The following is a 42,529-nucleotide window of genomic DNA, read 5'->3' as shown; positions in this document are numbered from 1 at the left end:
CAATCTTTAAGAAAGATGGCTACGACTATCAAGTCAATAAAAGTCAATTATTGTCCAGTAAATCACCTATTAGGAAGTAGCAGTCGGTGTAGCAAGAAACTGGCATTTGTAGAGGAAATCATGGCCACACCCCAGTCCGAACCAAGCGATTCTTCATCAGTGCATCACTCGGTCTCTGCCGGTGGTGGGACTTCGGAAAATGGCAGCGCTAACGCTCCCAATGACGATCGCCAAACCAAATCTACAGCTTCTTCTCCGTCGGGGCGCGGCGGTTGGCTGTGGCTGCTGTTTTGGTTGCTAGCGCTGGCAGCCGTTTTGGCGGTTGTTGCCAGAACCTTGATGTTGCTCTTAAAAACCCCGCCCATTCCCAATTGCGAGCAGGTGGCTTTGCAGGCAGGGAGCAACGCCCCGCAGCAGTTATATTGCGCTCAAAAAGCAGCGAGCTCTGGCGGTACGGAGGATTTGATTGCGGCTTTGGAGGTGGTTGCTAGCTGGCCCCAAGAGGCCCCCCTATACGGTTTGGCAGCCAAATCCCGGGATGAGTGGTCTCACCTACTGCTGGCGATCGCGCGGCGAAAACTTACAGAAGACAATAATTTAGAAGCAGCACTATCCCTCATCAAAGAAATTCCTGAAAACAGCAGCGCCCACCCCCAAGCCCAAGAGGTAGAACAACGCTGGCAAAACCTCCACGACCAAGCCCAAGGATTTTACCAAAGCGCCCAGACTGCTATGAAAAAGCGAGACTGGTCTGCAGCCTGGGATGCCATCCGCAAATTACAAAAATTTCCCCACCAGCCTTGGCAGAAAAAACGCTCCCAACAGTTAGTCGAACAAATGAAAAGGGAACGGGACGCCTGGACCAAGTTAGAACGCGCCCGCGATCGCATGGTTGGGGAAAATCCCCAGGCATACGCCCGGGCCATCGAGATGGCCCGCCAAATCGAACCCAATACCTACGCGCGATCGCCAGCCCAAGCCGACATTTCCCGCTGGGGACGGCAGCTACTGAACGAAGCCTTTGCCGAGATCGACCGACAAAACTTTGACAAAGCCATTCGCATTGCCGAATTGGTCCCCGACCCCACCTACCTGGGTGGGGAAGCGGAAAACCTGGTATTGCTAGCCCGGGCAACGGCCAACCTGCACCAAGAAGATACCCAAACCGCCCTCGGCGATCGCCTGCCTTCCTTAATGTACTTATTTTGGGAAGCACGCGCCGCTGCCAACGCTTTTTCATCCTCAACCCCTTACTTTCCCCATATCCGACAAATGCAACTGGCGTGGCAAGACCACAGCGAAGATTTGAGCCAAATGCAATTTGCCAGTTGGTTCGCCAGTTTGGGGTACAAACCAACCCTGAAAATGGCAGCCCAACAGGTGCAAACCATCTCCCAGCAAAGACCCCGCCGCCTGCACGCGCAAACCCTCAAATCTCACTGGAAAAAGCAAATCCACCGCTTGGAAGATAAGCCCCTGCTGCAGCAAGCCCAACAGCAAGCCACCGGCGGTCAAGTAGAAGACTACCAAGCAGCCATCGAATTGGCCAGCACCATCGAACCCCAAAGTCCCCTACACGATCGCGCTCAATCCTTCATTTCCCAGTGGCGGCAACAAGCCATGCTCTTGACCGACCGACGCACCATTGGCCGTGCCGACGAACTCGCCCAACAGGAAAAATATACCGCTGCAGTGAAACTGGTTGCCAACATTAGCACGAAAAGCCCCCTGTACGAAGAGGCCCAAGAACGCATTCAGCGATGGCGCACCCAAGCAGAACTGGCGGCCCACCGAGCCATTTTAAAAGCTGGTCAAGAACTGGCCACGCAAGGGCAATATACCGATGCCATTATCAAAGTACGGACCATTGCGCCGGGAGAACAATTGTATGCCCAAGCCCAGCAAGCGATCGCTCGTTGGCTGGAAGCTCGTGGGAACGCTCGATAAAGAATTATGACCCAACAGACGGCTATTGGTATTTTACTGGTCCACAGCGATCCGATCTTTCGATTGGGGTTGCGCACGGGATTGGCAGAATTTGCCAATATCTCCTACATCGAAGAAGCAGCCACCACCACCGACGCTCTCCAGGCACTGGCAGATACCGACGCCATTGGGGTCGTACTTTTAGAACTAGCGTTGGCGGGCAATCCCGAAACGGCGATCGCATTTTGCCAGCAATTGCAAGCAGAATCTCCCCACATTCCCATTTTATTGCTGGCTACCGCGGGCGATCGCGCCACCTTATTACGAGCACAAGCCGCGGGTGCCCGGGGATACTGCCCCTACCGAACGCCCCTACCGGAGTTGGTTGCTGCCATGGAAACCATTGCCAGGGGCGAATCTTACTGGCCGCAACTTTCGCAACTGAGCCCTTCCCCAAGCGCAAGCAGGGGATTTTTAGCCCAATGGTGGCAAAACACCGGTACCAGCCACCTGCAGCAAATTGATGTCACCTTAAACGAGCTGCAAGCAAGATTGCGCCAGTGGGATATGACCTTTTTAGAGCGTATGGTTTTTCAAGGGCGAGAGCGGGAATTGCGGGCTGCCCGCTGGTTGGTACGGCGTTTGTGGTGGGTTCGCAACGAAGACCCCCCCACCAATCCACCTCCACCCCAGGAAACCACTTCTCCCTCCCGCGATCGCAAGGCCCCCCTTCCCGTTCCCCAATCCTCCAGCCCAGCGACCCCCGCCAACATGCAATCTGCTCTTTTCGATGCCACCCTGCGCAAAATCCAAACCAACGTGACCAACCTGACGGAAACGGTTTTGGAAATCGATATTTTACGCCCAGAAAAGAAACGGGAACTTCTCTATATTCTTCTGCGGCAGTTGGAAAATCTGCTAGAAGAACTGCGGTTTTCGCAAATCCAACCGGAACAATTGGAAAAGAGTACCGCCACCATCGTGCGGGATTTGTGGCAAATTGCAACGACAGAATTTTTCGGCAAATACTACACCATTTACATCGGCGATCGCGAAGTCAATGTCGCTAGCAGCCTGCTCGAAGAAGAAGCTAGAATTGAAGAAAACATCCTCAGCAAAATTCCCTTCGTTTGGGAATTGCTCGCCCACTTTCTCTTCCAAACCCCCCTACCAGGAGACAACACTACCTACGAGGCGGGGAGTTTGGCTGCCAAACAGCGTGCCGAACTTCTAGTGGACAATCTCATTATTTCCGTAGGCAATGCCACCATCTCACCATTGCTCAACCAATTTGCCGATATCGAAGCCATAAAAAATCAATTTTTCGACCGTCGGGTCATTTCCACCCGGGAAATTGAACGATTTCGCAATAACTTAACCTGGAAATATCGTTTGGCGGAACTCGTGGGCGAACCCAAACAAATTTTTGAAAGCCGCTATGCTTTGTGGACCCTTACCGACACCGGCATCAAACAAATATCTATTTACGCGCCCCGCCGCGGTGAATTGGAAGCTCTTTCTGGTATCCCTTTCATCGTAACCTTGGCTTTGGAAATTCGAGATGCGATCGCCCCCAGACTGCGAGCGACTATCTCTTTTATCGGCAGTGGTTTGGTGTACCTTTTAACCCAAGTCATCGGTCGGGGGATTGGTTTGATTGCCCGCGGCATCGTTCAGGGAATTGGTAGTTCCTGGCAAGACCTACGCACCGATCGAAAAAACAAACAGAACGAAGTGGAGAACCGCTAAAGTCTGTTTAGCAGCTCCTTTGAGAAGCGATCGCGCCGTGATAAAGTAGAGCTTATGACCAAAACCACCAACGCCGGCATCAAAATTGTTAGCGAAAACCGCCAAGCTCGCTTCCAGTACCACATTCTGGACACCTACGAAGCGGGCATTTCCCTGCAAGGCACCGAAGTGAAATCGGCGCGGGAGGGCAAAGTCAACCTGCGCGACAGCTACGCTTTGGTTCGCGACGGTGAAGTCTGGTTGGTAAACACCCACATTTCCCCCTATCATACCGCTGGTAACTATTTCAACCACGAACCCCGTCGCACTCGTCGCCTGCTATTGCACAAACAGGAAATTCGCAAGCTCATCGGCAAGGTCAAGGAAAAAGGGCTGACCCTAGTGCCTTTAAAAATGTATTTCAAGCGGGGATTGGTGAAAGTAGAAATTGCCCTCGCCAAAGGTAAGAAAATCCACGACAAGCGCGAAACTCTCAAACGCAAGCAGGAAAAACGGGATATCGAACGGGCGCTGAAGTACTATTAAAAATCTGCTTCCGGTTAAGAACGCCAACTGGTGATGGTGAACTCATCTAAAATCATGGTTCCTTGGGTCTGTTGAGTTTGTTCTAAGGTATACGCCTGGTTCTCTAAAACCGAGCGCACTTGCTGGCGAAACTGTTGGGCTTGTGCCTCGTTTTGTGGCATTTCCCATACTTCTCTTTCTGCTTCCAACCAAACTATCCGAGGATAGGTGGTTTCTGAGTTGGCTAAAACAGTTTCCAGATTGCTCGCCAAATCCGCAGGAGGGCGAGCTAGCAGTTGTAGCGATGGCGACGGCCAGACGTAGTAAGCCAGACGCAGGATATGCCCCCAAGCGCGGGAGTTCATAATTATTAAGGTATCTGTATTGGGTGTTTGTTCCACCGTAGCGGCGATCGCGTGGAAAGTTTGCCGCTGTCTGAGGGTATAGTCGCCAATACCAATTCCCAAATACAGCAGGAGCAATCCCACCGCAGCCATTTGCTGCCATCTACCAGCAGCTCGTTCCAGCCACCAGGCGATCGCGAGCAACATGCCCGGTAAAATAAACGACAAACCGCGGCCGCCTCCCCAACCAATCGTAAACTGACCGGCAAAAACATCCACGAAAAATCCTAAAAATAGGGGAAACACGCCTATCAAAAGGGCAACCGCCAGGGGTTTGCGATCGCGCGAGCCGGTTGAATTTTTAGTTTGCCGCCACCAACCCCACCACATGGCGACAAGCAGCATGCCTGTCACCGTACCAATAGCCACTACCGCAGCGTCGGAGAGACTTTCAAACCAATCGCCAACCACCAACTGCGCGCTCAAATTGTTAGCCAAACCCTGTAGGTGTTGTAAGGCGACATTTTCTCCTTCACCAGCACCAAATTGATCGAGAACCCAGCTAGCGTTGCGAATTTGCCGGCGAACCCCCCACCAAATCCAGGGCGTAGTTAATAGCGCTGCCAGCAACATTTCGATGGCGTAGTACCACCAGTGGCGGCGGTCCAAAACCAAAACCAAAACAGACAATCCCAGGGCAATATAGGCAAATAAATAGTTGGTTAAAAGCCCAGCGGTGACGCTACCCACGAAGACAACACTCCAAACTCCCTGATAGAGGAAATACGGCCGTTGGCTATCGTTTTGGGCGGGAGAAGCTTGTCGCAGTTCGATTAACGTTATCAAAGCCAACGTACTGAGGAGCGCCCAAAAAGGCATGTAGCCATGCATGCGAAATTTGAGGGAGTGAGACAGAAAAAATGGATTGGTTGCCAGCAAGGCAGCAAACAATAATCCTCCGCGATGGGAGAGCAGTTTTCTGCCCACAAAGTACGCTAATGCGATCGCTGCAATCCCAAACAGCACCACCAAAGAACGGGTAGCCGCTTCGTCATTGCCAAACAGACGCAACCAAAAATGCTGTAAGACATAAAACAAGGGAGCGTGTTGGTTGGTGGTCACGCCTTTGAGAACATCTTTCAAAGTATTGATGGCATCGACCAAGCTCGTGTCTGGTGGCAGTTGCAAATAGCTAGCATACTGAGCCAGAGAAACCGGTTCGCTGCCGGGACTTTCGTAGGCTATCCGTTGTCCGGTACAAAAAATTACCGACAGGATTTCATCGTACCAATATTCTCGACTTTGTAGGTTTGCCATGCGCCACATCACCCCAACTGCGATCGCGATGCTAGAAAAAATTTCCAGCGATCGTTTGTGGGCGAACGCATTGGTGAAAAGATTTTTACCCATTATTCAAACGCCAAAGCTTGCATTTTCTTCATTTGTAGCAGATGCTTACCCTGTTTTTTGATGGTTTGAAATCTTGTTAGAACCGGGTTCAACAATTTCGCGAATGCGGTAAATTGGTCTGTCTTGAGACTCGTGATAGGTACGCATGAGCACCTCTGCTAGTAAACCAAAGCTAAATAACTGAACGCCAGCCAACATTAACAAAACAGCTAGAATGAGCAACGGGCGATCGCCAATATCTTGACCTTGAAATATTTTTAAAAATGATAGATAAGCACCAATCCCCACCCCAGCGATGGTTCCTATGACACCAAAAAAGCCAAATACGTGCATGGGGCGGGTTAAGAATTTTTGGATAAAAAACACCGTCAACAAATCCATCAAAACCCGAAAGGTTCTCCCCAAGCCGTACTTGCTGCTACCAAAACGACGCGGGTAATGTTTGACGGGCATTTCAGCGATGGTTGCCCCTTCAATAAACGCCAAAGCCGGTAAAAAGCGGTGCAATTCTCCATAAAGATTCATATCCGCCACCAACTCGGCACGATAAGCTTTCAAAGAACAACCGTAATCGTGCAAGCGGACGCCGGTTGCCTTACCAATCATCCAGTTGGCAATTCTAGAAGGCAACAACCTCGTTACCTTGGCATCTTGCCGTTCCCGACGCCAGCCGCTGACCAAATCGTAACCTTCCTCCAACTTTTCGATGAGATGGGGAATATCGGTGGGATCGTTTTGCAGGTCGCCATCCATAGTTACCACGACCTTACCAGTAGCCGTACGAAACCCAGCCGACATGGCAGCGGTTTGCCCGTAGTTGCGTCGCAGCAAAACCGCCCGCAAATCGCTACGCTGTTGGGCAATTTGGCGGAGCAAGTCGGTGGAGCCATCGCGGGAACCATCATCCACCAAGACAATTTCGTAGGTAAACGAGCTGTCTTGCATAGCCGTTGCGATCGCTTCTACCAACTGCTGCAAACTGTCCACTTCATTATAAATAGGTGCTACCACAGAAACATCCGGTACCGTAGCCGGAACTTGCGTATCCCTCTTGTTTTGAGATGTTGTTGCTTCCATAAAAAACCATTAAGAAACTCAAACCAAAATCGCTATTGTTGTTTTACTGAGAACGCCATCAAATTTCAGGTTGACCGAGCTCAAAAAATCGTTCAACCATCATATTACTCAATTTGTTCCCACCAAGAGGCTCAAGTTTGACTTTAATTTCCCTCGTCAGGGAAATCTCCCGCCTTGACAAATCTAATTTTCTACATCTTTACCTACCTGCGATCGCGAATTGGAAAACAACCAGCCCATCCCCGCACCGGCAGCTTCTGCCAAAATACTAATGACGCGATAAAAAGCCACGCATACCAACACCAAAGCCGGCGAAAAAGAACCATCGAGCAAAGCCAACGATGTAGCCTCAAACACCCCCATGCCGCCTGGTGCCCCCGGAATCACCAATCCCAGCAACCAGGCAAAACTAAAAGCACTGATAACCAGGGAAAATTGCGCTGCCGGAACGCTTTGAAAAGCCCAAAAGGCAACCAGAAACCCAGTTCCCCGCAACCCCACAAAAATCAACTCTCCCAACAAAGGCAGCAAAGGATAGCGCTGCAGTCGAAACGTGGTCGCCGGAGCGTCAGTTTGGTTGCGGATTTTGGTCTTTGCCTTTCCCAACCAGTGTACAATCGGGTTGAGAATGCGCGGGTGAACTCCCATCAGGATAGCCAGTAAAATCGGAATCTGTATCCCCAGCCTCCCCTGTACTTGGGTACTGGTCACCGCGATCGCTAGAGCCGCCGCTGCCATCAGCAACGGTTCTACCACAACACTTAACGCCGCCGCTCCCACAGACAAGCCTTTGCTTTGCGAGGCAACAACGCGACCGTAGAAATGCCATACATTGCCCGGCAAATATTTGGCAATATTGGTTTGTAAAAAAACGCGAACCGCCCATCCCAGGGGCACTACTTGCTGAAATTCTCGCAAAATCCACCCCCACACCAAAGCCGACCAAACATGGGCTACCAAGGTAATGGCGAACGCCGCAGCCAGCAGCATGCCTCCTTGGGAACTTACGCGAACGGCAGCCACTTCTTGCCATCGGTCTTTGAAAGTGGTAGCTAGAAAAAATAACGTAGCGCCTAAAACAGCCCAGCGCAGAAAAGATTTGAGACGTTTGCCAATTTGCTTCATGGGGAGGCTACCTGGTGGAGGATATGGGACTATGGAATCACTAGCAAGTTCGCCCTTGCAAGGATCCCACGATGGAGAATTTGTATGTTTTCCGGTTAAAAACTGGCAAAAGGCTGCTAAACCGTCGCATCCATCAAGTCATTTATCAAATCTTTAAATTTTCGCCGTGCCACTAAACGTACAATTCTGCTCAGACGACAGATGGTTTCTGTTGTATCTATAATAAAGGTTATTTGCAACTACCGCTTGCAATCGTTTGATATTTTTACTTGGTTTTATGAAAACTCATTTAATTACTGGCGTGGCTGGTTTTATTGGTTCCCACCTTGCCCAAACTCTTCTAGAGCAAGGATATGCAGTGATTGGAGTTGATGAGTTCAACGACTATTACGATCCCCAGTTCAAGCGGCAAAATGTGGCTGCGCTTTTAGAGCAGGAAAATTTTCAACTAATAGAGGGGAGAATTGCCGATATCAATTGGTTGGAACTGCTGCAAGATGTGGAGGTGATTTACCACCAAGCTGCTCAAGCAGGGGTGCGCGCTAGTTGGGGAGATGGTTTTTTTGCCTATACCGAACGCAATGTGGATGCCACACAAATTTTGCTAGAGGCGGCGTCGAACTGCACCCATCTCAAACGTTTTGTGTTTGCTTCTTCTTCATCCGTGTATGGCAATGCAGAAACGTTACCCACCAGCGAAGCCATTTGCCCGGATCCGGTTTCTCCCTATGGTATTACCAAACTGGCTTCCGAACAGCTTTGTCGGTTGTACTATCAAAATTTTGGCGTTCCCATTGTCGCGCTGCGATATTTTACTGTATACGGTCCTCGCCAGCGCCCGGATATGGCGTTTCATAAGTTTTTTAAAGCCATCTTGCACCGGGAAGCGATTAATATTTATGGTGATGGGCAGCAAACCCGCGATTTTACGTTTGTGCGGGATGCGATCGCGGCTAATTTAGCAGCGGCAACCGCCGAGAAAGCTCCCGGTGAGGTACTTAACATTGGTGGTGGGTCGCGGGTGGTGCTGGCAGAGGTGATCGACGCCATTGAAGAAATTACCCAACGGTTGGTGCAGCGTCGCTACGTGCAAAAAGCCATGGGAGATGCCAGGCATACAGCAGCGGATATTTCCAAGGCTCGGGAAATTTTAGGATTCCAGCCGCAAGTTTCCCTGCGGGAAGGTCTGACTCAACAGTGGCAGTGGATTCGCCAGGTTTATGGGTCGTAGGCGGGTTGCGGTTTGGGTCGGTAGCTGCGGTACTGTCGGTACAATTGCTGCACGCGCTCCTCGACATTTTCGGGGGTAACCAAAACGCCAAAATCGTTGGGTATGCTGACCTTTAAGGGATTGTTGGAGGCTGACGGGGTGCGATCGCGGTTTTGCCAGATTTTGGTGAGCACCACATCGCCAATTTCCTTGGTAAAGTGGCTGGTATCGTAGTAGTTGCGGTCGTTGGTGGTTACGGGATTCAAACCGGAAAAATCCCACACTTGACCGGCCATCTCTACCACTTCGCGATACCACCGAATGTAATCGTCGATATCAAATGCTGTATAGCGAACTTGGTTGATGGGATTGATCGCCACCGTGCGATCGATATTTTTCTGGTCTAAAGCCGCGATGGCTTGCCGGTATTCCGCCAAAGCATCCACATTTTTGACAATGGGATTGGGTTTTTCCCAATCGTTTAACGCGCGAAACTGATTGCCTACATACCGATCTTCCCCTTGGTTTAATTGAATGTAACGTTGGTTCCAAAAATGCCCCGTATCCACATGAAACAAATAATAAGTATCCTCTTTTAAATTTTCCTGGATGCATTCGTAGAGCGTGTTGGGTTGAAAGAGTAAGTATTTGCCATAAAACTGAGGGGGAAAGATACCGCTAACATCGGGGTGGTCTTGACGAAATAACTCTAATGGGTTGATTTTCCCGTAGCCAAAATCATAATCCAAAGCCACAATTGCCTGTTGGATGGGTTCGTTTTCTACCACCCATTCTACTTTGCGTCGCAATCCTACGGAATTATCTCCTTCCCCGTTCATGTTATAGTAAGTCAAACCAGATAATTTTCGCGCGGATTCTACATTGTAGAAGTTGGCGCGAGAGGTACCAAAAATAAACCCCTTATAGGCATCCGTATCTTGCAAATGCTCGATTTTTAAATACCGAGTATTGGGGGCAAAGTTCTTCTGGTTAAAATCGGAAATTCCAAAAACTTTGTAGGGGTCGATGCCTATAGCAGGTATCGTTTGGAACACCATGCAAACAGCTACAACCACCAAGAGAAAATTGCGAATGTAGTGTTTGTGGGGGTCTGGCAATTTCAGGGAGGAGGATTTGCTTCGATTTTTTTGGGGATATTCCCATATCGTTCGCTTCATGGGCATGATAGAATAATTGACAATAGCAAAACCTCTTGTTTGCTATACAGAGACCTAGGGAAACATTTAAAACTGGAAGTAGAGGAACTCGCTGGGTCGGAGAATAAAGACAATGCTTAAAGCAGCTGCTACCCCGGCAAATATGGACCAGAAAAGATTGGGATGCCACCTAATTTGGGGCGAAATTCCCTTGGTTTTTGGATCGGTTGGTTCGTGGTTGAGAGCGGGGTAGTAATGTTCTAACAATTGTTGCGTATTGGGGGCAAACAAGGCGATCGCGGAGGCGACAGCAATCCAAAGAATTGCTGCTACAGAAGGCAGTTCTGTGGTACCGCGTACCCCTTCAAAGGGAAAAACACTTTCCGGGAGAAAACTGAGTACCCCAGAAAGCGATCGCGGCAGGGAAATCCCATGGCCTCCAAACATAGCGTATAGCATATTGCCAGCAGCGGACATACTTTCGGCGCGGAAAAATACCCACGCCACCATCACCGCGAGAAAAGTCAATCCCCATGCTAGCCAACGACCCCACCAGGTACTTTCTTGTAAATTATGTCCCCATTTCTGGCGCAGTTGCTGCCACTGGCGATGAACGACCAAATAGCCACCGTGCAATCCCCCCCAAAAAACAAACGTCCAACCGGCACCGTGCCACAAACCACCCAAAAGCATGGTAATCATTAAATTAACATAGCGCCGGCGCTGTCCCTTGCGATTTCCTCCTAAAGGAATGTAGAGATAATCCCGCAAAAAACGGGATAGGGTCATGTGCCAGCGACGCCAAAAATCGGCAATATTGATTGATTTATACGGCGAATTAAAATTTAAAGGCAAAACAATACCAAACATTCTGGCAGCACCAATCGCCATATCGGAATAGCCAGAAAAGTCAAAATAAAGCTGCATGGTATAGGCTAATGTACCGCACCAAGATTCAAAAAAAGTGAGCTGGGTGCCATCCAAAGCTGTTTGAAAAACTGGAGTGGCGTAGAGGGCAACGCTATCGGCAATAATGACCTTTTTAAACAATCCAATGGAGAAAATGGTGAGCCCAATGGCTAGATTTTCTCCTTTCATTTGATAGATCGTTTTGCGGGCAAATTGCGGCATGACCTCTTTATGCAAAACGATGGGACCGGCAATGAGTTGGGGGAAAAAGCAAACGAACAAACAGTAGCGGAGGAAATTATATTCTTTGGTTTCTCCTTGGTAGGCATCTACCAAATAGGAAATTTGTTGGAAGGTAAAAAAGGAAATTGCCAGGGGTAAAACAATTGAACCGATTTGAAAGTTCGTGTTGGCTAGGGCATTGACGGTATCGACAAAAAAGTTAGCATATTTGAAGTAGCCAATTAACCCTAGGTTCACAGCAACGCCGATGGCGAGAAATCCCCGACGACCGATAAGAGGAATTGGTTTTTCGTGGGTTAAAATCGACCCAAAGCTATAGTTAAAGACAATGGAAAATAATATTAAACTAAGATAAGCCGGGTTCCACCAACCGTAGAAAAATAGGGAACAGAAGACTAAAGAACCAATGGCCCACTGGCGGCTTTGCAACCTACCCAATAAGAAGAATAATGCTAAGGTGGCGGGCAGAAAGAAGAAAATAAATTCATAGGAGTTGAATAGCATCAGTATCCTTTTTTCCGAAACAAGGACAGTTGATTAGGTTTTACAATGGAGGGTGTTTTTTTACTACAGAGCTACGTTCAGGTTAGCATTTCAATCGGGAAAAGGAGGCTTTCTGGTATGAATTTTTTGTAAAGGGAATTTGGTTTTCATTATGTTCGATTGATTTGCTTGCAGAACTTACCTAGCGATCGCGAGGATTGATTTTTTATCCGATACAGCTGGTTATCAAATCCTATTTCATTTGGTAGATGCTGCGATCGCTATTCTCGTTAGTCTTTTTTAGCGTACCCAGAAATAGGTCTCGATCGCTGGTTTCCCAAAATTTACAGAATCTTTATAATCGGAGCACCTTCTCAGTCAATTTCCTGGGGGGTTTTAGAGCGTTGGCGTTGCTTTTGCCTCAAAGGCAAGGAAACCGGCGGCTGTTTGCCGGAATGCAAGCTGTGGGATGACCCCAACAGGCGCAAACTTTCTGTAATGGCTTTGCGAACGATGGGTTCTGGTTCTTGCTTGAGCATCAGACGCAAAGCATCGGTGGCTAGGCGGCGAGAATCGATATGGATGGTGTTAGTTGTAGGGGATTGGCGAACCAGTTGGGGTAGTTGGCGAACGGCTATCAAGCGGGTAATGGCATTGCCATCGCTAAGTTCGGAGAGTTTTTGCTGTAGGGGAAATTCGGTTTGGGGGGAAGTATGGCGGTTGGCAGTAGGTTTTCCCAAACGTAACCAAATCGCGAAGATCCCTAATACCTGTAGCAACAGGGCAATCACCAGCCAGAAGTTGGCTAAAGAAATAAAACTGGTAAAAATCAAATAGGTAGCCAGCGTAGCGAAACCACCTATACCAACAGCACGGAAAAATTTTGGGTCGCTTTGCTGCCAAATTTGTAACAGTTGGCGGCGATATTGCCACCAGTTTTTCCCGATACCTTGATGGGCTGCGATCGCGCTCAATCCCCCAACGCCAATAGCAAGCAGCAGTTGCCAGTTCCACAGCAGCACCATGTAGGCAGCGGCGAGCGCCACCCACCAATGCCTTCCAGGGATTTGTGGGGAACGGCGGTAGCGAGAGCGAACTTGTTTGTACGAACCCTTAGCCACAGATCTTTCCTATGGAATTGCCTAGTTTTAATAGAATATCCGATCTGGGCTCAAAACGAAAATCCCGGCCCCAATGCCAATTAAAATCCAAAGGTTAAATCGTCTACGGTTAGCTGACCGTTGAAGGTCTGGAAGGTCACCCGATGGATGTGGGCAGATTGCAGGTTGACTTCCATATTGGCGGGAACAGTGGCACCAGATATGGCTAAATTGCCTTGAGGAATTTCTGTTTTTGCTAGCAGATTGTCGTTTTGGTCGTAAGCTTTGACCACTGTGCGGCTGGAACTGGTGACAAAAGCACAAACCAATTGTACGGGATATTGAAAGCAAATTTCCAAAAACCCACCTTTGGGGGCACCCATTAGCAGGGTAACGCCGGAGTGGGGGGGATAGGCGGGATTGGAAGGATGGATGGCGATCGCGTTGTGGAGGGTAACGCCCCAATGCTGGAACTGTTTTTCTACCACTTCAAAGCATTTTAAATCTTCCAAATCCAAACGGACCAAAGTTGGGGCGGCATGCGGGTTGATATATTGGGATAGATTGGGTTGTGTGTAGGGAGAAACCAAAATCGCTTTGCGAATGTCGATTTGGCCGTTTTCCGTTGTTTGGCGGGTGGCTGTTGGCTCTACCATAAACGTTTCTTCCCAAAGGGGAATGGCGGTTTTCCTCGATGTTGGCAATCCATTGAGTTGCATGTTGGTTTCCTTGACAAGCGACGCCGAAAATTATCTTGTTCTCGCATTTTTCAGCGATAGACAGCGATAATCCGGACGTTTGGCGTCGGAAAAGCAAACGAGTTCGACTCTGATGGGGGATTCCGTGTTTTTACCAGCTACCAGTACCGAATGTCTCTTTTTGCGATTTCCTGGGTACTGACCCCCTAGGTACTTGAGGGGTTTGACCCCACATCCGTTTATTATCTCTCATTCTCAGAAAAATGGGTAGCGATCGCTGAAATCCTGATTCATAGACTTGGGAGAGTTAATGACGTAGTGTCAACAACAAGGTCGCTTTGACAGTAGCACTTGGCATTTTTTAGAATGAAAGTGAAGCGGAGGACGTAAGGAGGTTCTCTTATGAGAAAATGGCTAGTTGCGGGCATTTCCGCTTTTGTAGCAACCTCCGGATTACTTGCAGCCACCTTGGTTCCGGCTAAAGCTGGCGATCGTATGGAAAAAGCTGACTACAATGTGACACCATTTGAGCTTGTCAGCTTGGCACGTCAGGGAACCTTGAGTGACGAAGGCATACCTAGCTATGCTGCTCTCAATTCTCGCTTCCATCAAGGGGAACTACATGCGAAGGATCTGGTCGAAGCTGCGGTCGAAACCGGTCGCCTTCCTGACGCAGCTATGAACGATGAAGAGTACTTAGCTTCCGTAGAAATGCAACTAGAATCCCTAGAAAGACCCAGCGATAACGACTAACATTTCTAGGGTTGCTTGCGTTGGAGAGCGCCTCTGCGGGGAAGTAAGTATTTCCCCATTCCCTAGATTGTCGTAAACGCCTGTATTTTAGAGGATTTCGATCCTCGTTCCTAAGCGAGGCTAGCCCATTTTTGCTGGTAGCGGTGAGTTTTCGTAAGCTCACCGCTATTCATTTGGTTGGTAAAATATAAAGAAAAAAGCCATGCGATCGCTCAATCGACAAGCTTTTTAATTTCTCCATAGGCTCGATAAAAACCGCTGCGGGAGGATTCGCGGATTTCAGAAACCAGATAGTGCGCTCCTTGTTCGCGGATATTGCGGGGAAATTGAACGTTCCAATCCTGATGGTAGCCAGGAGAAACGACGCGAACCCGCAGTTTCCCCCCTTCGCGAATACAGCGAACGAGCACGCCACCGTTGCGATCGCATGTGGTTTCCAGTTGGTCGGAAACCTGGGTTCCTGGTTGTGAGGGCGCTTGTAAGGTAGCCGTTTGCGGGAGATTGCCCGCTTGGGCGGAAGCGATCGCGCTTTCACTCACATCGAGACAGGCAAGATAGCCACTGGTGGTCACCACATACAGTTTTTGGTCGTACCATTGCATTGACAGTGCCGAACCACATTGGGTGGCTAGTTTCCAAAGTCGCTTTCCCGCGCGATCGAAACAATATACAGAAGAACAGTTATCGCCAGCAAAAATATATTGCCCATCAGACGAAGCCGCGCAAGCGTAAACCGACGCATCGCACTGGCATTGGGTGCGTTGTTCCCCCGACTTGCGAAACTCATACACCAGCCGATTGGAAGTGCCCGCATATACTGTTTCCGCCTCCTGCCAGCCAAACAACACGCTGCCTTGGGTGGGGCAGTGCCACTGTACGCGCCCTGCTTCTAGATCGTAGCAAGTTACTCCTTTGCTATGTCCGTGGTAGACCCCCTGGCGATCGCAGCGTACCATCCAGCCGGATTTTCCCTGAGACAGGCGCACCCAGTGAAACTCATCCTCGGGATGGAATAACGCCACCTGACCGTTGGCATCAGAAACTGCAAGTAAGCCATCGTCAATATCTAACCAAAAAATATCTACATTTTCATCAATTTCATAAGCCAAACGTGGGATTTTTCCCGACAAATCGTACACATTACCATCATCACAGCCAGCATAAATCCAAACATCGTCAGCCACCAGACATTTTACGCCTTCGGGAAGTTGGAACTGGTTGAGAATTTGTCCTTGAGAATCCACGGCAAATACCTGACCGGCTTGGTTGCCTACCCAACAAGCTGACGCGCCGATAAAAATTCCAAAAGCAGGGGCACCAGAGTTAAATTTCCACAGAACCGGGGCAGAACGAGCGTTAGAACGGCTGCTGGTGGTGGGGCGGCGGGTGATGGGACGTTTTTGGCGTACGCCCATAACTGCGGGTTCGTAGCCTTTGCGTATTTTTTCCTGAATTTTCTTTTGCGCGGCAGCTTGGGCTTTTTCCGGGGTGGGATAGTTGCTGGTTTGGGTGCGTCCGCGATCGCCAATACGTCCGTACCGAATGGTGACTTGCGTACCTTCAACTGTGACTTCGTAGAATTTATGCGAGGTACCTTGTTCTTCAGAAAGTTCCAAGTAAGTTTTATCCCCTGTCACGATGGTTCCTCCATGGATAAAAGTAGGATATTTTCGTTTTTTCTCCTAAGTAGCTTTGATTGGACAAAGCGATCGCGAGAGATAGAAAATACCATCCAATTGCGATCGCTGGTTGCTGCCCTACTGCGATTTCCCACTCAGCCCAATTTTAATTTTCTGGTTGGGGAGATGGGGAAGCTCCGCTGTCGGCGTTGACTTCGCTGGTTTCTTTCAGAGAAAACAACATTTCTAACTGACTAGTGGACTGATTCTGCCAATTCGCCGTGACGCCAACGCCGTTCATAGAATCCAAAACAGCTCTGGTTTCTGGGGGAATGCCACCATTGTTGGAAAGTCGCGGTATATTGTTCAGAATAGAAACCATTTTATCCATATTCAAATAGAAATAACCCACATTAGATTGGGGCAACGTATTGGTTACTTCTTGAAACTGGGAACTATCGGATAAATTCTGAGCGCCACTTTCCACAAAACTGGAAGGCAAACCGTTGCCCAAAGCAACAAAAACAGAATTTTCATCCAGCCAACCATGCCCCAACAACGCTCCTTGTGCAGGCACCTGCCATTCAGTAACTTTTATATCGCCCACTTGTTTTTCACCAAAGCTTAAAAAGGGCGCTTGCTGTTTGGCAACATCTTGAATTTTTTGTAAAGTAGACTCAGCCCGGTCGCGATCGCTAGTTTGCATAACCACAGCCAGCCCCATGCCAACTTGCCCAAAAAGGCCCGTATTGGAAGCAAGGGGAACTGAGGCAACGCCAAACTCGCCATCCATCCAGCCAAAAACTTCATCGGCATTTAAATTTACCGATTGCAGCGCCGAACGAATTTGCTCGACAAATTGCTGTACTTCTGGATTTTCTTCGGCTTGGGTTTGCAACTGCGACCAAACTCGGTTAATTCCAATACCACTGATTAAAGCAATTGTATCTTGAGGGAACCGTTTGAGAACTTCGCCGGGGGATTGCTGTTGGTAGCCTTCCGGCAAATTGCTGGGGTCAATTTGACTGAGAAACCGCATGCGAATGCCTTCGCCATCCACACCCACACCAGCGACAATGTGTTTAATATTTTGTAGCTGTGCGATGGTTCCTTCCGATAGTTGCGGGGCATCTGGAGAATTCGCCGATAGTTCCCGAACCAATTTAGAATAATCGGTTATGTATACCTGGGCAATTGGATTGTTAACTTTGGTTCCCTGTTGGAGAACATTGACAGCGCCGTCACTATCAGCAAAAGAGGCTTCTCCTTTGGAAGTATCGATTGCCCGTTCCACATTTTGACGTTTGGGGGAAAGCAACAAATGGTTCCCCAACCTAGCAAAATAGTTGGTCTCTTCTGGTTGGGTGAGTTCAAAAATCGTGACGCCTTGATAATCTGTTTCTTGAACCTGGGTTCCTTCCCGATCTTGCATTTTACTAAAAAAATCCAGGGCTTTGGTTTTATTTTTAATCCCCACTACAAACAGCGCGCTTCCTGGCGCTGGGGCGGTTTCGGCTTGGGTCGGTTCTGCGTTGCCGTTGGCGGAATCACGAGGTGAGTTAGATTGGGAATCTTCAGGATTGGTGGTAGAGGTATCGCCACTAGGCATGTAAGCCAACATTATCCCCCCTACCCAGGGTTGGATGTCTTCCTGAAAAGTAATGTCGCTGCCTTCCCAAATTTCCTGTTGTGCTTTTTGTTGGTTTTCTTCTACTAAATTCTTCAACTCGGGCGTACCAAAGTTTTGCAGTTGCGACCAAGCTTTGGTATCAGTGTAGATATAGCTGGTCACCAATGCCTCGTCGGGAACCAATTGGGCGCTTCTAAAGGGGGAAAGCTTTTGCCCGGGGGTAGAACGAAAGAAATAAAACCACGATGCAGCCCCAGCAGCGGCAACCACCGCTATCCCCCCAATGAGGATTCCAGCTTTTTTTAAACTCGATTTGTTGCTTTTTGCGGCTTCTTTATTTTCTGTCATTGAGTTGTCACTCCCGTTGTTTTTATCCGATTTGGTTCTAACACACAGTTTCCCCAGAAATGGGAAATATTTGTCTTAAATTTGCACTTGACCAAATTTCTTTTGCCAGCAGCCAATACAGCGTAATAAATGGATATCGGCGAATTTGCAGGCGGAAAGTTCCCCCTGGGGGTTGCGATCGCGACGGTTGTTTTCTAGTATAGTAAGATCTGAGCCAATAGAGTAGCGTACTTGGTTCGTGCCAACCGAACGGCAGCAAGACCAGAACTCCCGGCCAAACAGCGGTTTTGTCGGGTTCTGCCAGTTTGCTGTCGGTTTGCGCGTGCTGTCAAAACTGCATTTCGTGTATAAGCTACGAACGTCAACGAAGGAAGACCATGCCCAAAAAACGAGTACAGGTTGTTTTAAACGAAGATATCCGTAAATTGGGAAACAACGGCGATTTAGTAGAAGTTGCCCCAGGCTATGCCCGTAATTACCTGATTCCCCAACATAAAGCTGTCTTTGCCACCCCTGGGGTTCTCAAACAAGTGGAACGACGCCGCCAAGCGGAACAAAGACGTTTGGAAGCACAAAGACAAGAAGCCATTGCCTTCAAAGATTCTTTGGAAACCATCCATCGTTTTCGTATTGAACGACAGGTTGGCGAAGGCGAGGCCATTTTTGGTACTGTAACCAACCAAGACGTTGCCGAAGCGATTCAAGAACAAACTGGCAGAGAAGTAGACCGCCGCGGGATTTCCCTACCGGATGAAATCAACAAAATTGGTTTCTACAAAGCCCACGTGAAGTTGCATTCCGATATTACGGCGGAAATTGAAATCCAAGTAGCTCCCAGCTAACCGGTGGCGAAGCCATGGGGTAGGGGTGTTCGCAAAACGCCCCTACAGGGGGTCAGGTTTGCCAGCCAATTCCAGTTATTTTAAATTTGAAATACTGCAAATGGTACTCAATTGGGGAAGACCCTCCTTTGACAATCTCACTTCGTTGGGTGTATCTAGATGGATTCGCTATAAGCTAACTCATCCCCGGCGCACGGGAACCCTCGGCGAGCATTTTTCCGCCCTGTGATGGACGTACTTTTAATGCAAATGTAGCACATTTTGACGGCGGCGACCGCACGGGTCGCTTTTCATCCCTGCGGGGGAAGAGGCAGGCTTTTCAAGCTCCCGTCTTTTTTCGTAAGTTCCTCATAGACTCGGGGAATGGCAATCCAACGGAGGAACTCCCGGCATTGCAGCCGGGGTTCTAAGAGCGATTGAATCTTATTCAAGCAGGTTTTATAGAATTGAAAAATGTTATACGATCTTTTTCAATTTTTTATTTTAATTTGATTTGCTAGCTTTGCCCTAGGAAAGCAACTAGGTTTCGCTATAATTGGTTTTGTCGATCGTTTTATCAAACGACAAATTGAACTTGAACTGTTCTCCGAATCTGCGGGGAACTATCCGGGGATTTGTCCCCATAAAATTATAAGTATAGATGGCAATAGTAACGGGCATTTTATGGTTAAAGAGCTAAGTTTCCAAGATTATAGCGATCGCTTGCCGCCCCAAAATATAGAAGCCGAAGAAGCAGTTTTGGGGGGGATTTTGCTCGACCCAGAAGCCATGGGGCGGATTGCCGATTTGTTAATGCCGGAAGCTTTTTACATTCAAGCTCACAAAGAAATTTATAAGGCGGCTTTGGCTCTTTACAACCAAGAAATGCCTACGGATTTAATGAGCGTAACCACTTGGCTTTCCGACCGGGAAAAATTAGATAAAGTCGGCGGTCAAAGCAAGTTGGTTCAACTGGTAGAACGTACGGTCAGTGCGGTTAATATTGACCAGTATGCCACATTAATTGTTGATAAATTTCTCCGGCGGAAATTAATTCAATCGGGCAACGAAGTGGTGCGGTTGGGATACGATACCGCCACCCCTTTATCGCAAATTTTAGATAAAGCCGAACAGCAAATTTTTAATATTACCCAAGACCGACCCCAACAAGGATTGACCGCCATTGGCGATACCTTGGTTCGTACGTTTGAAGATATCGAAGTTCGCCACGAAAATATTGCTTTACCGGGGTTGCCTTGTGGTTTTTACGATTTGGATGCCATGACCGGTGGTTTCCAGCGTTCCGATTTAACTATTGTAGCTGGCAGGCCATCCATGGGCAAATGTTTGACAGCAGATGCGGAAATTTTACTGGCAGATGGTAGCGTTCGCACGATCGCAGAAATTGTTAAAAATTCCGAAAACCGTCGGGGTAGTGCCCCCGTACCTACCCCGACCAGCGAGTTGTTAACCCTCGGCAAGGATGGACAATTTACATTTGCCAAACCGAGTGGATTTTTAGATGATGGCATCAAGCCCGTTTTTTGGGTCAAAACCAGGCAAGGGCGATCGCTAAAAACCACCATAACACATCCTTTTCTAACAGCGGACGGTTGGCAATCCCTGTCCCAATTGCAAGTAGGGGATAAAATTGCCGTACCTCGCAAACTAGAAGTTTTTGGGCAGCAAAGAATTTCCCAAGAAAAAGTAGAACAGTTAGCCGACCAGGTCGCAGAAGGCATTGCCAGTAGGGGCGCAACGCGAAGCGCGGGCGCAACGCGAATTCCCCCTATAATTTTTACGCTACAACGGTCTTTGGTGGTTCGATTTCTCCAGCGTTTGTTTGCCAGCCAAGGAAAAATTGTCACCCTCGAAAATCAATCGGTTTGTATCGTCTATCCAACAGAAAAACAAAAAGTTGCCCGACAGCTACAGCATCTTTTGTTGCGATTTGGCATTGTTGCTGCTGTAACCAAACCAGATAATAACCATGGAAATTGGCAGGTAGAAATTTGCGATGGTCCGAAATACCGGTGCCTTGGGCACCATCGCGATGCTGTCGAAATATTTCTTAACGAAATCGGCGTATTTCAACTCGGGGGTCCTTCTCACTATCAAAATTCTCTATATAAGGGCGATTCGCGAATCAACCCTACTGCCAGTGTTTCTCAAAAATCATTGCCAGGAAAACAAGCAGCCACAGCCACCGCGACCTTAGAAAAAGAAGCAACCCCAGCATCAACCGCCAGCCATATTTGTTGGGATGAAATTGTTGAAATTACGCCCCTGGGCAAACAGCGAGTATACGATTTAACCATACCTCAAACCCATAATTTTGTTGCCAACGACATTTGCGTTCACAATACCAGTTTTGCGCTGAATATTGCCCGCAATATTGCCGCTTTTCACGAACTGCCAGTGGCGGTTTTCAGTTTAGAAATGTCCAAAGAACAATTGGTACAGCGTTTGCTTTCTGGGGAAGCGGGAATTGAGAGCAATCGCCTGCGCGCCGGTCGCATCAGCCAAAGCGAATGGGAACCGTTGGGAAATGCGATCGCGAATTTATCGGAATTGCCTATTTTTATTGACGATACCCCCAACATTACCGTCACCGAAATTCGTTCCAAATGTCGCCGTTTGCAAGCAGAACAGGGTGGCGAATTGGGATTAATTTTGTTAGATTACTTGCAGTTAATGGAAGGTGGAAACAGCGACAATCGCGTACAGGAATTGGCCAGAATTACGCGATCGCTCAAAGGATTGGCCAGAGAATTACGAGTTCCCTTAATCTCCCTATCCCAGTTAAGTCGTAGTGTCGAAACCCGCAACAACAAACGCCCCATGATGTCCGATTTGCGCGAATCTGGCTGTTTGACGGGGGATACCTTAATTTTTTGCGCGGATACCAACCAAACCGTTCCCATTCGAGATTTAATGGGCAAATCCCACATTCAAGTTTGGGCGTACAATTGGGAAACCCAACAATTAGAAAAAGCCACCGTTAGCAATGCTTTTTCCACAGGCATTCGACCAGTTTATTGCCTGCAAACTCAAAGCGGATATAAAATTAAAGCCACCGGCAACCACAAATTTTTCACCCCGCAAGGATGGCAACGTTTGGATCGACTCGCAAAAAGCGATCGCATCGCGATAAAATCCGAACCAGTCCTGCCATCAGTATCGAAATTTACAGACAAAAACCTATCAACCCATTTTGCCAATCAAACATCCCTTGCCACCCTACCCAAACCGACTCAATCTATCCTTTGGGATAGCATAGCCAGCATCACCCCCCTCCCCCAAGAACGGGTTTACGATTTAACCGTTCCCCACCTACACAACTTCGTCGCCAATAATATTGTTGTCCACAACTCCATCGAACAAGATGCCGATTTGATTATCATGTTATATCGGGACGAATACTACAATCCCGATACTCCCGACCGCGGTTTGGCAGAAATTATTATTACCAAACACCGTAATGGACCCACCGGAAATATCAAATTACTATTTAACCCGCAATTTACCCAATTCCGCAATATGGCTGCCCAATAGCAGTTGCCATTTTCCCCTCTATTCGCCGAATAGCAGATAAGATAAGCCACGCGACCATGAAACCGCAACGTCTAGATAAAGTCATATCCCACCTCCAATGTCAAACCCGCAAAGAAGTTACCCGCCTCATCAAATCTGGTTGGGTAGAAGTAGGCGGAGAAACCATACGCCAGCCAGCTTATAAATTCGATCCCACCGAAACCACCGTTAGCATCAACGGGCAACCCCTGATTTGGCAAAAACACTTCCACGTAATGATTCACAAACCCCAAGGATGCGTTTGTGCCAACTCCGATCCGCGGGAATTGGTAGTGGTAGACTTGGTACCACCGGAACTGTATCGCCCGGAATTTTCTATTGTGGGACGTTTGGACAAAAATACAGAAGGCTTATTGCTGCTAACGACTGATGGAACCCTTCTCCACCGCCTCACCCATCCCCGCTGGCATCTTCGGAAACGCTATTATGTAGAGTTGGAAAACCCAGTCACTTCCCAAGATGTGGAAGCCTTTGCCAAAGAAATGACCGTGGAGGGAGAAACTTGGAAGCCAGCGGAGTTAATTCCCAAAGAAGACCCCCAACAAGTAGAGTTAATTGTCTACGAAGGTAAATTCCACCAAGTGAAGCGGATGTTTGCGGCGCGGGGAAACCAAGTGACCTATCTCAAACGCATCCAAATGGGTCCGGTGGAATTAGACCCAGAGTTAGAAGTTGGGGAAGTACGTTCTCTGTATCCAGAGGAGGTGAAAGCTTTGTACGAATCTGTGGGGTTGGAACCTGAATAGCTATCGATTGTGCCAATTTTGCCGAAATTTTCCTAAAGATAATCGATATTTTTCCCAAAAGCGATCGCTTAATCCGTCATACTCCATAATAGCAATGGCGAGTACCATTTTTTTATGCGCCGCACCAAAATTGTCTGCACCATCGGACCCGCTACGGCTAGCTTTGAGAAACAGCAAGCCCTCGTCGATGCGGGAATGAACGTTGCCCGTTTGAACTTTTCCCACGGTTCCCACGAATTCCACGCCCAAGCCATTGACAACTTGCGCCAACTCAGTTGGGAGAAAAACATTCCTTTAGCCCTTTTGCAAGACCTGTGCGGTCCCAAAATCCGCCTGGGAACCCTTCCGGAAGAAGGTCTGAAGCTGAAACCAGGGCAAGAAGTAACTTTTGCCCTCCAAGAAGAAGGCAGCAGCGTGGACGATATTCCCCTGCCCCATGCCACGCTGTTTGCCATGTTACGCCCTGGCGAACCCATGTCGATTGACGATGGTCGGGTAAAACTAACGGTTAGCGAACGGGAAACGGAATCCATTCGCGCTACTGTGGTTATTGGCGGTCGCATCACTTCCCACAAAGGGGTTAATTTACCGCAAACCCGGCTGCCGGTATCGTCGGTTACAGACAAAGATTTGCACGATTTGCGCTTTGGCATCGAACATGGCTTGGATTGGGTCGCTGTTTCTTTTGTACGCAGTGCTTTGGATTTGGAACCGGTGAAGCGTTCCATCGAAGCTGCCAAAGCCAACACCCAGGTAATTGCCAAAATCGAAAAACGCGAAGCGGTGGAACGATTTGATGAAATTCTAGAAATGGCTGACGGCATTATGGTGGCGCGTGGGGATTTGGGGGTGGAGATGCCTATTCACCAAGTTCCTTTGATTCAAAAGGATATCATTCGCCGCTGCAATCTCGCTGGCAAACCGGCAATTGTGGCAACTCAAATGCTGGAGTCCATGATTCGCAATCCCGACCCCACCCGCGCGGAAGCAACGGATGTAGCCAATTCTATTTTAGATGGTACCGATGCAGTGATGCTGTCTGGGGAAACGGCTGTTGGGGAATATCCAGTGGAAGCGGTGAAAATCATGCACGATATTGCCCAGAGTACGGAAACGGTATTGGTGGAGAAAAGTGGCAGCTACCGCCACCAAGCTGGCAGTGTCAGCGTGACGGAGTCGGTGTCTAGTGCGGTTTGTCGGATTGCTGGGGAAGTTGGTGCGAAAGCGATTTTTTGCAATACGACTTCTGGGGGAACGGCAAAATTGGTTTCTAAATACCGTCCTACAATGCCGATTATTGCTTTTACGCCGACTACTAGTACCTACCGACAGCTTGCTCTTTGTTGGGGGGTTGCCCCTTGTCTGTTGGGAGAGGCCAAAGATACGGAAAATATGTTTATCAAGGTGATTGAAACGGCGATGGAGAATCATTTGGTCGCTGAGGGAGATAAGGTGGTGATTACTTCTGGGGTTCCTATTGGTACGCCGGGTTCGACGAGTTTGATTAAGGTGCATACGATTGGACAGCCTATTGAATCGTAGTGCGTTGCTGTTGGTTTTCTTAGGCTGCCTGGATGCACCGATGGCAGGGATGCGGTTACGGTTGCGGTGTTTCCCATGGAGATTTTAAGGTTGGTTATGGAAGGCGCGATCGCTTTTCGGAACGAGTGCAGCCGTTGTTGGATCGTACTGACATTGCTACAAGTGTGGTTGTTCGGTTTCAGGATGGCGTTGTTCTGCAGTTTTCACCTACATCATCTCCAGAAGCGTGCTACCAGAAGATGAATTTGCGAAGGTCGGAGTTTGTTGCTTGGACCCAGAAGTTTCGGTGGTAGTGCGTCTCTTGTCTAGCAAGAAGGCTTGTTACTGGTATAGCGCTACGAAAAAAGTTAGGACGATAGTTGAAGGGGGAGCCAACTTTTGCCAGTGTTATTTCAAATTTAATGTCCTAAACTTAGAGCGTAGCACTATAGTGGTGGCGCTACTATGCCTCATACCATTCTTAATAATATGCAAGAGATAATAGAGGCATTTTTGTAGGGGCGCAACGCGTGAGTAGGGGCGCTTCGCGAAGCGCCCCTACCAGGGAAATTGGAAAATTTCAGAAAATTATTGTTTTTCAGAAATGGTATCATAAACCGCTGCACTTGACTTAAAATGAACTTACCACTATTCACCAAATCGCTACAAGGTGGCGTAGCCAGTGCATGGATATCTTTTCATCCAATCCTACATTGCCAGCGGCGCGTTTCATAATCCGATGCAATTGCACCGGCGATCGCTTACCAAGCCAATTGATTACATTTTTTGAATTATTTAGCGAACCAGTCAAGTCAAAATTTTATTGCTTAGAATTCTAAAAAATATTTACATCATTCTTGCATATATCTCTCTAAATTGTCACAAACATTTGTTACGTTTTCCAAATCATCACCAGCACAAAATATATATACTTGAGAACCATTATCATCACAAAGAACATAACCACGGGTAGAACCTTGTTCTCCCTTCCAACCTGAGTTGCCGCTACTTCCAGTATTTTGAAAATTATAATGTGTCATTACTAGTTTAGCGTGCCTTATACATTCTTGTTTAGATTGAAAATCGATACCAGTTCCTTGTTTTCTCCAGGATGTAGCTGGTTGAGCTATGGCCGGAGGCACAAAACTTAGTAAACCTACTACACTCAGAACGACTGAACTGTTCAATAATTTTAATACTTCAAAATACTTTCCTTCAATCATAAATATCTCACCTTAAAAGAACAAATAGCTTTGTTTGTATAGATATTATTTTAGCTTTAAAATTTAAGTTTGTCGCGTATTTGCTATCAAAACTTCGATTTCAAAGGGGTTATCCTCTGGAAGATGTAGCCGGTGGTTTCCAGTTGTCGAAGCTCGTTCACCAGTTCCCTATCTACTGGCAAATAGGCTTCTTTGCTGTTTTTCCCTATGATACGCACTTTATAACGGTTGCCATCTCGGCTGAAGTCTGAGCAATGAAGATTGGAAAGTTCGTGAACCCGCAATCCTAGGATATAGCAAGTTTTCAATGCTAAGCGATCGCGTTCGGTACTGGCAGCAGCAATCAATTTCCAAACCTCGTCGCTACCAATAACTCGTTCGGTAGGCAATTGGGATTGGCTAGCTTTGTTTTCCTTGTCTTGGTTAACTTTCCCGATATTGGTGGCAACGTTGTCGTTTAAATATCCCTCAGCTACGCAATGGGAGAGAAGCGATCGCACTACAACCAGTTTCTTATCGGAGCTCACAATCTTTAACTTCCAAAGAAAGTTGAAAAAAACTCCCTATAGACAGCACAATTGGCTCAATGTCTTAAAAATAGCTAAAACTCCTGCCATGATGGGAAAGTCAATCGATGTCAAAGTCCTGCGATCTAAGATTTAGATGGTCATTGAGGAGGACTTTTTGTTAAAGTCTCCTTAATTTAAAAAATCCTAAGTACGAATTACTTAAAGGAGGGAGAGACAGTTGTATCGATTCAAATATCTTCGGATTCGTTTCCTATTGAGATATTTACTCTTAGGGTTACTACTGCCCCTATTCTTTGGTATCGCTAATGCTCAAACTGAGTCTGGATCCACTGAGATTCCAACTCAGAAAGTAATTGAAAATATGGATGGAGAACCAACTTCAGCAGGACAGTCTGATGGCATGGTTAATAACTATGTAACTACTTGGGGACATCCAGCCTTGGGTGGCGATCTCACAGGTAAATACAGTCACAAAGCCACAGGAGTCACAGGAGAGAAACTAGAAAATGTTCAAGACATCTCTTCTACTAAGAATGCCTTTGCAGCACTAAAAAAGAATGACTCAGTAGTAACTTGGGGACATTCAGCCTTTGGTGGTGACCTCGCGGGTCAAGATAGCGACAAAGCTACAGGAGTGCCAAAAGGAAAACTAGAAACTATTCAAGAGATTTTTTCTAATAGGGGAGCTTTTGCAGCGCTAAAGGAAAATAGTTCAGTGGTAACTTGGGGACATTCAGCTTTGGGTGGCGATCTCACAGGTCAAGATAGTGATAAATCCACAGGAGTGCCAGGAGGGGAATTAGACAATGTTCAAGAGATCTTTTCTACTAATACAGCATTTGCGGCGCTAAGGGAGGATGGGTCAGTAGTTGCTTGGGGAAGCTCAACCGCTGGTGGCGACCTTACGGGTAAAGACAGTGACAAAGCCACAGGAGTAACAGGAGGGAAACTAGAAAATGTTCAAGAGATTTTTTCTACTGGTGGTGCCTTTGCAGCACTGAAAGAGAATGGCTCAGTAGTAACTTGGGGACATTCAGCCTTTGGTGGCGACCTCACAGGTAAAGACAGTGACAAAGCCACAGGGGTCCCAGGGGGTAAATTAGACAATGTCCAAGAGATCTTTTCTACGAGCCAAGAGCTTTTGTCTGTTGGTAAAGCGTTTGCGGCGCTAAGGGAGGATGGGTCAGTAGTTGCTTGGGGACATTCAGCCTTTGGTGGCGACCTTACGGGTAAAGACAGTGATCAAGCCACAGGAGTAACAGGAGGGAAACTAGAAAATGTTCAAGAGATTTTTTCTACTAGTGGTGCCTTCGCAGCACTAAAAGAAGATGGGTCAGTAGTTGCTTGGGGAAACTCAACCGCTGGTGGCGACCTCACGGGTAAAAAATCTGAATCCTTTGCTGTTACAGGAGTGCCAGGAGGGGAATTAGACAATGTTCAAGAGATTTTTTCTACTGGCAATGCCTTTGCAGCACTAAAAGAGGATGGGTCAGTAGTTGCTTGGGGTGGCTCAGGCACTGGTGGCGATTTTACAGGTAAAGAAAGTGCCTTTGCCACAGGAGTACCAGGAGGAAAACTAGACAATGTCCAAGAGATTTTTTCGACTGGTAGTGCCTTTGCAGCACTAAAAGAGGATGGGTCAGTAGTTGCTTGGGGACATTCAGCTTTTGGTGGTGACCTTACGGGTAAGAAGTCTGAGATGTTACTTGCCACAGGAGTACCAGGAGGAAAACTAGACAATGTCCAAGAGATTTTTTCTACTGGCAATGCCTTTGCAGCGCTAAAAGAGGATGGGTCAGTAGTTGCTTGGGGACATTCCCCCGCTGGTGGCGATCTCACAGGTAAAGGTAGTGACCAAGCCACAGGAGTGCCAGGAGGGGAATTAGACAATGTTCAAGAGATCTTTTCAACTGCTGGTGCCTTTGCTGTCATTGTAGAGGGTACCCCCACTAATTCCACATCCTGGATGGAACAACTGCTTAAATTTGTCGTTTTCTTCATTATGGTAGGTACTGTTGTTTTTGTCATCTTTGCATCTTTACCATTAACAATGAATCTAGAGGTAGATGGGAGTGGAAAATAGCTTCACCAATCCCAAGTAGGAGTCAGTGTTGAGCTTGCTGAAGCAGGGGTTCTTCCCGGAGATTGCTTTGCGGGTCTTGGCAATTCGGATTTGGCAGCGGTTGTTTCTGACTTTCCAAGGCTGTCTGAATGCGGGTTTGAACCACTAAGTCGGATTCGTTGGTTTGGGCGTTTTGCAAGGCAGTGACAGCGGCGGGCGTACCAATTTCTTCCAGGGCAACGGCAGCGGCATACCGCAATGCCCAGTCTTCGGCGTTGGTGAGTGCCCAAGTTAGTTTGTCAATGGCTGGTGATAAAATACTGGTATCTGTGGTTTTGCTGCCCATAACGCCCAACCCCCGGGCTGCCACCCGCCGGATGTTTCCCTGGCAGTGGTTGGCTACTTCTACGCCGACGATTTCTATGAGTAAGTCCCGACTGCGAGTATCGCCGATTCTAGCTAGGGCTTGAATGATGTAGGCTTGCACGTTCTGGTCCTGGCTTTTTTGATATGCCTGCAGTAGGGGGTCTACGCTATCGGGACCTAGATTAACTAAGGCAGAAACGGCGTTTTTGGCAACGTCGGGGCGTGGGTCGCTGAGTTGTTTTAGTAGGGTATTGATGTTTGTGCAAGTCATGGTTGGTTGAGAGACATAGAATAAGAAAGAAGGGGAGATAAAGTCAATTCTTGATTTTCTCCCCTGCTCCCATGCTTTTACGCATCAAAGTTTAAAAATTGCGCGGACGCCATTTATTAAGACGGGCTTCACCCAAAACAGATAGGCGTCGCAGTTGGTCGAGTTTCGATCGCAAATATTCGATCGCGCGTTGCTGTTGTTTGCTATACAAATCCCATTGAAATTGGTTGTCGGTTATGGATGGTTCGCTGGTGGGAATGGGTGGGACTTCTGTGGTGGTGGCACTGTCACTGGTGGTGGCAAATCGGTTGGTTATTTCTTCACCAATGGCAGCTACTGGGCGCAACTCGGCGATTTTTTGCTGCAGTTGCTCGATTTCCTGGGCTTGTTCCCGGCACTGGCGTTGGATTTCGTACGGAACGGTTTTGGTAACAGCCATAGAGGTGGTGGTGGGTTTGAGTTTCTCCAATCTCTGTTGGATTTTAACTTGGTTCTCGTAGGAAATGCCAGGGCGCGGGCGTTTGTCGATGCGAGATGGCAGGTTGCGGCTGAGTTGCTGGGTTAAGCTGGCTTTGTGACTTTGGTTTTGGGCGCGATCGCTATTGGCGTAGCCTTGGTACAATTGAAACAATCGGTTGTAGCCTACGGTTTTTTGTCCTAGCTGGGAGACGAAGCCCCGATAGTAGGGAACAATGCGATCGCCAAAATTATTGTAATATTCAACAGAATCTATATAAGAATTGATTTCGGCTTCGTAGCCAGCGCGATTGTACAAATCAACGTGGTAGGCAATTTCCGAGCGGTCGTAGGGCGCTCTTCCCAGAAGATGTTTGTAATTTAGTTCGATGAATCGGGTTTGCTGGTTGGGATAGAAGAATTTTTCCCGATATAATTCCGATAACGCGATCGCACGAACAAATTCCCGAACGGTAATAGCTCCTTCTTGCAATAACGATTCGGCGCTGGTCAAGCGATCGCTAGCCATAACGTATTCATTGCCCAAGACTTGCCGGTAAGCCTGTTGGATGGCAATATTAATGTCTTCTTGGCTGGCAGGGGAACGCAGTTCAGTGGGAATTGGCTTTTGAACAGGTTCGATGCCCAGTTCGGCAGCAATAGAAAAATCTACCATAGTACATCCTATAGTTGTAGCAACAAGCGATCGATAGAATCCATTAAAAACTTTGATTTTTCTTTTCCATCTATACTGCTATCGGCAGTTTGTACAGCATATGTAAGAATTCTTTTTAAATTCAGTAATTTCAGGCTATTGGAAATTGGTGCTTCGACAATGGCTTTGGCAGCTTCTACATGCCCAATGGCACCCAAATCGAATGCAGCTGCCCAACGCAAATAAGGATTCTCGTGGTTGAGATTGCCGACGATGCGCTCCAAATAGCAATACTCATGGGTACACAAATACAAATAGCGGGCAGCAGCGCATTGTACTCGTTCGGAAGTATGTTCCAAATAGGGTTCCACCTGCGATCGCAGCGACCAAACTTGGAAGGTAGCCAGCGCTTCAATTAACGCTTCCTCGGGTTTGGGGGGGGCGGTCCTGTTGAATAAATCTACCAAAGCAGGAACGGCGCGATTGTCACCAAGAGCAGCCAAACTTTGCACCGCGGCTTCGGTGAGCTGTAGGTCTTGGTGCCCTTCCAACGCCGCTATCAAGGCAGGAACCGCAGCGCGATCGCCCAACATCCCTAAGGCACGGGCAGCTTGTCTGCGTAAGGGATATCCACCAATATTCGTGCGGTAACGTTCGTCTTGCAAAGCGGCGCACAAATGGGAACAAGCCGAACTTACTTTGTGTTTGCCCAGCCACCAAGCGGCGTAATAGCGTATCTGATTGTCGTCATTATATAAAGCTGCGATCGCATCTTCGGAAGACTGTATCGGTGCCGACTGCACGGTGGTATTCATAATTTGTCCAAGCCAAACCAACTTTTCCCGTTTCCATGGATCGAGCAGAAGGCGGTAGGAACAGAGGTTTTCTATCCCTACCACCCCCTCCTGTGGGAAAATTGTTCCTATCTGTCCGGCAACGAACGATCAGACGGGAACAATACTGGTAATTTTGCCGCCACGGCGGTGAATTTCCTGGTAAAAATTGGAAAAGCGATCGTAGGGAATGGTGTACGACTGCTTGCTGCGGCGTACCTGCGGACCCATACCAACGCCACCAACGGTCACTTCCACGCGGTACACCCGGTTATCCGGCTTGTCAGCACTGCGAAATGCCGTTTGCCCCGGTGTCGATACAGTTTTGCTACCTGGCGAGGAAGGCATGCGTACGGAATTGGTCATATTCAGCGCCACCCGCGTTTGCAAGCGGGATTTAGACCCCCCGATTTGTGCGTTGTCGCTGTTGCCACTACCGCGGAACAATTCAAACATGCGGGGATATCCCACAGCTTTTTGCCCGGGTTGGGAACGAAAACCACGGGGATAGGGAACCCTCCAATCCCCAAAAGCATTGCTGTACTCTTGGGAGTCAATGTAGGAATTCATCTCCGCTTCGTAGCCTTGCTGGGCGTACAAATCAACGTGGTAAGCGATTTCCGACTGGTCGTACGGCGGTCTACCTAACAAGTGCTTGTAGTTCAGTTCGATAAAACGAACTTGGTAATTGTTATGGAAAAAGCAATCTTGATAGAACTCTGACAATGCCAAAACGCGAATGAACTGCCGTACGGTAATGCTACCGTTGCGCAGCAGGGATTCGGCATTGCGAAATTCCGCACTCGCGTAGACCCCTTGGCGACCGAACACTTGCTGGTAGGCACTGCGAAACACCAACTGTAGGTCATCTTCACTCCAGTTGGCGCGCAGTTCTACCACTTGTTCTGCTAGCGAATCGGCTGCTAGTGGACTCATAGGGTGAAAACTCCACGAATTTGAGGTATCCTAAGGATGGATTGTTTTCAATCTCGTGAAGGCGAGGAGGCGACAGGCTGCTTCAGGGCAAGCTTTCTCCATCGCCCCCTTTCCTTCACGTTTTTTCCAGGAACTTGACATGTAGGGCTAGCTAGAACGCTAGCTTTTTTTTTAGCTGAGGGCGTTGATGGTGTAGTCCAGGTAAATGTTGGCTTCGCCGGCAACATCACCCTGCAATCCGTGGTTGTCCCGCACGAATTCCAAAGCCGCTACGTACCAACTGGGAGATAGACCCAACGCGGAATTCACTTCTTTGAGTCCGGCAATAACGTACTCATCCAAGGGACCAGTACCGCCAACGACGCAGCAATAGCTGATGACCCGCAAGTAGTTGTTGATGTCCCGAACGCATTTGGATTTGCCTTCTGGGGTAGAAGCGTATTGCGGACCTTCCATCTGCGTGGTGTAGGGGAATTTTTTGTAAACGTGCTCGGCGGCGGCTTCCGCCCATTTTTGACCGTTTTCGGTGAACGCTTTGGCAGCTTCCAAACCAGCTTTGGCACGGTTGAAACGACCAAAGATGGCTTGCATTTCGGTGTTGCTCAAGTAAGAGCCACGGGTGTCCGCAGTAGCGATCGCTTCTGTGATTGGGGTTTTCATGGAAACTTATACTCCGTTGTTAACTGCACAAAATACAAATTTGGTGAGAAGTCGGTTTTCGCCAGAGGGCTGTTAGCTTAGGAAACAGCAGCAGCGGCGCGATCGAAGTAACCACCCAACTCGGACATGAGATTGCTGCAATCTCCCCGAGTAATTCCTTTGGGGTCGTTGGCAATCTTAATCGCTTCGTCTTTCATTTTTTGAATGCCGGAAGCGACTGTGGAACCGGGAGTTCCCAAAGCTTGGTAAGTTTCCCGCAACCCGTTGAGGCAGCGGTCGTCCATGACGCTGGAATCACCCGCTAGCATGGAATAGGTGACGTAACGGAGAATAAAGCCCATGTCGCGGATACAGGCGGCGTGGTTGCGATGGTGGTCGCACTGACCGCCAGCACCGAATACTTGCGGTTGTTCCGCTACCAAAGCCCGATAGGCATTGGCAACGATGGTGGAAGAGTTTCCGGTCAAACGATTGACCACATCTAGGCGCTTGTTGCTTTCCGCAACCATGTTGGAGAGGCCTTCGATTTCTTCATTGCTGAGGTAAGCCCAACGCTGGTCGGCTTGGGAAACAACTTTAGAAAAAGCGTCTAGCATCTTTCTTTGACTCCTTTAATTGGGTTGACAGTGAATGCAGACTGTTTAAATCGGTAGGCAAGATACGCAACCCCTAACATCAGAGAAAAAGTCTGACAATTGTCAGTTTCTCTCCTTTTTGTCTCCTACTTGTTTTTCGATCTTGCGTACCTTACGTTTTATGTATACCAAAAGCAGATGGGATTTGAAGTTAAATAGTATAAATATTTGCAACAAAATAATACAGAATAGCTGTAATTTTCATATATCAAGCCTTCGAGACGCTAATAGCTGACAATCTTTTAATATTACTTAATAAAAACTGCGCTAGTGATACAACTTTGCAGCAAGCGCTCTATCGATCGTCAAGGGGGATTCAGCCTTGTCCGTACAAGGATTCTATTCTGTACGACAGCGCGTAAATCAAGCGAGCTTAATGTAACTATTTTTTGGATTTTGCAAAGGGAAGTTCATCAAGAAATATGAATTCTGTTGAGCAAGAATGCGTAGCCATTTTTTCTTATATCCCCCCACCCCCCATTTTGTCTAGCACCTTCCCGTTCCTGCTATTGGTGTTTCATAATAGAACATAGGCAGCGATCGCCGCTCAATTCTGTTTTCTCAGAAACTTCTCGCAAGTTATTACGTTTTTCAGCAATTCTACCTACTGCAATTATGGTATTATTCGGATTTGGCAAAAAAACCGCTATGCCCTCCCCCGAGGAGGCATTACCAGGTCGAGACGAACCCATGCCGGTTCCCACCCAGCACTACGTCAACGGCAATTCCCTCAAACCTCCCTACCCCGAAGGCATGGAAATGGCCATGTTTGGTATGGGTTGTTTTTGGGGAGCCGAACGAGTATTTTGGCAGCAAGAAGGCGTGTACAGTACCGCTGTGGGATATGCTGGTGGCTATACCCCCAACCCCAACTATCGGGAAGTTTGTACCGGCAAAACCGGTCACAACGAAGTGGTTCGGGTGGTGTACGATCCCAAAGTGATTAGCTATGCCCAATTGCTGAAAATCTTCTGGGAAAACCACAATCCCACCCAAGGTATGCGCCAAGGCAACGACGTGGGTACCCAATATCGTTCCGGAATTTATACCTACTCGCCAGAACAAAAACAGCTAGCGGAAGCTTCTAAGGAAGCCTACCAACAGGAACTTAGCAAAGCTGGCTACGGCAACATTACCACTGAAATTCTGGATGCGCCCGAATTTTACTACGCAGAAGACTACCACCAGCAATATCTTGCCAAAAATCCCGGCGGATACTGCGGTTTGGGCGGTACCAATGTAAGTTGCCCCACAGGCGTGTTTGCCACGCAATCGTAACTTTTAGGTAGAAGTATCAATCTTCCCCTGTAGGGGGGTTCGCGAAGCCCCCCTACGCAACCGTATCGTATGCAATTTCCATAAAAAATGCTATGTATGCGATCGCTATGTTTGATTTCACTTTAAATTCTATTTTTATCGAAAATATCCTTTTTGTCGTTTTCACAACCGCTTTTTTAGCGATAACCGGTTGGGCTTGGCAAGACACCCAACCCTATCAGTTGCCCAACCCCCTGCCAAATTGGTTTGGGTTGTGGTTTGGTTCGGTACAAATTTTGGGAGGATTGCTGCCCCTGGTTGCTTTGATTTGGGTCATTTGGCAAGGAAACACCAATGCGATCGCAATTTTTGCCTCTTATATCATTGTCCTGGGTTTGCAAATCCTTTCTGAATTCCTAACATTAAGGAAATTTCAGTCTGTGGTTTGGGTCATGGTTCCTTACCTATACGTACCCTATCGCATTTGGCAGCTATACGAAGGCTTGGTCGTTCTCACCCCCATCGACAATTGGTTCTGGATACGCATGGTTTTGTGGGTGAACCTGGTTGTTTGGATTGGCAACTATCTTCTGGATTTGGCGCAGCTGCCGCGACTGTTCCGTTGGGAACTGCAAGAGGAAAAATCTAGCAAATCGATAGGATAGCAACTAGGTGCTAGCAGATATTTCCTGTTGCATGGATTCTGGAGACAGCAAACGCCAAGAATGATTTTCAGAAAGCTGCAAAACCTTTTGGTGGTAGGCTAGTAACGTATCCCGGTGACCGACGCTGAGAAAAGTTATCCCAGTTTCCTGCAATTGTCGGTACAAACGCTGTTCGTTGGGAATATCCAAAGCGCTGGTCGCTTCGTCTAAAATGACATATTTGGGTTGATTGATTAAAATTCTGGCAAAACTGAGGCGCTGCTGTTCTCCCAGAGAAAGCACTTCTTCCCAATTGTCTTCCGCATCCATGCCGTCAAATCGTTCGTCTAAATCCGGTAAGTTAACCCGCTGCAGGATTTCTTTTAGCTGCGTGTCGTCTAGTTCTGTTTCGGTGGCAGGATACAGCAGTTGTTCGCGCAACGTTCCCGCGATCGCGTACGGTTTTGGTGGTAAAAATAGAATATCCTGCAACGCTGGTCGGTAAATTTTGCCGTTGCCAGAATCCCACAATCCCGCAATTGCCCGCAATAAAGAACTCTTACCGCAACCGCTAGGACCGACCACCAACAATCCTTGCGATGGGGATAGTTCCACCGATAAATTTTCTACCAAGGTTTGCCGGTAGTTGGGAGTATAAAGAGTTACATCCTCCAAATGCAAGTAGGAAGCAACTTCCGTCTGAATTCTGGGTTGGGTGTTGACTCCTTCGATAACTTCTGGCGTATGGGAATCGAGTTCTGGTTCCAAATATTGGGAAAATTCGTACAAACGGTTAATGCCAGCGCCAAAGGAGGTTAGCGATTGCAAGCGCGCCACCACAACGTTTAGGGAGAAAAATACCCGCATGAAAGCACCTTGGGCTTCCGAAACTTTTCCTACTTCCATTTCTCCGGCAAACACGCTGGGTGCGACTACCAAGGCTGGTAAAATAAAGGGCAAAAATTCGTAGGCGTTGGTGACTACGTTGAGACTGAGTTCCCAGAAAAGCAAGTGTTTGTAGTTATCGAAGGCATCCTGGAAGCGATTTTTGACGTGGTTGGCTTCTTGTTCTTCTCCTTGGTAAAAGGCGATGGATTCGGCGTTTTCGCGGATTCTTACCAGGCTGAAACGAAAGTTGGCTTCTCGTTTTAACTGTTCGAAGTTCAAACGAACGAGGGGTTTGCCGAAAATAAAGATGGCGGCAATGGAACCTGCCAAGGCGTAGAGAACCAGAAATCCTACTAAGGAGTGGGAAATACTCCACAAAACGCCGCTAAAGGCGATAACGGTTAGTAGAGAATCGACGAAGGTTAGCAGGATTTTTAGGGATTCTTGGGTAAAACTTTTGATATCTTCGGCAATTCGTTGGTCGGGGTTGTCAACTTCGGCGTAAAATCGATCTAAGCGGTAAAAGGCGCGATCGCCAAAATAATTGTTGATAAAGCGATCGCTAAGCCAACGCCGCCATTCCAACCCCAAGCGATCGCGCAGGTAGCCATATCCGGCGATAATGGGTGCGTATAATACCAACACCCCCACAAAAATAAAAATGGTTTCCCAAAAGCGGGATTGGTCTTGCGCCGACAGCGAGGAAATCAAAACGCCGCGTTTGTTGTTGAGAACGACGCTTAATCCCGTATATGCCAGCAGCAACAAAACCACCAGCAGCAGCCATCCCCGCGCTTTCCATTTTTCATCGCCAAACCAGTAGGTCTTGGCAATCGACCAAAACCGCCGCACTACCTGCAGGTTGAACCGTTCCATAAATCCAGTTACTTGAGAATTTTTGCCGAAGTTGCGATCGCTACTGCAATGCAACTTTTCCATCTTAACAAAAATTTACGATGGCAGCAGAACCGCTGGCAGGCAATAACAGGGGAACGAGGTTGCCGTTATTCTTGACAAAAAATAGATTTTGTGGTATGCAACTACGCTTTCAAGAACGATCGAAATTGCAGCACAGCCAAAGCGATCGCCACGCCAGCAGCGATCGAGAACACGGCTTCGCCAGCAAGTTCCCAAACCGGACCCAGTACAATCGGAGAAAAGAACTGACCCAACGAAGAAATTCCCGTACCCAGCGCTAGTAGCGTAGACCGCCGTTCGGGAGGGCACAACTCAGCCAACAAATCGTATAAATTGGGCATTACCAAACCAAAGCCAATGCCAAACCCAAACGCTGCGATGAGAGCCAACTGCGCCACATTCAAGTAAGGAATCGTTCCCAAGGTCACGCTCATAAATACAAATCCGATCGCGATCGTGGTTGCCGATCCCAACTGTTTGGCAAGGCGAGAAGCACCAATTGCCGAAATTATCGCTGCCCCTAACGCCCTCGCTGCTAAAATCGTACCGTTGAGCATAGAATCAGCATCGATCGCCTCTTTAAAATACAAAGGCGCGTACACCACCACCGTGTAGAAAACCCCGGAAGACGCAGCTAAGGTGAGCAACAAAGAGAGAACGCGCAGATCTTGCAAAGAACGGCGCAGGCTTTGTGCCTGTTGCAAATCCACCGTCGTCGCCGTAGCCGTTCTCGGTTCTTGCAATCCCCAAATCGCTGCCAGTGCCACCGGTATAGCCAGACCGTACAAACAAAAAGAATATTCCCAGCGAAAGGAACCAACCCAACCGCCGAGAAGGGGAAACACAATGCCTGCGATCGCCAAAACGCTGGCCACATAGCCCATCAAGCGCGATCGCGTTTCCCCTTCATAGGAACGAGCCACAAAACCGATGCTGGCTGCGGAAATCCCGCCATTGGCGACGCCAACCAACGCACGGGTAAACAACATACTGCCAAAATTGGGCATTATCGCCCCCGCCATGCCAAACAACGCAAAAGCCAGCAGGGAAGGCACCAATACCCGCAATTTGCCCATGCGATCGGCCAGCAGACCCAACAGCGGACTTGACAAAGCCACCGTCAGCCGCGGCAGACCCATCAATAAACCTCCCCAACGTTCGATTTGCAACTGTTCCACCACTTCCGGCAAAACCGGTGCCACCACGCCGCCAGTCATACTGGAAAGACAACCAGCAGCCAGCAGCACGGCAATGGTAAATTTGGGGCGATTTTTTTTTCCAGAAACTTGACTCTGATGCCGGGTGTGGAAAAGCGAACGGGGAGGTTTATTCATAAAAAAATCTACAACTGCGTGCCAGCTAGCCTATCAGATCCTTGGTAGCATGTGGATTCAACGAACTTTGGAGTCGCACCGGCGATCGCAGCCAGTGACTGAAGTCGCGCCCCAACAAATGGGAAAGCCGTTCCACATCGCTCGTATATACCTCTCGCAGCTTGGCTTTCATGCGGGGCGATAAAGAAGGGGGTTGGCTGGGGAAGCTGTTGGCTTGCAGCAGCCAGCGGTGCAAACGTATTGCCAGCAGCCGGTTCCACCGCATCCACGGGGCATCGAAGGAAGAATGACTTGCCCAGCGTTCCAGAAATTCTGGGGGATGGAACAGCAAGCGTTGCAACCAGGCATAGCGGTAGGTACGACTAACTTGCGCCGGAGGAAACTCGGTTCTGCCGTCGTCTTCCACCCCTAAGAAATCGCAGACTTGTTGGTAAACCCAGCGGGGATGGTGAATAAAATCGTCAAATACCAAAATCAGACAGCGATCGCGCCCTACCAGTTTGAACAGGCGCTCCAAGTATTTGCCCATTTTGCCCACTTCAGCATACTGCAACAAGCGGCGATCGCGGCATAAGGGCGGCAAAGCTTCCCCCTGCAGGCGTGTTTGTTGCAACTGCCAAGCCGTTTGGAAATCTTCCCGATCCTCTTGCATCAGGTATAGCATCCGCCGGTGATAGGAAGGAAGCAAATCCAGGGGATTGCGTATGGCAACAATGAACCTTGCCTGGGGGTTGAGGCGCAAAATCCGACGAATAGCGATCGCGGAATAGAGGTAGCTCACCGAACCTTCGCCAACAGCTTGATGGCGGGAATGGCAGTGGCCGAAAAATTGGTGCAAGTAGCACCGCATCCAACGATCGCGGGAGAGATGGCGGGGGCGACGCAACAAATAGTGGGTTTCCTTGGGGCGAGACAAGCAAATTTGGGGATGTGCGGCTAAATAGCGACTGAGGGCAGTCGTTCCGCATCTGGGAGCACCGACAATAAAAAAATTAGGCTGTTTCATACCATTGAAGAACGCAAACAATTGAAAAAGGGCAAACGACGGTTCCCCTTACAGTTGGTATCGATAGGCAGTTGAAAAATAGAGCGCGCCTCGCCAGGGTGATGGCAGCCACGCAAAATTCGCAACGGTTCATTGTGCCAAAGGATTTAGCACCAGACCAAATCGCGATCGCCCTACCCAACCGTATAAAAATACCTGCACCTACCATTCGCAGGTAAGCACCTGTATTCGGAAGCATTTGCTCGATCGTGGCACCATCTTGATGGATTTTCCTGAGACCCCCCTGAGTCTGCCATCAATAGACTTGGAGAAAATAGTTGATGCCTGTTGGAGCGTGTTGCTCTCCTGCTAGGATCGATCTGATAAAGTATGTTTGGCCCTGCGGCATCCCTCGTCGTTTCGGTACCAGCATTTCTGCAAACGGTTTTTGCTTATGCCTACTACAGAAGATTTTGCTGTTCTGGCTCAATGGTCGGGAATTGCAACGGCTTTCTTTGCCGTTTTGGCGGTCTTGGCGTTTTTCTTTCAATGGCGCTTTCGCTTTAATTTGGTCGGCGTTACTGGGTTTATGGTGGTTCTCAGCGTGGGTTTGTTTACCCTCAGTTTGATTCCCTTCACCCGCACTACCATTGAAGGAGCCGCGCCTTTTTCCGTGGTTTACGACAATGGCTCCACCCAGGCGGTGATTGCTGTTTCTCCCGATATCACCGAGTCGGAGTTGAATTTAACCTTGCAACAGGCGGCGAGCAATCTCTATTCCTACGGTCGTTTGGGTTTGGGAGACGCCAAACTGACCATTCGCGCGCGCACGATCGTCCATCCCAACGAAGGGGTTTCCCAACCAGTGTATCTCGGTCAGGTGAAGCGATCGCTGACCGAACGCGAAGACGAAAACATGGAAATTACCATCAATTCGGAAAAGTTTGACCAAATTCAGGCAACCAGCTAGTCTTTCCCAGCGATTGCCTGTTTGTAGCCGCTATTCATTTACTCTGATTCTTTTTGCCCTATGCAGCAAACAACAACTCTAGCCACCGATACTTGCTTGACTCTGGCTATTTCTCCAGCGCGGGTCATGAAAGGGTTTGGCATTTTATCATCTGCTGGTGATTCCATTGTACAGTTAGGACGTCGCCCTCTGATCGTCGGCGGCGATCGCAGTTTGGCCTTGGTGCGATCGCAGTTGGAATCTTTACTCACCTGCCAGCCAACCACCAAAACCGTTGCCGCTGCTTCCTACCATCCCGATTGCAGCGAATCCACCCTAGAAAGTCTCCACAACGCTGCCAGCCAGCACCAAGCTGACCTGATTGTCGGTGTGGGCGGTGGCAAAGCCCTCGATGCCGCCAAACTCTTGGCACACCAGCGCCAGCTACCGGTGGTTACCATCCCCACTTCAGCCGCCACCTGCGCCGCTTGGACCGCACTTTCCAATATTTATACCCCCAACGGCGCTTTTCTCTACGACATCCCCCTGCAACGCTGTCCGGAGTTGTTGGTCCTGGACTACAATTTAGTACAAACCGCTCCCCAGCGGACCCTGATTGCCGGCATTGGGGATGCCCTTGCCAAGTGGTACGAAGCTTCCCTCAGCAGTGGCGATTCCCAACAAAGCGTTACCATTGCCGCCGTACAGCAAGCGCGCATTCTCCGGGATATCCTGCTGCAAAAATCCCCAGCTGCCCTGCAAAATCCCGGTAGTGAGGTTTGGCAGGAGGTGGTGGATGCAACGGTCTTGCTACCTGGCTTGGTTGGCGGGTTGGGAGGGGCCCAATGCCGTACGGTAGCAGCCCATCCCATTCACAACGGTCTGACCCACCTACAAGGCAGCCACAGCAGCCTCCACGGAGAAAAGGTCGCCTACGGCATTCTCGTACAATTACGTTTGGAAGAAACCCTGCAAGGCAACCAACTGGCTGCCGCAGCGAGAGCGCAACTGTTGCCTTTCTATCAAGAAATTGGGTTGCCCCAAACCCTAGAAGATTTGGGATTGGGAAACATTACCCTCGCCGAATTGCGCCGCAGTGCGGACATTGCTTGCCAACCCGACTCCGATATCCACAATTTGCCCTTCCCCATCTCCGGCGACCAACTGGTAGGGGCCATGGTCTCCACCACTGTACCCACCACCGCCGACGCCCAAAGCAGCGCTATGGTGCAAAAAGCACCGGTTGTTCGGAATATCGCCTCCCATCACCCCACCAATCGCTCGTCGTAGATTCCACCTACAAATACAAAGAAGGGTCTAGCAGACGGCTACTAGACCCTTCCCATGCGGGTTAACTTAGTTGGAGCTTTCAAATATGACCTGAAGAAGTTGACTTAAGAAATCAATGAGTTGACCAGAAATGTACGGTACGACCAGCAGCCTACTCTCAAGCAACCCACCGACGACACCCAACTGGCGGAAGTTTTGGCTAGGCAACTCATTTTACTTGCCTTGTTCGCCACCTTCAATCAAATTGCCGATGTTACCAAGATTTGGCTGTGGTTGGAACCGAGCCGGCAAGACATGGCTGCTCGAAATTCCTGCTTCTTGGTTTTGGTTTTTTTCGGATGAAGAACTATCCTTTCCACGTCTTGGTTATTAAGATAGCATGCTGTTTTGAAATGCCCTAGGACTTGTTACTTAAGTTTATGGATTGTTACTTTTCGCAAAATAGAACCGGGGTTTCCGGAGCGATAGATCTCAAAAAAAAGGTGGCTACGGCAATCGCGATCGCGGATTGGGTAGCCAACCTCTAAAAGATAGATATACTTTTCAAGCAGGGGAGATAAAAAGATTTTCCGAACACCAAATGGAATTGACACTCTCACGAATAGAATTCGTGAGATTCTCGCTTCATCGGGTGTGCCTAGATAGATTAGCTATGAACTAGTCCATCCCC

The 42,529-nt window shown here is 48.5% G+C and carries 35 protein-coding genes and 1 pseudogene; 16 read left to right on the top strand and 20 right to left on the bottom strand.

Features of this window, described 5'->3' with window-relative positions:
* Nucleotides 1-120 precede the first annotated feature (120 nt).
* The 3 genes from AS151_RS11660 to smpB are packed head-to-tail and all read left to right on the top strand — an operon-like array spanning nucleotide 121 to nucleotide 4,200.
* Nucleotides 121-1,947, top strand: coding sequence for a hypothetical protein (locus AS151_RS11660; RefSeq protein WP_071517230.1), 1,827 nt, complete (start codon nucleotides 121-123; stop codon nucleotides 1,945-1,947).
* A gap of 6 nt (nucleotides 1,948-1,953) precedes the next feature.
* The gene (locus AS151_RS11655; protein WP_071517229.1) at nucleotides 1,954-3,675 is read left to right on the top strand and encodes a DUF3685 domain-containing protein; all 1,722 of its coding nucleotides are present in this window, start codon (nucleotides 1,954-1,956) and stop codon (nucleotides 3,673-3,675) included.
* 54 nt (nucleotides 3,676-3,729) lie between these two features.
* Nucleotides 3,730-4,200, top strand: a complete 471-nt coding sequence (gene smpB / locus AS151_RS11650; RefSeq protein ID WP_071517228.1) for an SsrA-binding protein SmpB — start codon at nucleotides 3,730-3,732, stop codon at nucleotides 4,198-4,200.
* 14 nt (nucleotides 4,201-4,214) lie between these two features.
* Here smpB and AS151_RS11645 read toward each other — a convergent pair whose 3' ends face one another.
* From AS151_RS11645 to AS151_RS11635, 3 genes are all read right to left on the bottom strand, one after another.
* A complete protein-coding gene (locus AS151_RS11645; RefSeq protein ID WP_071517227.1) occupies nucleotides 4,215-5,933 on the bottom strand; it encodes a glycosyltransferase family 39 protein in 1,719 nt (572 codons plus the stop codon).
* Nucleotides 5,934-5,978: 45 nt separating this feature from the next.
* Nucleotides 5,979-7,010 (bottom strand): glycosyltransferase family 2 protein, encoded by a 1,032-nt coding sequence (locus AS151_RS11640; protein ID WP_071517226.1) that lies wholly within the window; start codon nucleotides 7,008-7,010, stop codon nucleotides 5,979-5,981.
* 183 nt (nucleotides 7,011-7,193) lie between these two features.
* Nucleotides 7,194-8,135, bottom strand: coding sequence for a lysylphosphatidylglycerol synthase domain-containing protein (locus tag AS151_RS11635; RefSeq protein ID WP_071517225.1), 942 nt, complete (start codon nucleotides 8,133-8,135; stop codon nucleotides 7,194-7,196).
* A 277-nt stretch (nucleotides 8,136-8,412) separates the two neighbouring features.
* Here AS151_RS11635 and AS151_RS11630 point away from each other — a divergent pair, with 277 nt between their 5' ends.
* Nucleotides 8,413-9,366 carry a GDP-mannose 4,6-dehydratase gene (locus AS151_RS11630; RefSeq protein WP_071517224.1) on the top strand — a complete coding sequence of 318 codons (954 nt, stop codon included), beginning with the start codon at nucleotides 8,413-8,415 and terminating at the stop codon, nucleotides 9,364-9,366.
* On the opposite strand, the gene AS151_RS11625 is transcribed toward AS151_RS11630, so the two are convergent.
* The 4 genes from AS151_RS11625 to AS151_RS11610 all read right to left on the bottom strand — a co-directional run bounded on the left by AS151_RS11625 (nucleotide 9,354) and on the right by AS151_RS11610 (nucleotide 13,956).
* A complete protein-coding gene (locus AS151_RS11625; protein ID WP_139240631.1) occupies nucleotides 9,354-10,523 on the bottom strand; it encodes a hypothetical protein in 1,170 nt (389 codons plus the stop codon). The two genes, AS151_RS11630 and AS151_RS11625, sit on opposite strands and share 13 nt — an antisense overlap.
* A gap of 66 nt (nucleotides 10,524-10,589) precedes the next feature.
* Entirely contained in the window at nucleotides 10,590-12,158 is a 1,569-nt protein-coding gene (locus tag AS151_RS11620; RefSeq protein ID WP_071517222.1) for an MBOAT family protein, read from the bottom strand.
* 353 nt (nucleotides 12,159-12,511) lie between these two features.
* Nucleotides 12,512-13,258: a hypothetical protein gene (locus tag AS151_RS11615; protein WP_071517221.1), complete on the bottom strand. Its 747-nt coding sequence runs from the start codon at nucleotides 13,256-13,258 to the stop codon at nucleotides 12,512-12,514.
* 80 nt (nucleotides 13,259-13,338) lie between these two features.
* Complete coding sequence (locus AS151_RS11610; protein WP_071517220.1) at nucleotides 13,339-13,956, bottom strand: hypothetical protein; 618 nt, start codon at nucleotides 13,954-13,956, stop codon at nucleotides 13,339-13,341.
* 381 nt (nucleotides 13,957-14,337) lie between these two features.
* On the opposite strand from AS151_RS11610, the gene AS151_RS11605 reads away from it, so the two are divergent.
* Nucleotides 14,338-14,688: a hypothetical protein gene (locus AS151_RS11605; protein ID WP_071517219.1), complete on the top strand. Its 351-nt coding sequence runs from the start codon at nucleotides 14,338-14,340 to the stop codon at nucleotides 14,686-14,688.
* Nucleotides 14,689-14,900: 212 nt separating this feature from the next.
* Here AS151_RS11605 and AS151_RS11600 read toward each other — a convergent pair whose 3' ends face one another.
* Both AS151_RS11600 and AS151_RS11595 read right to left on the bottom strand, forming a co-directional pair.
* The gene (locus tag AS151_RS11600; RefSeq protein WP_071517218.1) at nucleotides 14,901-16,325 is read right to left on the bottom strand and encodes a WGR domain-containing protein; all 1,425 of its coding nucleotides are present in this window, start codon (nucleotides 16,323-16,325) and stop codon (nucleotides 14,901-14,903) included.
* Between the two features lie 148 nt (nucleotides 16,326-16,473).
* Nucleotides 16,474-18,285 carry a DUF3352 domain-containing protein gene (locus AS151_RS11595; protein ID WP_084639535.1) on the bottom strand — a complete coding sequence of 604 codons (1,812 nt, stop codon included), beginning with the start codon at nucleotides 18,283-18,285 and terminating at the stop codon, nucleotides 16,474-16,476.
* Between the two features lie 377 nt (nucleotides 18,286-18,662).
* Between AS151_RS11595 and rplI the strand changes: the two genes are divergently transcribed.
* The 5 genes from rplI to AS151_RS21555 all read left to right on the top strand — a co-directional run bounded on the left by rplI (nucleotide 18,663) and on the right by AS151_RS21555 (nucleotide 25,281).
* On the top strand, nucleotides 18,663-19,127 hold the full coding sequence (rplI, locus tag AS151_RS11590; protein ID WP_071517217.1) for a 50S ribosomal protein L9: 465 nt from the start codon (nucleotides 18,663-18,665) through the stop codon (nucleotides 19,125-19,127).
* A 663-nt stretch (nucleotides 19,128-19,790) separates the two neighbouring features.
* Nucleotides 19,791-22,661, top strand: coding sequence for a replicative DNA helicase (dnaB, locus tag AS151_RS11585; RefSeq protein ID WP_071517216.1), 2,871 nt, complete (start codon nucleotides 19,791-19,793; stop codon nucleotides 22,659-22,661).
* A gap of 56 nt (nucleotides 22,662-22,717) precedes the next feature.
* Nucleotides 22,718-23,446, top strand: coding sequence for a pseudouridine synthase (locus AS151_RS11580; RefSeq protein WP_071517215.1), 729 nt, complete (start codon nucleotides 22,718-22,720; stop codon nucleotides 23,444-23,446).
* A gap of 114 nt (nucleotides 23,447-23,560) precedes the next feature.
* On the top strand, nucleotides 23,561-24,988 hold the full coding sequence (gene pyk / locus AS151_RS11575) for a pyruvate kinase (protein ID WP_071517214.1): 1,428 nt from the start codon (nucleotides 23,561-23,563) through the stop codon (nucleotides 24,986-24,988).
* A 32-nt stretch (nucleotides 24,989-25,020) separates the two neighbouring features.
* Nucleotides 25,021-25,281, top strand: coding sequence for a hypothetical protein (locus tag AS151_RS21555; protein ID WP_139240630.1), 261 nt, complete (start codon nucleotides 25,021-25,023; stop codon nucleotides 25,279-25,281).
* Nucleotides 25,282-25,818: 537 nt separating this feature from the next.
* Here AS151_RS21555 and AS151_RS21550 read toward each other — a convergent pair.
* Together AS151_RS21550 and AS151_RS11570 are read right to left on the bottom strand one after the other, a co-directional pair.
* Entirely contained in the window at nucleotides 25,819-26,190 is a 372-nt protein-coding gene (locus AS151_RS21550; RefSeq protein WP_139240629.1) for a hypothetical protein, read from the bottom strand.
* Between the two features lie 86 nt (nucleotides 26,191-26,276).
* A complete protein-coding gene (locus AS151_RS11570) occupies nucleotides 26,277-26,717 on the bottom strand; it encodes a tyrosine-type recombinase/integrase (protein WP_071517213.1) in 441 nt (146 codons plus the stop codon).
* A gap of 220 nt (nucleotides 26,718-26,937) precedes the next feature.
* Between AS151_RS11570 and AS151_RS11565 the strand changes: the two genes are divergently transcribed.
* Nucleotides 26,938-28,803: a hypothetical protein gene (locus AS151_RS11565; RefSeq protein ID WP_071517212.1), complete on the top strand. Its 1,866-nt coding sequence runs from the start codon at nucleotides 26,938-26,940 to the stop codon at nucleotides 28,801-28,803.
* A 22-nt stretch (nucleotides 28,804-28,825) separates the two neighbouring features.
* Here AS151_RS11565 and AS151_RS11560 read toward each other — a convergent pair whose 3' ends face one another.
* From AS151_RS11560 to AS151_RS11535, 6 genes and pseudogenes are all read right to left on the bottom strand, one after another.
* Nucleotides 28,826-29,419 (bottom strand): HEAT repeat domain-containing protein, encoded by a 594-nt coding sequence (locus AS151_RS11560; protein ID WP_071517211.1) that lies wholly within the window; start codon nucleotides 29,417-29,419, stop codon nucleotides 28,826-28,828.
* Nucleotides 29,420-29,960: 541 nt separating this feature from the next.
* Nucleotides 29,961-30,551, bottom strand: a pseudogene (locus AS151_RS23230) (phycobilisome rod-core linker polypeptide); the annotation flags it as partial.
* Nucleotides 30,552-30,559: 8 nt separating this feature from the next.
* Complete coding sequence (locus tag AS151_RS11550) at nucleotides 30,560-31,345, bottom strand: HEAT repeat domain-containing protein (protein ID WP_071517238.1); 786 nt, start codon at nucleotides 31,343-31,345, stop codon at nucleotides 30,560-30,562.
* Between the two features lie 129 nt (nucleotides 31,346-31,474).
* A complete protein-coding gene (locus AS151_RS11545; protein WP_071517209.1) occupies nucleotides 31,475-32,299 on the bottom strand; it encodes a phycobilisome linker polypeptide in 825 nt (274 codons plus the stop codon).
* 171 nt (nucleotides 32,300-32,470) lie between these two features.
* Nucleotides 32,471-32,959, bottom strand: coding sequence for a phycocyanin subunit alpha (locus AS151_RS11540; protein ID WP_071517208.1), 489 nt, complete (start codon nucleotides 32,957-32,959; stop codon nucleotides 32,471-32,473).
* Nucleotides 32,960-33,036: 77 nt separating this feature from the next.
* Nucleotides 33,037-33,555: a phycocyanin/phycoerythrocyanin subunit beta gene (locus AS151_RS11535; RefSeq protein WP_071517207.1), complete on the bottom strand. Its 519-nt coding sequence runs from the start codon at nucleotides 33,553-33,555 to the stop codon at nucleotides 33,037-33,039.
* 654 nt (nucleotides 33,556-34,209) lie between these two features.
* Between AS151_RS11535 and msrA the strand changes: the two genes are divergently transcribed.
* Nucleotides 34,210-34,872 (top strand): peptide-methionine (S)-S-oxide reductase MsrA, encoded by a 663-nt coding sequence (msrA, locus tag AS151_RS11530; protein WP_071517206.1) that lies wholly within the window; start codon nucleotides 34,210-34,212, stop codon nucleotides 34,870-34,872.
* Between the two features lie 107 nt (nucleotides 34,873-34,979).
* Nucleotides 34,980-35,516 carry a hypothetical protein gene (locus AS151_RS11525; protein ID WP_071517205.1) on the top strand — a complete coding sequence of 179 codons (537 nt, stop codon included), beginning with the start codon at nucleotides 34,980-34,982 and terminating at the stop codon, nucleotides 35,514-35,516.
* A gap of 3 nt (nucleotides 35,517-35,519) precedes the next feature.
* Here the strand turns inward: AS151_RS11525 and AS151_RS11520 are convergent, their stop codons facing one another.
* The 3 genes from AS151_RS11520 to AS151_RS11510 form a co-directional block, all read right to left on the bottom strand.
* Entirely contained in the window at nucleotides 35,520-37,259 is a 1,740-nt protein-coding gene (locus AS151_RS11520) for an ABC transporter ATP-binding protein/permease (RefSeq protein ID WP_071517237.1), read from the bottom strand.
* 164 nt (nucleotides 37,260-37,423) lie between these two features.
* Nucleotides 37,424-38,635, bottom strand: a complete 1,212-nt coding sequence (locus tag AS151_RS11515; RefSeq protein ID WP_084639533.1) for an MFS transporter — start codon at nucleotides 38,633-38,635, stop codon at nucleotides 37,424-37,426.
* Nucleotides 38,636-38,660: 25 nt separating this feature from the next.
* Nucleotides 38,661-39,641: a sulfotransferase gene (locus tag AS151_RS11510; protein WP_139240628.1), complete on the bottom strand. Its 981-nt coding sequence runs from the start codon at nucleotides 39,639-39,641 to the stop codon at nucleotides 38,661-38,663.
* 433 nt (nucleotides 39,642-40,074) lie between these two features.
* On the opposite strand from AS151_RS11510, the gene AS151_RS11505 reads away from it, so the two are divergent.
* The 3 genes from AS151_RS11505 (at nucleotide 40,075) to AS151_RS11495 (ending at nucleotide 42,201) form a co-directional block, all read left to right on the top strand.
* A complete protein-coding gene (locus tag AS151_RS11505) occupies nucleotides 40,075-40,590 on the top strand; it encodes a Ycf51 family protein (RefSeq protein ID WP_071517203.1) in 516 nt (171 codons plus the stop codon).
* Between the two features lie 60 nt (nucleotides 40,591-40,650).
* The gene (locus tag AS151_RS11500) at nucleotides 40,651-41,859 is read left to right on the top strand and encodes an iron-containing alcohol dehydrogenase family protein (RefSeq protein WP_071517202.1); all 1,209 of its coding nucleotides are present in this window, start codon (nucleotides 40,651-40,653) and stop codon (nucleotides 41,857-41,859) included.
* A gap of 120 nt (nucleotides 41,860-41,979) precedes the next feature.
* Nucleotides 41,980-42,201, top strand: coding sequence for a hypothetical protein (locus AS151_RS11495; protein ID WP_071517201.1), 222 nt, complete (start codon nucleotides 41,980-41,982; stop codon nucleotides 42,199-42,201).
* Nucleotides 42,202-42,529: the final 328 nt, after the last annotated feature.

Source organism: Geitlerinema sp. PCC 9228 (assembly GCF_001870905.1).
Taxonomy (GTDB): Bacteria; Cyanobacteriota; Cyanobacteriia; order Cyanobacteriales; family PCC-9228; genus PCC-9228.
The sequence above is the reverse complement of the archived record's forward strand: the minus strand, read 5'-3'. Positions and strand labels throughout refer to the sequence as shown.

What these genes read in the sequence shown, in the direction of transcription:
- AS151_RS11580 (WP_071517215.1), top strand. Translation starts at nt 22,718, where the DNA reads ATGAAACCGCAACGTCTAGATAAAGTCATATCCCACCTCCAATGTCAA.
- smpB (WP_071517228.1), top strand. Translation starts at nt 3,730, where the DNA reads ATGACCAAAACCACCAACGCCGGCATCAAAATTGTTAGCGAAAACCGC.
- dnaB (WP_071517216.1), top strand. Translation starts at nt 19,791, where the DNA reads ATGGTTAAAGAGCTAAGTTTCCAAGATTATAGCGATCGCTTGCCGCCC.
- msrA (WP_071517206.1), top strand. Translation starts at nt 34,210, where the DNA reads ATGGTATTATTCGGATTTGGCAAAAAAACCGCTATGCCCTCCCCCGAG.
- AS151_RS11660 (WP_071517230.1), top strand. Translation starts at nt 121, where the DNA reads ATGGCCACACCCCAGTCCGAACCAAGCGATTCTTCATCAGTGCATCAC.
- AS151_RS11630 (WP_071517224.1), top strand. Translation starts at nt 8,413, where the DNA reads ATGAAAACTCATTTAATTACTGGCGTGGCTGGTTTTATTGGTTCCCAC.
- AS151_RS11545 (WP_071517209.1), bottom strand. Translation starts at nt 32,299, where the DNA reads ATGAGTCCACTAGCAGCCGATTCGCTAGCAGAACAAGTGGTAGAACTG.
- AS151_RS11550 (WP_071517238.1), bottom strand. Translation starts at nt 31,345, where the DNA reads ATGAATACCACCGTGCAGTCGGCACCGATACAGTCTTCCGAAGATGCG.
- AS151_RS11540 (WP_071517208.1), bottom strand. Translation starts at nt 32,959, where the DNA reads ATGAAAACCCCAATCACAGAAGCGATCGCTACTGCGGACACCCGTGGC.
- AS151_RS11525 (WP_071517205.1), top strand. Translation starts at nt 34,980, where the DNA reads ATGTTTGATTTCACTTTAAATTCTATTTTTATCGAAAATATCCTTTTT.
- AS151_RS11535 (WP_071517207.1), bottom strand. Translation starts at nt 33,555, where the DNA reads ATGCTAGACGCTTTTTCTAAAGTTGTTTCCCAAGCCGACCAGCGTTGG.
- AS151_RS11505 (WP_071517203.1), top strand. Translation starts at nt 40,075, where the DNA reads ATGCCTACTACAGAAGATTTTGCTGTTCTGGCTCAATGGTCGGGAATT.
- AS151_RS11610 (WP_071517220.1), bottom strand. Translation starts at nt 13,956, where the DNA reads ATGCAACTCAATGGATTGCCAACATCGAGGAAAACCGCCATTCCCCTT.
- AS151_RS11510 (WP_139240628.1), bottom strand. Translation starts at nt 39,641, where the DNA reads ATGAAACAGCCTAATTTTTTTATTGTCGGTGCTCCCAGATGCGGAACG.
- AS151_RS11515 (WP_084639533.1), bottom strand. Translation starts at nt 38,635, where the DNA reads ATGAATAAACCTCCCCGTTCGCTTTTCCACACCCGGCATCAGAGTCAA.
- AS151_RS11560 (WP_071517211.1), bottom strand. Translation starts at nt 29,419, where the DNA reads ATGACTTGCACAAACATCAATACCCTACTAAAACAACTCAGCGACCCA.
- AS151_RS11655 (WP_071517229.1), top strand. Translation starts at nt 1,954, where the DNA reads ATGACCCAACAGACGGCTATTGGTATTTTACTGGTCCACAGCGATCCG.
- AS151_RS11635 (WP_071517225.1), bottom strand. Translation starts at nt 8,135, where the DNA reads ATGAAGCAAATTGGCAAACGTCTCAAATCTTTTCTGCGCTGGGCTGTT.
- AS151_RS11620 (WP_071517222.1), bottom strand. Translation starts at nt 12,158, where the DNA reads ATGCTATTCAACTCCTATGAATTTATTTTCTTCTTTCTGCCCGCCACC.
- AS151_RS11645 (WP_071517227.1), bottom strand. Translation starts at nt 5,933, where the DNA reads ATGGGTAAAAATCTTTTCACCAATGCGTTCGCCCACAAACGATCGCTG.
- AS151_RS11520 (WP_071517237.1), bottom strand. Translation starts at nt 37,259, where the DNA reads ATGGAACGGTTCAACCTGCAGGTAGTGCGGCGGTTTTGGTCGATTGCC.
- rplI (WP_071517217.1), top strand. Translation starts at nt 18,663, where the DNA reads ATGCCCAAAAAACGAGTACAGGTTGTTTTAAACGAAGATATCCGTAAA.
- AS151_RS11640 (WP_071517226.1), bottom strand. Translation starts at nt 7,010, where the DNA reads ATGGAAGCAACAACATCTCAAAACAAGAGGGATACGCAAGTTCCGGCT.
- AS151_RS11595 (WP_084639535.1), bottom strand. Translation starts at nt 18,285, where the DNA reads ATGACAGAAAATAAAGAAGCCGCAAAAAGCAACAAATCGAGTTTAAAA.
- AS151_RS21555 (WP_139240630.1), top strand. Translation starts at nt 25,021, where the DNA reads ATGCACCGATGGCAGGGATGCGGTTACGGTTGCGGTGTTTCCCATGGA.
- pyk (WP_071517214.1), top strand. Translation starts at nt 23,561, where the DNA reads ATGCGCCGCACCAAAATTGTCTGCACCATCGGACCCGCTACGGCTAGC.
- AS151_RS11500 (WP_071517202.1), top strand. Translation starts at nt 40,651, where the DNA reads ATGCAGCAAACAACAACTCTAGCCACCGATACTTGCTTGACTCTGGCT.
- AS151_RS11605 (WP_071517219.1), top strand. Translation starts at nt 14,338, where the DNA reads ATGAGAAAATGGCTAGTTGCGGGCATTTCCGCTTTTGTAGCAACCTCC.
- AS151_RS11625 (WP_139240631.1), bottom strand. Translation starts at nt 10,523, where the DNA reads ATGAAGCGAACGATATGGGAATATCCCCAAAAAAATCGAAGCAAATCC.
- AS151_RS21550 (WP_139240629.1), bottom strand. Translation starts at nt 26,190, where the DNA reads ATGATTGAAGGAAAGTATTTTGAAGTATTAAAATTATTGAACAGTTCA.